Below are 57,671 nucleotides of genomic sequence, written 5' to 3' on the forward strand. Positions count from 1 at the left end.
CTCGAACCACAGGCCGAATTCCATGCCGAGCCCGTGTACGTGCGCGGCCAGCCCGTCGAGCCCGGCCGGCCAGACCTCCGGGTCGACCACCCAGTCACCAAGACCGCGCGTGTCGTCGCGCCGCTCGTGGAACCAGCCGTCGTCGAGCACGAATCGTTCCACGCCGACTTCGGCCGCACGGTCGGCGAGACGCTTGAGCGTCGCCTCATCGTGGTTGAAGTACACGGCCTCCCACGTGTTGAGCGTGAACGGGCGCGGCTTGGCGGTGACGTCCACATGGCCGGGCAGCGAGCGCAGCCAGCCGTGGAACCGGTCGGCGACGCCGTCCAATCCGCGCGAAGAGTAGGAGAAGCACACTTCCGGCGTGGTGTACGATTCGCCGGGCGCGAGGCGCACCTCGCCCGGTCCAAGCAGTTCGCCGGCGCCCAGTACCGGTTCGTGCGCGGGCAGGTTGTCGATGCGGTACGTCTGGTTGCCGCTCCATGCGAGGTGACATGCCCAGATCTCGCCGGACTGCGAGCGCGGCGTGCCGATGGACGCGATGAACATCCACGGGCTGTCGTGGCCGGTCTTGCCGCGGCGGCAGTCGCGCGTGACCGATCCGACGGGCAGCGCGGCGGTGGCGGGCTGCTTTTCGAGCGGCCAGCGGCCGGTGAACTGGGTGAGCGTATCGACGCGTTTCGGCATGGGCAGGGTGGCGTCGAGCCAGTTGACGGACAGCGGTTCGGTTGCGTTCGCGATGGGATGCACGGCCGGATCAGCGGTTGGATCGGCTGACGGATCGTCCGTGTTGGTGATCGTGTGCCGTGCGATGACCAGACCGGATGCGGTGATGCGCAGCGTCGCGGCGAGCTTGAGCCCGTTGACGTCGTCGGTCGCGGTGACGGTGATCGACGACGGGTCTGCGGCGGTTTCGACGTGCGTCCAGCGCGCGTAGACCGGACGGCCGCCGCGGTTCGCTTCGAGCCCGGCGCGGCCAGCCCAGCCTTCCGCGCCCTGCGGGATGAGCGACGGGCGCCATGCCGCGTCGGGCTTGTTCGGCGGGGTGTCCTTGAGCGTCATCGCGTCGAGCGCCGCGAGCGCGGATTCGTTGAGCGGGCATGCGGGCGAGCCGGCGGTCGCGCAGCCGGCGCAACTGCCGTTGCCGAGCGCGCGGCCGCAGTCGTCCGTCGACCCGACGATATCGCTCCCCCAGTATTCCACCTGCGGCATGTCGTCCGCGGGGGTCTTGAGTATCACGCATACGCCGCCGCCACGCAGCACGGCGTGGGGTCTCTGATCAAACATCATTGTCTCCTTATCGGTTAGGTATTCACTCGGCCACCGGCGGACGGTCGGCAGCGGCCACCGGCCGACCGCGACCGACCGCCGATCGCACGCTCAGAACCGCGCGTCCCCACGCACCCACAGCGGCACGTAGTCGAACCCGACGCCCGTCTCGCGCCGCCACGCGCCGGCCGCAAGCTCCACGGTCTCGCCGGTGAACCAGTTCGTCCACTTGCCCGCCGGCAGGTAGTACTCCACGTCGCCCTCGCGCGAGAACACGGGCGCGACGAGCAGGTCGGGGCCGAACATGTACTGCCGGTCGAGCTGCCATGCGGCCGGGTCGTCGGGGAACTCCATGAACATCGGGCGCATGATCGGCGTGCCGTGCTCGTGCGCCTCCTCGCCGCAGCGCACGAGGTACGGCAAGAGCCGCTGCTTGAGCTTGGTGAACTCGCGCAGCACCTCGACCGCGCTCTGCCCGGCCGGGATCTCGCGGCCGTGCTCGCGATCCCAGTCGTCGAACAGCCACGGCACGCGGTACAGGCGCGAGCCGTGCAGGCGCGAGTGCGAGCTGAGCAGGCCAAACGCCACCCAGCGCTTGTACACGTCGGAGTCGGGCACGGTGTCCTCGAAGCCGCCGATGTCGTGGCTCCAGTAGCCGAAGCCGGAGCTCAGCAGCGACAGTCCGCCGCGCAGGCTCTGCGCCATCGCCTCGAACGTGGACTCGCAGTCGCCGCCCCAGTGCACGGGCTCCATCTGGCCACCGACCGTGGCCGAGCGCGCGTACAGCACCGCCTCGCCTTCGCCGCGTTCCTCGGTGATCGCCTCGAACACGATCTGGTTGTACAGCTGCGTGAACCAGTTGTGCATGAGCGCCGGGTCGGTGCCGTCGTGCCAGACGACGCCGCGCGACGGGATGCGTTCGCCGAAGTCGGTCTTGATAGCGTCGACGCCCTGCCGCAGCAGTCCCTTGATCTTGCCTTTGTACCATTCGCGCGCGGCCGGGTTGGTCACGTCGATGATGCCCATGCCGGACTCCCACATGTCGGTGCGCCAGACCTTGCCGTCGGTGCGCTTGAGCAGGTAGCCAGCGGCCGCGGCCTCGTCGTAGACGGCCGATTCCTGGCCGATGTACGGGTTCGTCCACACGCAGATGTGCAGGCCGAACTCGTCGTGGAAGCGCTTGAGCATGGCGGTCGGGTTCGGGAACTGATCCTCGTCCCACGTGAAGTCGCACAGCTGGAACGGCTTCATCCAGAAGCAGTCGTAATGGAAAGCGTTGAGCGGGATGTCGAGGTCGCGCATGCGGGTGACCATCTCGGAGACGGTCGCCTCGTCGTAGTTCGTGGTGAACGACGTGGACAGCCACAGGCCGTAGCTCCATTCGGGCACGATCGGCGGACGGCCGGTGAGTGCGGTGTAGCGGTCGAGGATCTGCTTGGGGCTGCGTCCGCGGATGACGAAGAACTCGATCGATTCGCCGGGAACGGAGAACTGCACGGCGGCCGCGTTTTCGGTGCCGACCTCGAACGAGACGTGGCCGCGGTGGTTGACGAGGACGCCATAGCCGTGGTTGGTGAAGTAGAACGGGACGTTCTTGTAGGCCTGCTCGCTTTGGGTGCCGCCGTCCGAGTTCCATACGTCGATGGTCTGGCCGTTCTTGACGAACGGGCCGAAGTGCTCGCCGAAGCCGTACACGTTCTCGCCGACGCCGAGATGCAGTTGGACGCGCATGTACCGGTCGGACTCGTCGGCGGCACGGCCGGTCTCGCTCGCGCCGAACTCGCCGACCGGCTCGCTGGCGACGGGCGCGTCGGGGTCGAGCGTGAAGTGGGCGATGGCGCGGCCGATGGCGGCGGTGAGCGGGGTTTCGGTGATCGGCGAGCCGGTCGGGACTGACGAATCGGCCGGGTCGCTCGGGTCGAGGCCGAGGAAGCGCATCGAGAACGGCGCGCCCTTGGCGATGGCGACTTTGAGGTCGCCGGTGGTCAACGTGCCGTCGCCGGTCGCCTCGTCGATGGCGGCCGTGCCGACGGACGCGCCGTCGCCGGGGATGATCGGGAAGCCCCGGCCGACGGATTCGCCGCGCCAGCGTTCGATGTTGACGCGCGCGACGCCTTCCATCGGCGACGACACGGTGACGGTGAACGAGGCGAGGTTCATGGTGTGGCCGAGCGATGCGATCCGCACGCTTGGCACCAGCGCGCGCAATGCGGAATCCGCGGCTCCGTCGCCGGACGCCGTGGTCGTGATCCGGTAGATCTCCTCGCTCGCCGCGCGCTGCACGTGCGGACGGACGCACCAGTATCCATCGGTGAATTTCATCGTCGCTCCTTTGCCTGTGATCATCGCGGATGATCGGGTTCGCGTCTGCCATGTCCGCGAACCGTAAGTTTTCCGGTAGAACTATTACGGTGACACCAGCATATCTTAATCGGTTAAGCAACACGCGGTTCGTTTGTTATACTGGATGCGTCCACATACATGACGGCAACGCGGCAAGGGTGTGATCATGACTGAGAATCGGCGGAATACCAACGATACGCAGGATCAGACCGCCGCACAAGACTCACGGGACATGCAGGGCGACATGCGTGGCGTCGGCATCACCGAAACCCAAGCCGACGCGATCGGCACGCTCTCCGGCGGCATCGCCTACCGCGGCAAGTCGCGCGTCGCGACGCTGCTCGCACTGCCCGCCGATCGCAAATGGCCGTATTTCCGCGACCAACTGCTCGCCCGCACGCTCGCCGTTGCGGCGGCCGTCGTCATCGTCGTCTATCTGGCCGTGCAGGTCCTCACGCCCGTGGCCGCGCCGCAGCTCACCGTCGCCGTCGTGCGCGGCGCGCTCAACGACCAGGACGCGACCAGCCTGCAGGCACAGGTGGCTCAATCGCTTAAGTTGCCGGAGGGGCGCGAGGGCGGCGTCACCATCGACGCCGGATACGACCTGACCGACAACAACAGCCTGACGAAACTGCAGACCAGGCTGTCCGCCAACGAGATCGACATGATCGTCGCCCCGGCCTCCGATTTCGCCAAGCTCGCCGGATTCGGCTACTTCCAGCCGATCACGAAGGCGCTCACCGAGAAACAGCGATCCACGCTCAAGGACGCGTTCGCCTCGTTCCGCGGCTACGACGACTCCGGCGACACCGACATCGACTACGACGGGTCGGGCAAGGGCGCGAGCGAGCAGTACGGGCTCAAGCTCGCCGGCGCGAAGGACTGGGATGCGCTCGGCTCGGCCGACGAGGACGCGCTGGCCGGTGTCATCGTCGACACGAAGAACGACGGCAACGCGCAACGGTTCATCGACTATCTGTTCTGGTAGGCGCGGCGGGCGCGCCGCGACGGCGCCTCTGCCGTCGCGCCATCGCGGCGTCATCGACCGGTGGCGGCACACCATCAACGGCACGGCAACAGCACAACAAGCAAGGCAGGCATCATGAGAATCGCACAGCAGGACAACCCGTTCAACGCGTTCATGTCGCGCGTCGGCGACCTCGCGCTCGTCAACATCGCGTGGGCGGTGTGCTGCCTGCCGGTCGTGACGATCGGCGCGTCGACGGCGGCGATGTACGAGGTGGTGCGCGGCCTGCACGAGGACGACGACGCGCCCGTGCTCCGGCGGTTCGCCCGCGCGTTCACGCGGCGGTTCGGCGCCTCGCTCGCGCTGGAGCTGATCGCGGCCGCGTTCCTCGGGCTCGGCACGTTCGATCTGTGGTATCTGACCAAGGTGGAGGCCAACACGCAGTTCGCGTCCGTCGCGTACGGCGTGATCATCGCGATCGGGCTGATCGTGGCGGCCGGCGCGGGGTTCGTATTCCCGGTCACGTCGCGCTCGAAGCTGACGGTGGGCGCGCAGATCGCGCAGTCGTTCCGCGTGGCGCTGGCGCATCCGGCGGTCGCGCTGGAGACGCTCGCGCTGAACCTGCTGCCGGTCGTGATCGCGACGTTCGTGCCGGGAGGCCTGTTCCCGGTCGTGTTCTTCTGGGGGCTGCTGCTCACCGCCGCCAGCGCGTGGCTCATCATCCGGCTCATGCTCGGCGCCGGCATCATCGCCCTCCCCGCCAAGTCCGCCGCCCCGGAGGCATAGCACTACAGCCCACAGCCCGAATCTCCCCAACGGACAACCAGCCGATGCACCCACCTAAATCGGCTGCATGTCCGTTGAGATGAAAAACGTGAACACAAAACCGCTATACTTATGTAAAAACGGGAATAGAAAAGCATACATTGATGTGTTTTTCTGTAATTGTCCACATTTTTCAACGCCTGAAGGACGCTCTCATGATCACACGCAAAGCATACGCGGAACTCGCGGAATGGAAGCGTCGGAAAACCCGCCAAGGACTCCTCGTCACCGGCGCGAGACAGGTAGGAAAGACGACGCTCATCAGACAATTCGGTGCCGACAACTACCGCCGCGTCGCGGAGATCAACTTCATCGAAACGCCGCAGGCCGTGGAAACCGTCAGCAGAGCTACCGACACAAACGACCTGCTGCTACGGCTGTCGGTGCTGTCCGGAGTGCAGATCACGCCAGGAGAAACGCTGCTGTTCCTTGACGAAATCCAGGCGTGCGAGGACATGCTCACTTGGCTGAAATTCCTGTCCGGAGCCAAAGGACTGGACGTCATCGTCTCCGGATCATTGCTCGGTATCGACGTGTTCAACGTACGCTCGATTCCCGTCGGCTTTCTGCAGACCGTACGCATGTATCCGCTGGATTTCCGAGAGTTCTGCACCGCGTGCTCCCTGCCGGATTCGGCGATGGATGCCGTCGCCGACTGCCTGCGTGATCGCCGCCCCATCCCCGACTTCCTGCATGACAAGCTGACTGACCTGTGGTACAAATACCTGCTGATCGGCGGCATGCCCGACGCCGTGCAGTCCTTCATCGATTCGTCCGATATCACCACGGTGCGCAACACGCAGCAGGCCATCTTCGACACCTACGAATACGACATCACCAAATACGTCGACAGTCCGGTCGAACGGCGGCACATCAAAACCATCTACGAGATGATTCCCGGTCAGCTCAATGCCGAAAACAAACGGTTCAAGTTCTCCAAGCTCGGTGAAAACGTACGGTTCGCGCACATGCAGACCGCGTTCGACTGGCTTGCGAACGCAGGGATCGCACTGCCGACGCCGCGAGTACAGGACCCGGAATATCCGCTCGACGCACACGACGATCTCAGCTCGTTCAAACTGTATCTCAACGATGTCGGGCTGCTCACGTCACGGTTGATGCGCAGTGTCGATCTCGATATCATCAATCACCGTTCAACCATGAACTACGGTTCGATTTTCGAGAACGCCGCCGCGCAGGAACTGTTCGCGCAGGGATTCGGCCTGCATTACTACAACCGCAGCAGGATCGGCGAAGTGGATTTCGTCATCCAGCACGGCTTGGATGCCGTCTCGCTCGTCGAAATCAAGTCCGGCAAGGATTACACGCGGCACCGTGCGATGAACAACCTACTCGCCACCGGCAACTACGATTTCGCACACGCCTACGTGTTCCATGATGGCAACGTCGAGGCGACTCATGCCAGCGACGGTCACATCGGCATTGAATATCTGCCGATCTATGCGATCGGATGGCTGGATCCGACGCACTGATGCCTTCTTCCTTAACGGATAACCAGCCGATTTGGGTACCTGAATCGGCTGGTTGTCCGTTAAGGGAGAGGGAGGCGCGAGAAGAGGAGCGGAACGTTATGCGGGGACAGCGAACGCGACGCCGCCTGGCAAAGTCACCCAGACACCACCCAAAGACGCCGCCGCAAAGCTACCCGGCGAGAGGGCCGCTGGAATCGCGGAAGACGAGTTCGCTGGGGGCGTCGATCATGGATTCGACGTCCTCGCCGTCGATCATGTCGAGCAGCATGCGCGCGGACTGGTGGCCTCGCCGGACGACGTTGCGGCTGAGCGCGGTGACGCTTGGAGAGCTCACGTTGCACAGGAACGAGTCGTCCCAGGAGATGATCGACAGCTGGTCGGGCACGCTCACGCCGAGCTTCGCGGCGGTCTGCAGCGCGGCGACGGCCATGACGTCGTTGTCGTAGATGATCGCGGTCGGCGGCTTGGGCAACGACAGCAGACGTTCCGTGCACCGGCGGCCTTCCTCCGGCGAATAATCGGTGTGGAAGCAGCTGTACTGCAGGTCGAGTTCGGCCGTCTCCTCCATGAAGGCGTTGTCGCGGGTGAACGTGTGGCCGAACCGTTCCGGACCGGCCACGCGGGCGATGCGCTGGTGGCCGAGCTCGTGGCAGTAGTCGACGAGCAGGTGCGCGGAGCCTTGTTCGTCGTCGGCCAGCGCGGTCAGGCCGCCGGACATGGACGTGTCGCATAGCAGCAGCACCGGCATCTCGGGGTGCGCGGAGAACAGTTCGACGCGCGGGTCGCCGAGCTCGATGTTCAGCAGCAGCACGCCGTCGACCGCGCCGGTCGCGATCCACTCCTTGAGCACATCCATCTCGGAACGCGCGCTATGCGCGGAACGGACGAGCAGTGAGTACCCCTCGGCCTCCAGTTCGGCGGTCAGGCCGGAAATGAGCTCCATCGTGTAGGTCTCGACGGACAGCACCTGCGTGTCGTAGGTCAGCACGAGGCCGATGGACCGGGTGCTGGCGTCGGAGAGCGATTTGGCGGCGCTGTTGGGTCGCCAGCCCATCTTGTCGGCCACCTTGAGCACCTTGTCTCGCGTGGCCGCGGAGACGCCGGGCTTGTCGTTCAATGCGTAGGAGACGGCGCTGCTGGAGACGCCGGCCGCTTTGGCCACGTCGGAAATGGTCACCTTTGACTTCAGCATGGTTCCGTTCTCCTTTCTTGTTTCACGTACTTCATCGGTTCAGTGGCGGGACGGCCGCAGGTATTTATTCTACCGACGATATGACGTGGAATGACTGTGTGTCATGGGATATGACGGTCTTGGCTCCCTGGACGGAGGGCTGTCAGCGAAGCTGACTGAAGGGGCGAGAAGGCGGTCGCATTGCTCCCCTCAGTCAGCTTCGCTGACAGCTCCCCTCGGAGAGGGGAGCCGAGAGCGGAAAGGTCAGCGCTTGAGATCGTTGGCGCTGCGCAGCACGTTCGGTGCGGCGAACGCGGCCGGGTCGAGTCCGGCGGCGGCCGTGACGTGCCACGTCACCGATTCGCCGGGCAGCAGCGTGACCATGCCGCCGTCGATGCGCGCATCCTGGTCGACCTTGTCGACCATGCAGAACACGTCGCGCACATAGGCGCGGGCGGTGACGGTCAAGTCGTAGCCGCCGTCCGCACCGGCGACGACGCTCGCGTCGATCGGCGTACGGTCGAGCTGCTGGTCGATCACGTCGGCCGGGTTGTAGATCACGCGCGCGAACTCGTCCACGCCGTCGGCCGAAGCCACGACCGGCGTCGCCACGAGGATCTCGTTCGTCGGATCGCCGAACGTCGCGACCGTCTCGTCGAGCGCGAGCGTCACGTGACCCGGCTTGCCGGCCTCGAACGTCACGTCGAACGACTGCGACGCGAGCACCGTGCCGTCGAATCCGCGGCGTTCCACCGTCCACGTGCCGCTCCACGCCTCACGCGTGTCGTTCGCCACGACAAGCGCAAGATGATCGGTCGCGGTCGGCACGCCCTCCCAGCTGTGATCCTCGCGGTACTGTTCGCTCGTGCGCGGCTGGATCGTGGCGAAGCGCGGCGCGAAGAAGTCGCGCGACGCGTACCACAAGGGCTTGCGGTGGCCGTAGTAGTCGACGGCCGCCCACGAGACGACCGGCCAGTCGTCGTTGAGCTGCCAGATCAGCGCGCCCGCGTTGACCGGCTCGAGCGAACGCATATGCTCGACGCCGAAGCGGATCGCCTGCGCCTGCTGCAGCTGGCATGCCCAGTGCCAGTCCTCGATCGACGCCCATTCGTCGGTCGGGATGAGCCAGCTGTGCTCGCCGTCGGACGGCTTGCCGTTCACCACGCCGCCGTAGCTCACGTCGTTGATGTTGCCCGGCGTCAGGTGCGAGCGCATGCCGCGGGCGAGCTTGATGTTGCCGCCCATGGCCTTCTGGTGCACGAGCATCTGCTTGCCGAACGGCTCGAGCTTCTCATCGTGCACGACGCGGGTGAGCGTGCTGAACGCCGGCGGCGCCTGGTAGCCGAACTCGTCGGCGAAGCGCGGCGTGTAGTCGGCGTACTTGCGGTAGTCGACACGGTTCCACACGTCCCAGATGTGCATGGTGCCGTCGATGTCCTTGTTCGCGTCGACGAACTTGGTGAAGCTCATCGGCGAGCTCGGCAGGTAGACGTGCGTCGGGTCGAGCTCGGCGAGCAGCTTCGGGAACAGGTCGGCGTAGTAGTAGTCGCCCCAGCCCTTTTCGCCGTAGCCGTACTCGTTCACGGGCTTGTCGTCGTCGCGCAGCGCCTGCTTGAAGCCACCCCACTCGGAGTAGGCCACGTAGTTCTCGTTCGAGCCGTTCCACACGGTCAGGCTCGGGTGAGAGGAGAGTCGCGTGATGTGCTCGCGAGCCTCGGCCTCGATCTCGGCCTTGGTGTCGGCATCCTCCGGATAGGCGGCGCAGGCGAGCATGAAGTCCTGCCAGACCATCACACCGAGCTCGTCGGCGAGGTCGTAGAATTCATCGGCCTCGTAGATGCTGCCGCCCCAGGCGCGCACCATGTTCGAGTTCGACTCGACGAGATCCTTGAACCGCGCCGCATAGAACGCGCGGTCACCGCGGGACAGGAACGCGTCGACCGGCACCCAGTTGTAGCCGCGCGCGTGCACCGGCACGTCGTTGACGTAGATCTGGAACGGACGGCCGATCTCGTCGGCGCGCGTGTCGACATGGACGGTGCGGAAGCCGACGCGGCCAGTCCACTTGGCGTCCGCGGAGGCAGTAGAGGCGACGGTCACGTCGTACAGCGGCTGCTCGCCGTAGCCGAGCGGCCACCAGCGGCGCACGTCCGGCACGACGGCGGTCAGCGTCGCGGTGTCGCGTCCGTACTCGACCTCGCCGGAAACAGTAACGTTGGCACCGAACCCGGCCACGGTCACACTCACCGGCACCGGCTTCTGCTGCGCGTGCGCGTCGGCCGAGGTCATGACGCGGCCTTCGCCCTCGCGTTCGATCTCGACGGTGGTGGTGAGCACGCCGGAACCGTCGGGGCGCACGTCGACGAGCGGGCGCACGGCCTTGAACCGCACGCCGGACCACGAGTCGATGCCGATCTCGCGCCACATGCCGGCGTTCGCCACGTCGATGCCCCAGTCCCAGCCGAACTGGTAGCTCGGCTTGCGCAGCTGGTTGAACGCGTGGTGTTCGGTGTGCGGATAGTAGCCAAGCACGCGTTCGCGACGGTCGGATTCACGTACGGACGATGCGAACGTGACGGTGAGCGTGTTCTCGCCGTCGCGCAGCTGGCCGCGCGCGTCCCAGCGGTAGGAGCGGTGGTAGTTCTGCGCGTAGCCGACGAACTGTCCGTTGAGCGCGACGGTGGCGACGGTGTCAAGTCCGTACGCGACGAGGTCGTGGCGGGTGCGACCGTTCGCATGCCATGCGAACGTTGTCTCGAACTGCCAGTCGACGTCGCCGATCCACTGCTGATGGTTTTCGTTGTCGCCGTCGAACGGCTCGTCGATGAGCCCTGCGTTGAGCAGGTCGAGGGTGACTTCGCCGGGGACGGTGGCCGGAATGCCGGCGGCGATAGCCTCGCGGACTTCGGCCGGGGCGACCTGCGGGTTGAGCGCGCGGACTGTCCAGCCTTCGGTCAGGGAGCGGAAGGTTTCAGGGGTGTGGGTCATGATGAACGTCCTTGTTGTGATGACGGGTTGGGGTGGGATGGTGTACGTTACGTGATGATGCGACTTGAGGGGAGCGGGAGCGTCGACTCCTTACTCCCCTCAGTCAGCTGCGCTGACAGCTCCCCTCAGAGAGGGGAGCCAAGGCGATACACGGCGGATTATTCCTTGACGGCGCCGGCCGCGACGCCGTTGTAGATCTGCTTCTGGAAGATGAGGAACAGGATCAGCATCGGCAGCAGCGTGATGACCACGCCGGCGCAGATCAGGTTGTACTGGCTGCCCATCGGGCCGGTGAAGGAGTACAGCGCGATGGCGACGGTCTTCAGGCTTTCCTTCTGCAGGTAGAGGTTCGAGGCATAGTACTCGTTGTACACGCCCACGCCCTTCAGAATCATGCAGGTGACGATGGCCGGCTTGAGCAGCGGCAGCAGGATACGCGAGTAGATCGTCCAGTAGGAGGCGCCGTCCATGATGGCCGCCTCGTCGAGCGAGGTGGAGATGTTCTCGAAGTACTGGATGAACACGTAGATCGAGATGACGTCGGTGCCGCACATCATGAGGATGTAGCCCCACATCGTGTTGACGGCGTGCATCTGGACCATCATCTTGTACATCGGGACCTGCATCGCGATGCCCGGGAGCAGCGCGGCGACGGTGAACAGGCCGCGGATGACGGCGTTGCCGGGGAACGTGAAGCGGGAGAGCACGTAGGCGAGCATGGTGCCGATGAGCGTGGTGATGACGAGCACGACCACGAGCACGGTGAGCGAGTTGCGGAACGCGATCGCCATGTTCGACGCCTTGAACGCCTGCACGTAGTTCGCGAAGTTGAACCAGTTGCTCGGCATGGTCATCACCGAGGTGCTCTGGTATTCCTTGGTGGTCTTGGCCGCGGTCACGAAGCAGCTGACCAGCGGGACGATCATCCAGAACGCCACGAAGATGAGCGAGAAGTACTTGATGAAGACCAGCAGGCCGTTCTTCGCCTTGTACCAGAACGAGTTGCTGCGGGCCGCGCTGCGCGCCTTGGCCTGTGCGACGACGTCAGTCATCATGCCACCGCCTTTTCCTTGTTGTTACGGGAGCCGTTGCGAACGATCGGAGCGTTCTTGAGCGCCATCTTGCGGCGCTGCTTCTCGATCTTCGCGGCCTTCTTCTTTGCCTTGGCGACACCGTCGTCGGCATCGCGGAACACGTACTTGAAGAACATCTGCTGCAGGACCGCACAGATCAGGATGATCATGAGCAGGACCACGGCCATGGCGGACGCGAGGCCGACCTTCTGGCTGCCGTGGGCGAGCTGGTCCATGAGGACGAAGTACGTCGCGGTGCCGTTCGCACCGGTGGTGATGACGTACGGGCCTTCGAAGGCGGAGAGCGAACCGGTGATCGACAGGATGATGTTGAGCACGAGGATCGTCTGGATGCCCGGCAGGATGATGTGCTTGAACTGCTGCCACTTGTTCGCACCGTCGATTTCGGCCGCCTCGTACAGCGTCTTGTCGACCGACATGATCGCGCCGATGAACAGGATGACGTTCTGGCCGAGGTAGCGCCAGATGGACGCTCCCACCAGCGACCAGTTGTTGATGCGCTGATCCTTGAGCCAGTAGGGCAGGGAGTCGAGCTGGAAGCCGCACCATTGCAGCACGGTGTCGAACACGTAGCCGCGGGTGTAGAAGAACTTGAAGATGAAGCCGACCGCGATGCCGTTGATGAGGTACGGGAAGAAGTAGACGGCCTTGAAGAAGCCGCCGCCGCGCACCTTGAACGCGAGCATGGTGGACAGGTAGAGCGCGATGGCGACCTGGATGAGCGCGCCGGCCATGTAGTAGAGGCTCAGCTTGAGGGACGACAGCGTATCCGGGCGTGTGAAGACCTCGATGTAGTTCTGCAGGCCGACCCACTTCGGGGTGCCGATGTACTTCATCTTGTAGAAGCTGTAACCCACCATGTTGAAGAACGGCAGGTAGGTGAAGAAGACGAGCAGGGCGAGCGGAATCGCGGAGAACGCAACGATGATCCCTGTCTTGCGCCAGTCCTTCGGCTGAATGTTGTCGGGAATCTCGGCGACTGCCGTTCCCGCTGTTGACGAGGCCATGGGTCCCTCTCTTCGTGTGGTTTCCGCGTTCGGTGCGCGCTCTGTTAGCTGACGTGTGATGCCGTGCGTTGACGTGTGCCGGACGGGGTTGGTGATGTGCGATGGTTGGGAAAGTGTGGAGATGGGAACGGGCAGTCCCCGGCGTTGCCGCTGACGACTGCCCGATCGGGATGGAGGAAGGTTGGAGATGAAGTTGGGTTATGGGTTGGGCAAGCGGAGGCTTACTTGACGACCGTGGTGTACTTGACGTCCACGTTCTCGGTCTTCAGCGCGGCGTTCCACTTCTCGTTCCACTCCTTGACCAGATCGTCGTAGGACTTGGTCTTGTTGGCCGCGTTCTCGACGATGGACTGGACGCGGGCGTCGCCTGCAGCGTTGATGTTGAGCTCGGAGTCGGAGTTGAGGTCGTTGAAGAGGTCCTCTTCGCCTTCGACGGCCGGCTCGTCCTCGACGAAAGTCACGTCCTTGAACTCGGAGTAGACGTCAGGCAGTTCGCCATCGAGGCTCTTGGCGACCGGCAGGCCGCCCTCGTTGGTGGAGAAGTTGGACTTCTCGGTCATCCACTTGACGAAGATCATCGAGGCTTCCTGATTCTCCTTGGAGGAGTCCTTGTTGATGCCGTAGGCGTAGTCGCCGGTGGAGGAGGTGTACTGCTTGCCGTCGACGGTGATCGGGAACGGCATGTAGGCGATGTCATCAGCGTTCGCGCCGACCGACTTGATCTGGGAAACGGCCCAGGAGCCGAGCACCATGGTGGCGATCTTGCCGGAGTTCATCTGGGACTTGGAGCCTTCCCAGTCGGTGGTGGAGAAGTCGTCCTCGATCAGGCCGTCGGCCACGGCGTCGTAGAGGATCTTGTAGACGTTGTAGGCGTGGGTGCCGTCGCCCGGATCGGAGAACGGATCCTGGGTGTGCAGCAGCTCCTGGCTCATGTACTTCGGGTCGCCGGTGGCAGTGCCGCCGATGTAGGCGTCCCAGGCGCCCATGGTCCAGCCGGCCGCGTAGTTGGTGTACAGCGGGATGGCGTCGGTCTTCTCCTTGATGAGCTTGAGGTCGTTGATGAACTCCTCCGGGGTCTTCGGGTTCTCGGTGATGCCGGCGTCCTTGAAGACCTTCTTGTTGTAGACGATGCCGACCGCGTTGCCGGTGGAGGAGATGCCGTAGACCTTGCCGTCGTACTGCTGGCCGTACACGTAGTGCACTTGATCCTTCAGGGTGTCGACGGTGCCGTAGGGCAGGAAGTAGTTCTGCAGCTCGGAGGCGTCGACGGTCGGGATCATCATCATGTCGCCCCAGTCGCCGCCCTGCAGGCGGGTTAGCGCGGCGTCGCCGTAGTTGGTACCGCCTTCGACCTTGACGGTGATGCCCGGATACAGCTTGTTGAACTCCTTGAGGTACTGCTTCCACGTGGTGCCGTTGTAGGAGTCCTGCAGCATGTCGGTGCGCTGGGTGAACAGGTTGATGGTGGTCTTGATGTCCTTGCCGGTGGTGCCGAGCTCGATCTTGTCGTAGGTCAGGTCGGTGGCGCCGTCGGAACCGGTGCTGCTGCCGCAGGCCGCCATGCTGATGGCGCAGACGGCGGCGGTGGCCGCGGTCACGATCTTCTTGAGTGCTTTCATTCCTGTCTCCTTTGCCATTTCAGTAACTGAATAGGTAAAAGCCTTCAGTCCCTTTTGTGGTTTCCGCCGTCGCTCAGCAATGAACTTTAGCGGCGAATACTTCGCAAATCCTTGCGTTTACTGGGTTTGCGTTGTTGGTATCAATATAACACCGCACTTTTGGTTTTGTCAACCGGTTAAGTAACTCCGTTAAACATACCGACGACCAGCGATCGCAACAGTATCGGTTCAGACTGATGTCGATGCTTCACAATCGTTGCAATCATTGATCTTGTGCGTACGTTCATAGCCGATAGGTACGTTCGTACTTAACTGAATCCATAAGTTTATCCGGCCGTTTTCCCGGCGTGTCGCGCGGCTTACGCCCGCAAAGCGCGTCGCCATTACCTTAACTTTCTTCAGTAATGTATGCCATTTACTGAACCGGTTACGTTATCCCTTGCATTTATTAGTCTGTTACCGCAAACACCGCAACGAAGCACGCGAGGAGAGTCAATGTCCGCACCGACTGACGAACCCACCCCCGACGATCTGCAGTCCCCCCGCCCGGACCTCAGCCGCGACATCCACAACGATTGCGGATACTGCCGCATCGCCCACCGATGCAACGCCCGCCGATACCGCCACATCATCCTCCGCGGCATCGGCCACATCATCGGCCGCGGCAACCGTAGGAAACACACGCAGCGACGGCGACGACCGCTGGACCGCCGACGTCCCGCCGGACACACCGTGGTCGTTCACCGAATACATCAACGCCTACCGACGCAACGCCGGCCACCCCGTCCACATCCTCCTGAGCTTCTTCCGCGGCTCCGGCGGCCGGCTCGCCATCGCCACGCTCGCGCTCGTCGCCAAACAGTCGCCGTGCTGGGTGCTGCCGATCGTCACCAGCAACATCATCAACATCATCACCTACCGTGACCAGCACGACCTCAGCGAACTATGGGTCAACCTTACCGTCGCGCTCGTCTTCGTCCTGCAGAACGTACTGAGTACCTGGACCGTCGCCCTGCAGTTCGGCCGCGTCAACCGCAACATCGAACGCAAGCTGCGCGGCAGCCTCGTCGTCAAACTGCAGCAGCTGTCCATCCGCTTCCACAACGAAACGCAGTCCGGTCGCCTGCTGTCGAAGGTCATGCGCGACGTCGAAAACGTCGAGGTCCTCATCGACCAGACCTACCGCAGCCTGCCGATCATCGCGCTCGACATCACCATCGCCATCGTGGTCACCGCCATGCACAGCCCCACCGTGCTGCTGTTCTTCGCGCTCACCGTGCCGGCCGCCGTCATCGCGATCTACTGCTTCCGCAAGCCGATCCGCCAGTCAAACCACGACTTCCGCTCCCAGATGGAACAGACGCAGGCCGCCGTCGCCGAAATGATCGAGATGATCCCCGTCACGCGCGCGCACGGCCTGCAGCACGTCGAGATCGACCACATGAGCAAGCGACTCAACCACATCCACGACACCGGCCTGCGGCTCGACGTCGTCAACGGGCTGTTCGGCGCGACGAGCTGGGTCGTGTTCCAGGTGTTCCAGCTCGGGTGCCTCGCGTTCACGTCGTACCTCGCGCTCAACGGACGCATCCAGATCGGCGACGTGGTGCTGTTCCAGACGTACTTCGCGCAGATCGTCAACTCGATCTCATCGCTGATCAACCTGTACCCGGTGCTCACCAAGGGCATGGAGTCGGTGTCGTCGATCGGCGAGATCCTGCAGGAGACGGACGTGGAGCGCAACGCGCGCGACGTGGAGCCGGCGCGGTTGCGCGGCGACGTGGAGTTCCGGCATGTGGACTTCCGCTACAGTCCGGACTATCCGATGGTGCTACGCGACTTCTCGCTCACGGTGCCAGCCGGGCAGTCGCTCGCGTTCGTGGGCGATTCGGGGTCGGGCAAGTCGACGCTGCTCAAGCTGCTCATCGGGTTCGGCGTGCCGCAGGCCGGATCGGTGCTCGTGGACGGGATCGATTTGAAGGAGATGGACCTCGACGCGTACCGGCGGCAGATCGCCGTGGTGCCGCAGAACACGATCCTGTTCTCGGGCACGCTGCGCGACAACATCATCTACGGGCTCGGCGACGTGGACGACGCCGAGGTGGAGCGCGTGGTGCGCGAGGTCGGGCTGGACGACGTGGTGGCCGAACTGCCGGAGGGATTGGATACGCAGCTCGGCGAGCACGGCGGGACGCTCTCGGGCGGGCAGCGGCAGCGGATCGCGATCGCACGGGCGCTGATCCGGCATCCGCGCATCATCATCTTCGACGAGGCGACGAGCGCGCTCGACTCGGCGTCGGAGCACAAGGTGCAGGCCGCGATCGACCACATGATGGGCCAGTGCACGACGTTCATGGTGGCGCACCGCCTGTCCACGATCCGCAACGCCGATCGGATCGTGGTGATGGAGCACGGGCGCGCCGTCGAGTCCGGCTCCTACGACGACCTCATGGCCGCCCGCGGCAAGTTCTACCGCCTCAAAACCCTGCAGGAATAGGGGACGCCCGCATGGCGCCGGGCACGCACCCCTTTCCCCTTCAACGACATACAGCCGATCTCACCCCGCTAATCGGCCGTATGTCCGTTGAAAGGGAAACGAATAAGGACTTGGGAACGTCCCAACGCGCAGTCTCGCTTCTCTCTCTAACGGACATACAGCCGATCTCGCCCCATCAATCGGCCGTATGTCTGTTGAAAGGTTGAGGCGCTCCCGAAACGCGCTCGCGCAGAGCAATCTTGCGCAGAGCAAGTCGCGCAGAGCAAAGTCTCCTTCCTCGGTCCGATTCCTCTCCCTGATCGCTTCTCCCCTCAACGGACATACAGCCGATTCGGGTGGGGAAATCGGCTGTATGTCCGTTGGCAGACCCTCCCCTTATCTTTTGATATTTTTGATATTTTTGATATTTTTGATTTGGCTACACTCAACGCTAAGGAGGCCTCATGCGGGCGACGGCGAATCCGTTCAAACCCACGGCAGGAGGGGAACCACCGCTGCTCATCGGCCGTTCCAAAATCATCCGAGATTTCGAAAAAGGACTCGACAACGGCGTAGGGGCACCAGGGCGAATCATGTTGATCACCGGTCCACGAGGAACCGGCAAGACAGTATTGTTGACGGTCTTCGGAGACAAGGCCCGTGACAGAAAATGGGACGTCATCGAAGAAACGGCATCCGAAGGCCTCTGCGAACGTCTGGTCAACGAACTGCGCAACAAAGACCGTCTACTCGACCGACTCAGCATACGGCCATCAATCAGTCTCAGCGGAGCAAGCATAAGTCTTGGCGAAGCCGAGCTGTCGCCGAAACGCATGCCCGAGACACTACGCAACGCCATGTCCGAACGACTCGACCTACTCGGCAAGCATCATGCCGGACTGTTGATCTCCATCGATGAAACGCAGGCTGCGCAACGTTCTGACCTCATCGCCCTAGCTACAGCGATTCAGCATCAGATACGAGAACGACGAGACATCGCCATCGTATTCGCAGGGCTGCCGCAGATGGTCTCGGACTTGTTCAATGACGATGTCATCACGTTCCTGCGTCGCGCGAAAACCAACGTACTCACCGATATTCCGATCGCTGACGTACAGGATGCGCTCGGACGCACCTTCCGGACCTCCGGTATGACCATCAGCGAGGATCAACTTCATACGGCTGCGCAGGCGACGGAGGGGTACCCTTACATGATCCAGCTCGTGGGATACCACATCTGGGATGTTGCCGACATGCGAGACTCGGACATCGTGTCGGATCGGGACGTTCACGATGGCCTCGCCGAGGCGCGAATCGATCTCGACAATGCCGTATGCATTCCGGAACTGCACGGATTGTCCCGCAACGACAGGGCCTATCTGGAGGCGATGGCCCAATCCGATACGCCATCAGCCACCAGCGACATCGCAAGGAGAATGGGTAAGACGAATAATTACGCCGCTACGTATCGGAAGCGGCTGCTCGATGCCTATGTCATCAAGGAAACCGAGCGTGGAGAGGTTGACTTTGCGGTGCCGTTCCTGCGCGAATACCTGCAACGGCAACGATAAAACGATAAGACAGCGAAGACACGTTCCGTTGCGTTTCTCGTCTCTTCCTCTTTGCTGACGGACATACAGCCGATTTCACCCCGCTAATCGGCCGTATGTCCGTTGAAAGGTTGAGGCGCCCCCCGAAACGCGCTCGCGCAGAGCAAAGTCTCCTTCCTCGGTCCGATTCCTCTCCTTGATCGCCCCTCCCCTCAACGGACATACAGCCGATTCGGGTGGGGAAATCGGCTGTATGTCCGTTGAAAGGGAAACGAATAAGGACTTGGGAACGTCCCAATGCGCAATCTCGCTTCTCTCTAACGGACATACAGCCGATTTGCGTGCCCGAATCGGCTGTATGTCCGTTAGATGGCCTAGGCCCTGGTTTCGATCAGGCGGACGCCGTAAGGGGCGAGCGTGATCTCCGTTCCGATCGAGACCTCGGCCGGAGTGTCCGCCGCGCCGCCGTCCCCCAGCAGATCAACGCCGTCACAAGGAACGACGACAGCCTGCGACTGCGCGGTGTGGTTGAGCAGGAACGTATACCGCGTGCCGTCGGCAGCGATGCGCACCGTGATCTCGGTGCCGGCGGGGCTGGGCGTCTCGCTGATGCCGGTGCCGTCCAGCAGGTCGTCGACGATCGCACGAGCGGCCGTACCGTTCGGCATCGTGCCGACGTACCAGCAACATCCATCGCCGAAGTCATGCGCGGTGATCGCCGGCGTACCGGCGTAGAACGCGTCGCCGCCGTACCGCGCGAGCACGCGCGTATCGTCGTCGGGATGCATGATGTCGCACAGCAGTCCGCACGCGCCGAACACATCGTCTCCATCCGCCGGCGCCGGCACATCCCCGCGCATCAGCGGCACGGCCATATTCGGCGGCAACGCGTCGGTCTCCTCCGCCCATACGCCGGCCACGTCGCGCAGCGGCACCGGGCACTCGCCCTGGAACAGGTTGTCATGCTCGTCCACGAGCGCGCTCATGGTCGTCAGCAGCAGTCGGCCGCCGCCGCGAACGTATGCACGCAGTCGATCGGCCATATCGCCGCGCAGCATGTACAGGCACGGCGCGAGCACGATATCGTACGCATTGATGTCAACGTTCGCAGACACCACATCCACGGCGATGTTGCGCCGCGCGAACTCGGCGAAGTACCGTTCGCACTCGTCCACGTAGTCAAGGCCGCGGGTCGGCCCGACGCACGCCTCGAGCCCCCACCAGTTCTGGAAGTCGAACATCACGGCCACGCGCGCCGCACTGCGCGATCCGAGCAGCCGCGAACCGAACCGCTTCAGTTCACCACCGAGCTGCGCGACCTCGCGGAACACACGCGTCCGGTTCGACCCGTCGATGTCGATCACCGCACCGTGGAACTTCTCGCAACCGCCGCGTGAACGCCGCAACTGGAAGAACTGCACCGAGTCGGCGCCGTGCGCCACCGCATGCCAGCTCATCTCGCGCATCTGTCCTGGAGCTTTGAGATAGCAGTATTCCTGCCAGTTTTGCCGGCTCGGCGTTTGTTCCATGAGCAGGAACGGCTGGCCGTGCTTGAGGCCGCGGATCACCTCGTGCCAGAACGCGGTGCTCGACGGCTTGGTGTCGCGCTGCGGGTAGCAGTCCCACGAGGCGATGTCGAGGTCGTCGCCCCACGCCTGATAGTCGTAGTTGTCGAAGCGCCACATGAAGTTCGTGGTGACGGGCGTCGCCGCGTCGTGCTCGCGGATGGCGAGTTTCTCGAGGTGGTACGCCTCGCGGATCGAGTCGCTGAAGAAGCGGCGGTAGTCGATCGTGTAGCCGGGCAGCACGGCGCGGTTGCCGTCGATGCCGTCGCCGGCGAAGTCCGGCAGGCCGATCTGGTCGAACGACTGGAACGTACCGCTCCAGAACGCCGTGTTCCAGGCCGCGTTGAGATCGTCGATCGTCGCGTAGTGCTTGCGCAGCCACTGCTGAAACGCTTGAGTACACCGTTCGCAGTAGCAGTATCCGCCGTACTCGTTGCTGATGTGCCAGCCGACAACGTTGGCAAGATGACCGTATCGTTCAGCAAGTTTGCCGGCAAGCGCGGCCGACAGCCGCCGGTAGACGGGACTGTTCGGGCAGGCGTCGTGGCGTTCGCCCTGCCGATGCTTGCGACCGAAGAAGTCGACGCGTTCGACTTCGGGGTACTGGAGCGACAGCCATGACGGCAGCGCGCCGGTGGACGTGGCCATGATGATGCTCATGCCGGCCTTGGTGACCGTGTCGACGATGCGGTCGAGGCGGCTGAAATCGTATTCATGTTCACTGGGCTGCAGGCTGGCCCACGAGAACACGTTGAGCGTGACCTCGTTGATGCCGGCCTCGTGGAACAGTTCCATGTCCTTGGCCCAGATCTCCTCGGGCCACTGTTCCGGGTTGTAGTCGCCGCCGTAGAGCATGCGCCCGTCAGCTGCTGACACCGTTGTCATCGTCATGATTATTAGCTCCTTGCCATGTGTGTCATGTGTGCGTTGCACGCGCATACCGCAGTGGCGGAAAACGCTCGCTCAGCCGGTGCCGAGCGAGCGTTTTCCGCCACTGCGGTTGCAGGATATCGGATCAGCGACCCGTCACAGCACCGGCAGCTCGCGCGAGGCGATGAGCTTCTGGTACCACTTGAAGCTGTCCTTCGGGGTGCGCTCCTGCGTCTCGTAGTTCACGTAGGTGATGCCGAAGCGCTTGGTGTAGCCGAACGCCCACTCGAAGTTGTCGAGCATCGACCACACGAAGTAGCCGCGCAGGTCCACGCCGGCCTCGATCGCGCGACGGGCCGCGTCGAAGTGCTTGGTGAGGTAGGAGATGCGCTTGTCGTCGTGCACGGCCTTGGTGCCGTCGGCCTCGGTGACGAGCTCGTCGGCGCACGCGATGCCGTTCTCGGTGATGAACAGCGGAAGCTCCGGGTAGTCGTTGTGCACGCGCACGAGCAGGTCGTACAGGCCGTTCGGATCGATGTTCCAGCCCATTTCGGTGTGCTCGCCCGGGGTCGGCAGCCAGTCGATGTCGCTGCAGCCGGGGAACGTGCTTGCCTCGGTGGACTGCGGGAACTGCGGGCGGTCGCTCATCTTGACCAGGCTAGTCGAGTAGTAGTTGATGCCGAGCAGGTCGATCGGCTGGTGGATCTGCTCGAGATCGCCGTCCTTGATGAACGACCAGTCGCAGATGCCCTTGGTGACCGCGAACAGCTCGTCCGGGTAGTATCCGCGCAGCATCGGGTCGAGGAAGACACGGTTGCCGATCAGGTCGGTGCGGTGCACGGCGTCCGCGTCGCCGCGGTTGAACTGGAGGTTGAGGGTGACGGCGACGCGCGCGTCGTCCTTGATCGTGCCGCGCAGCGCCTGCACCATGAGGCCGTGGGCGAGGTTGAGGTGGTGGACCGCCTCGAATGCGACCGGGCCGCCGCCCATGCCCGGGGCGTGCTCGGTGCCGCCGTAGCTCAGGTAGGAGGAGCACCACGGCTCGTTGAGCGTGATCCACGTGTCGACGCGGTCGCCGAGACGTTCGGCCACGCGGCGCGTGTAGTCGGCCACGCGATAGGCGGTGTCGCGATTCAGCCAGCCGCCCTTGTCGCCGAGATACTGCGGCAGATCCCAGTGGTACAGCGTGGCGCACGGCTTGATGCCGTTGGCGAGCAGTTCGTCGACGACGCGCTCGTAAAAATCAAGGCCCTTCTCGTTGGTCGGGCCGCCCTCCGTGGGCACGATGCGAGGCATGGCGATGGAGAAGCGGTAGGCGTCGACACCGAGCTCCTTGAGCAGCGCGATGTCTTCCTTGTAGCGGTGGTACGAGTCGGTGGCCACGTCGCCAGTGTCGCCGTTGAACGTACGGCCAGGGGTGTGGGAGAAGGTGTCCCAGATGGACGGGCAGCGGCCGTCTTCGGTTGCTGCACCTTCGATCTGGTAGGAGGCTGTGGCGGTGCCGAACATGAAGGCGTCGGGGACGATGGGGAGAGTCATCGATGATTCCTTTCTCTGCATTGGTACGCATCGGTCGATTCCGTTAGCGACCGATTGGTAGTTGATAACGTCCACGACGAGTGTATCATGTTTTTATGAACCGGTTAAGGTGTTGTGCGACGGCGCGTCGCGGCATCGAATACACCGGCTGGACAGCTGTTCAGCAGATAACAACGCAAAGGACAAGTCATGATAGACAGCAACGACGCACGAGTCATCATCGCCCCCAACGATCCGGCACTGCGCACGATGGGCCGCATCGACGACGCCGATCCGCCCCGACCGATCTGGGTCTACCCGTACACGCAGGTCGCATTCCGCTTTACCGGCACGTCGCTGACCGCGGATCTCATCAACTACTGGAACTACGGCGACAGCCATCTCGAAGTCATCATCGACGGCGTGACCGCCAAAGTACGCATCCCGTCCGGATTCGTCGGACTCAACGACATGCCCAACAGCAGCACCGCATCGCACGATCCGACCGACGACATGCAACCCGAGACATCAGTCGCACTCCCCGCACCAGCCAGTCCGCGCACGCCGTTCGGCACCGGCTGGACGAACGCACTTCCCAACTCTTCCTCCGACGCGACGGTGACGCCGGTCACTGTCACTCTCGCCGACAATCTGCCGAACATCGAACACACGGCAATCGTGTGCAAACGGCAGGACGGTCAGCATTACGTGCAGCTGTTCGGCTTCGGGCTCGACGCCGGCGCGCGTGTGCTGCCGCCGCTCGACCCCGCGCCCGTCCGGCGCATGGAGATCTTCGGCGATTCGGTGTCCTGCGGCGAGCGCAACGAAGCCGCGCTGTATGTCGGCAAGCTCGATCCGGACGTCGATCTGAGTTCGTACAGCAACGCGTGGATGTCGTACGGCGCGATCGCGGCGCGCAGGCTCGGCGCCGCGCTGCACGACGTGTCGCAGGGCGGCGCGTCGCTGATCGATGGCATCGGCTGGTTCCGCGGACCGGACTATATCGGGCAGGAGAGCATCTGGGACCGCGTCGAATACAACCCAACGCTCGGCGAGACCAAGCCGTGGGATTTCGCGCGGTACACGCCGCAGGTCGTGGTGATCGCGATCGGCCAGAACGATGCGCATCCGGACGATTTCATGGCGCGCGACTATCACGGCGAGCAGGCGGCGCACTGGCGTTCACGGTACGTGGACTTCCTGCGGTCGCTGCACGAACGGTATCCGCATGCGACGATCATCTGCACCACCACTGTGCTGCGGCACGACCCGGCATGGGACCGGGCAATCGACGAGGCCGTGTACACGTTCAACGCCGATCTGGCCGCCGAAGCGCAGGATTTGGCTGCATTGTGCCAACTGGGCATGGGGGCCGCCGCGGAACACGCCGCCTCTGCCGGAAATCGTCCGGCCGGACCGTCCGCTTCGGTCGGTCATGCACCCGTGGCCTACCATTTCCTCTACTCGCGCAACGGAGTGGCCACTCCGGGCCATCCGCGCGTCGCGGAGCACGAGGAAATGGCTCGCGAACTCGCCGCCTTCATCGAATCGCTCGGCCCGTCCGTCTGGAACGACTGACCGGCACCCATCGGACACCCCCATACGACCTATCAAGGAAGCATCATGAGCAAACCCATTGCCACCGGCCCCGCACCGGGATCGGACGCCAGCACCAAAACCGCCTCCTCCGGCGCGAAGGACCGCACCGTCAGCGGATCGCTGCGCGTGGCCGCCGTGTTTAGCGATCACATGGTGATGCAGCGCAATCGACCCATTCCTGTTTTCGGCACGGCACCGGCCGGATCGGTCATCCACGTCGAACTGCAGAGCACAAACGGAGGCTCACAAACCGAGACTCTGCGCGCGGCGTCCATCGTCACCGCGAGCGAGCATTGGCTGGTCGAGTTGCCGGCGGTACCGGCCGGCGGTACCTACACATTGCTTGTTTCACGTGAAACACCACGCGACGCAACGCACGAACCGCCATGCGAGACCCTCACGTTCGTCGACGTCGTTGTCGGCGAAGTCTGGCTCGCCGGCGGACAGAGCAACATGGAACTCGAACTGCGCAACAGCGGACATGCGGATACGGCCGTCGCGGCGAGCGCCGACCCGCTGCTGCGTTTCTACAACACGCCGAAAACCGGCGTCGTCGATCCGGCCACGGAAGCGCAGTCCGGCTGGGTGACGAGCAGTCCGGAAACCAGCGGCTATATGTCCGCTGTGGCATACCACTTCGCACGGAAACTGCGCGCCGAACTCGGCCCGGACATGCCGGTCGGCATCATCGACTGCTATATCGGCGGCACATCGATCACCTCGTGGATGAGCCGCGCCACGCTGGAGACGTGCGAGGCCGGACGCGGGTATCTCGCGCGGTTCGACGCGGCGATCGCCGGCAAGACGGACGCGCAGTTCGCCGCGGAAACGACGGCGTGGCAGACAAAGTTCGACGCGTGGAACGACGCTATCGGAGCCGCGCGCGCGGCGGAGCCGGACATCACGTGGGACACGCTGAACGCGCGGTACGGCGAGTGCCCGTGGCCGCCGCCGGTTACGCCGACCTCCCAGTACCGGCCGACCGGACCGTTCGGCACGATGGTCGAACGCGTCGCGCCGTACGGCGTGGCCGGATTCCTGTGGTATCAGGGAGAGGAGGACGAGGCGCACTGCGAGTCGTACCGTGAACTGCTGGGACTGATGATCGACGAGTGGCGCGGATTGTGGAACCGCTCGGATGACTGCGCCTACGGGCGTGGCACCGACTGCACGCACCGTACCGACGGCTGTGGATATGGTGCGCCGCTGCCGTTCCTGATCGTGCAGCTGCCGCAGTGGATCGACAAAAACACGGCCGCCGCGCATGCCGACCCGCTGCACTGGCCGGTCATCCGCGAGGCCCAGTGGGACGCGGCGTGCACGATTGCGAACGTGTTCACCGTGACGACTATCGACTGCGGCGAATTCGACAACATCCATCCAACCAACAAGCGCACGCCTGGCGAACGCCTCGCCGACTGCGCGCTGCGCAACGTGTATGGGCGCGACGACATCGCCGTGGACGGGCCGACGCCGGTCGATGCGACGGTCGTCAATACCGTCACAGGCACCGTCACGCTACGGCTCGATCACGCGAACAGGCTGCATTTCGACGGTACGGTTCCCGGCACGTACGGACGCGATCCCGGCAACAACACGGCAAACGACGAGCCGGCTCACCGCGACGCCGGCGACTCCGGCTTCGAACTGGCCGGCGAGGACGGCGTCTTCCACCCGGCCGACGCGGTCATCGCGTGCGGGGACGAACATCACGGCGGCACGGTCACGCTGCGCTCCCCCGCCGTCGCCCATCCAACGGCCGTGCGTTACGCGTGGCGCAGCTGGGGCCCCGCGCCCCTCTTCAACGAGTCCGGCCTCCCCGCTCCCCCATTCCGCCGCTCCCTGCGGTAGACCATCGGACTGCATAAACGAAAGCCGGTTGCCACGTGAGGTGTGGCAACCGGCTTTCGTTGGTTTATGGCACTTGGCTTATAGCGTCCGGATCAGCGAACCGAGGGCACGAAGCCGACGGCGAAGGTGAAGCGCTCCGCGTCGAGGCGGTACTGCTTGATCAGGGCCGGGCCGCAGCTGTTGGAGCCGATGCCGGACTGCGCGTAGTCCACGCACACCACGGTCGAAGCGGCTTCCTCGAGCTCGCTGTTGTGCATCTTGCGCGTCAGCTCCTCGGCCGTGTACGGCAGCGCCTGGAAATCGAACGTGGACGGCGAGGCATCGGCCGCAACCTCGTCCGCCGCGCCGTCCGCAGCATCCGCCGCAGCGTTGGCAGCAACCCCGCCGAACACAGTGAGCGCCATGCCGTCGCCGGCCACGCTCGCCCAGTCGCAATCGTGGTGGTTGCCGTTCTCCTGCGGCTTGATGTACGGCTCGAACAGCGTCTGCGGCGTGCCGGCGAACACGCCGTGCCAACTGGCGCGGCGCTTGTCGACGTAGCTCTCGATCGGGCCGAGGCCGCAGTACGTCACGTCGTGCAGCGCCTTGGGCACGAACAGGCGCAGGCCGAAGCGCGGCAGGAACGGGAACGCCGGATCGCGCGTCACGTCCATGGTCAGTTCGATCGCGCCGTTCGGATGGATCGTCCACGTCGCGTCGACGGTGGCGATGCGTTGCACGATCGGCGCGACCAGGCCGATGCGGGCCTGGACCGTCACGTCGCCGGCCACGGCCACCGTGCCGTCGTCGAAGCCGCCGAATCCGGCGTCGGCCGCATGCGCGCCGCCCGCGTCGCCGAACGACGCGACGAGCTCTGGCTCGCCTTCGGTCTGCGCGGCGATCTCCGGCGCGACCATGTCCATGTCGGAGACGACGGACGATTCGGCGCCGGGCTGGGCGGAGACCAGATCGTCCTCGTCGACCAGCACGTCGACAGCGTATGCACGTGCGTAGGCGCGGTCGAACTGCGCGCGCTCCCACTCGTGACGCACGTTGCGATCGTTGTCGGTGGGCGCGCGCCAGATGTTGAGCTCCATCGGACGGTCGAGCAGCGAGCGGTTCGCGTACGTCATCGACGAGAACAGACCCGTGCGCTTGTCGATCGCGTAACGGAAGTCGGGAGACTCGACGGTGATTTCAGCGGACGTCTCGCTGACGGTGAGCAGCGCCGGAATCGCAGACCCGACATGCGCGTCGGCGCACGCACCGTCGCACGGCGACTTGCCGCACGCCTCGTCATCGCCGCAGTCGTCGCACGCGCCGCCGCAGCAGCCCTTGCCGGCATCACGACCGCCGCAACAACCGTCCTCGGCACCAGCCGCACCGGACTCGTCGCGCGCCGCCTCGAGCAGCGCGACCACGGTCTGGTTGCGCGGATCGGCCGTCGGCACTGCGACCTCGTCGAAGCCGAGCGGGAAGCCGGCGAGCAGCACGCCGTCGTCGGTCAGGCGATACGTGCGCACGAGCAGCGTCGCCTTGCCCGCGCCACGCTCGCCCAGTTCGGCGATGGCCGCGCGGATCTCGGTCGGCAACTCGACCGTCGTCTCGCCGTGCGGTTCGATCGCGGGCATGGCCGGCGTGTAATTGCCGGGATGCTCCATGCGGAACGCGTCGCCCGCGGCCGGATCCTCCTCCCACGAAGCGTTCACGACCGGCTGGCCGTCGACCACGAGCGTGAAGTCGAGGAACAGGCCGGCGTCGGCGGTGTTGAGGAAGTCGTAGTAGTTGTGCAGCGTGACCGTGCCCGCGGCCGGGTCGAATCCGGCGACGCGCACCGGGCGGTACACGTTCTTGAACTCGAGCAGGCCGGTGTGCGGCGTGCGGTCGGGGTAGACGAGGCCATCCATGCAGAAGTTGCCGTCGTGCGGATACTCGCCCGAGTCGCCGCCGTACGCATACTCGCGCTTGCCGGCCGCGTTCGTGCCGCGGTCGATCGCATGGTCGCACCACTCCCAGATGCAGCCGCCGACCAGGCCGTCATAGCGCTGGATGCGGTCGAAGTAGTCCTCGAGGTCGCCCGGGCCGTTGCCCATCGCGTGGCAGAACTCGCACATGAAGTACGGCTTGACGCCGTTGTCGCCATCGTCGCCGCCGAAGGTGCCGTCGCGCTTGCCGTCCGGAGTGCGCGGGCCCTCCTCGGAGAAGTACTGGTCGATGTCCTCGAGCGACGGGTACATGCGCGAGTGCACGTCAAGATGGCTGAAATCGTATTCACGGTCGGCGGTCACGTAGCGCGCGGATTCGTAGTGGGTCAGGCGGCTCGGGTCGAACGCATGCGTCCATTCGAGCGCAGCCTCGAACGTGCAGCCGTACGCGCACTCGTTGCCCATCGACCAGAAGATGATCGACGCGTGGTTCTTGTCGCGCTCGACGCAGCGCTGCACGCGGTCGACGGTGGGCGCGATCCACGCCGGATTGTCGGCGATCAGACGCGGCCAGCGCTGAGCGTGCGCGTCCCAGCTGTCGTCCTTGGCGATCGCAACGTCGGTGCCGTGGCTTTCGTCGTCGGCCTCGCCGATCACGTAGAAGCCGAGCTTGTCGTACAGGTCGTAGAAGTGCGGCGCGTTCGGATAGTGGCTGGTGCGGATCGCGTTGACGTTGTGCTCCTTCATCAGCGTCAGGTCGCGCATGATCTGCGCCTCGCTGATGACCGGGCCGGTCACGGGGTCGGAGTCGTGGCGGTTGACGCCGTGGATCTTGATCGGCTTGCCGTTGACCTTGACCACGTTGCCGTCGACGCTGACCTCGCGAATGCCAACGTGGTCGGTGATGACCTCGTTCGCCGTGGTGTAGACGATCGTGTACAGATACGGCGTTTCGGCGGTCCACAGCTGCGGGTCGTCGACGACGAGCCGCGCATGCGCGGTCGGCAGGAACGCGCTGTCGCCGGCGGCGGAGTCCGTGTCGACGATCGTCGGGGACGCGGTGCCGGTCGCGATCGCGACGTGCAGCGCGTTTTCCGCGTCGCTCGGCTCGCCGTCGTCGACGTCGGCGATCTCGTCGATCGACTCGATCTCGCCTTCCTCGAGATCGTCGTCGGCAGTCGCGTCATCGGCCGCAACGTCGTCGATCGGCTCGGCCTGCGTTTCGGCGACGAGCTCGCCGTCCGCGTCGAACAGCTGCACGGTCACGGGCACGTCCACGTCGTCGTAGAACGCGAAATCGACGTCGATCGTCGCATGGTCAACCGGCGACGCGTCGTATTCGGCGTCGGTCAGATCGTCGAGCAGGCGCGGGTCGACGTTGCGCCAGATCGCCGTGTGCGCGAAGTAGTCGCGGACCGCGTCCTCCGGACGGTCAAGCAGGTAGACGTCGCGGAAGATACCGGACATGCGGAACTTGTCCTGATCTTCCTGATAGCTGCCGTCGCACCACTTGAGCACAAGTACGGCGAGGATGTTCATGCCGTTGTCGAGCGCGTCGGTCACATCAAATTCGCTCGTGGAGTGGGAGACCTGCGAGTAGCCGATGAACCGGCCGTTCAGCCACACGTAGAAGCACGAGTCCACACCCTCGAAATTCAGGAAGGTGCGCGGGGCATCCGGGTTCGGCGTGTGCTCGAACTCGTGGATGTAGACGCCGCACGGATCGTCCTGCGGCACGTACGGCGGGTCGAGCGGGTACGGATAGTTGACGTTCGTGTACTCGTGGCCGTCGAATCCGTGGTTCTGCCAGACGCTCGGCACCGGGATCGCGGTGAAGCCGGCGGCTTCGCGGCCGTGGCTGACGGCGGCGCGATGCTCCCACGACTCCAGGTCGGCGGGGGCGCCGGTGCCATCGAAGCCGTCGTCGCAGAACGCCGGGCGGCCGGCGGCGCGGGCGGCTTCCACGTCGGCGTCAAGATCGTAGATGCTCTTGTAGTACTTGAAGTCCCAGTCGCCGTTGAGCAGCTGGAAACGGTCGGAGTTCGCGCGCTTCTCGCCGACCGTGTCCATGCGCCGCGACGCGGGGACGTAGTAGGCGCGGTTCGGCTCGGTGCCGACGTGCAGGGTGGTGAGGTCTTCGTAATACCGTGGGATGAACATGCGGTGCTGCGCTCCTTTGGGCTCGACTGGACGGTATCGCTGATAACGCTACCATCATGTGCTGTCCGGCGTGCCTGAATACGACGAAGCCGCCGCTTCCGTATGAACGGAAAACGACGGCTTGCCGTATGCTGCCTAGCCTAATGGCGTAATGTCACTGCACCTGGGCGCGGGCGATCTTGCCGGTGAAGGAGTTGGCCTCGTCGGCGTCCTTGACGCCGTCCTTGTTCCAAGAGAACATGGCGCGCAGCTTCGGGCCGACGGTCTCGATGCGCTCGTTGGAGTACTTCTCCTGCAGCTCCTTGAAGTGCGGGGCGCCGGCATCCTGATCGTCGATGAACTCCTTAGCGAAGGAGCCGTCCTGGATGCGCTGCAGGTGGTATTCCATGCGCTTGCGGCAGTCCTCGTTGATGACGGTGTTGGTGTAGTCGCCGTACTGGGCGGTGTCAGAGCAGGACCAACGGGCCTTGTTCAGACCACCCTCGTTCATCAGGTCGACGAGCATCTTGAGCTCGTGGCAGACCTCGAAGTAGGCGATCTCCGGCTGGTAGCCGGCGTCGGTGAGGACCTCGAAGCCCATTTCGACGAGCTTGTTCACGCCACCCATGAGGACGTTCTGCTCGCCGAAGAGATCGGTCTCGGTCTCCTCCTTGAAGGTGGTCTTGATGGCGCCAGCGCGCAGGGCGCCCAGAGCCTTCGCGTAGGCCAGGGTCAGCGCCCAGCCGTCGCCGCGCGGGTCCTGCTCGACAGCCACGACGACCGGGACGCCACGGCCAGCGGCGTACTCACGACGAACGATGTGGCCCGGGCCCTTCGGCGCGACCATGAACACCGGGTGATCCTCGGACGGCTTGATGTAGCCGTAGTGGATGTTAAAGCCGTGAGCGAACGCGACGGCCGCGCCCGGCTTGATGTTGGGCTCGATGTCGTTGGCCCAAATGGTGCGCTGGTACTGGTCGGGGGCGAGGATCATGATGACGTCGGCCTCGGCGGCGGCTTCCGGAACGGACTTCACTTCGAGGCCCTGCTCCTTGGCGAACTCGACCGACTTGGAGGTCGGACGCAGGCCGACGACCACGTCGACGCCCGAATCGCGCAGGTTCAGCGCGTGAGCGTGACCCTGGGAACCGTAGCCGATGATCGCGACCTTCTTGCCTTCGAGCACGGAAAGATCGCCGTCGTTTTCATACCAGATCTGTGCAGCCATGTAAGCACTCCTTGTACTTGCGTGCCGTCAGCGTTTGCCGGCACACGGTGTTGTGTGGTTGCGCATTATGCTTTTGTGTACTGATGTACAACATTCTGCGCGTTTGGGGGTTCGGGATGGGTTTCCCGAGCGGTCTCAAGCGTGAGGATTTTGTCCTCGAAACTGCTCCCCATCCTACCGATAACCCCGTCGCCATCCGGTCATCGTCCACAACGTGAGCCACGTCACTCTTCAAACATGGACATTCCGGCGGCGTCCGCCACGCCGTCGTCACTATGCGCGCGCAATCGAACGGCGCGCGCATAGTGATGATTCTGCGCTCCGAAACATCACTGAGTGCACGCCGAGCACACGGTTGCGCGCACTGGGTGACGATTCATTGACGGTCCGCTGACAGCCCGCAACGCAAACAGCCGCCGCTCCGGATGAATGGAGCGGCGGCTGTTACGAAAGCCGTTTTGCTATCGGCTATGCGCGGTTGGTGCAACCGCGGGCGCAATCACTGAACCTGGGTACGAGCGATCTTGCCGTTGAAGGACTCGGCCTCGTCCTGATCCTTGGCCGGGCCGTTGTTCCAAGAGAACATGGCGCGCAGCTTCGGGCCGACGGTCTCGAGGTGCGGGTGCGAGTACTCCTCCTGCAGCTTCTTGAACTTCGGGGCGCCGGCGGCCTGATCGTCCATGAACTCCTTGGCGAAGGAGCCGTCCTGAATGCGCTTCAGCTGGTACTGCATGCGCTTCTTGGTCTCCTCGGTGATGACCGTGGAGGTGTAGTCGCCGTACTGGGCGGTGTCAGAGCAGGACCAACGGGCCTTGTTCAGACCACCCTCGTTGGCGAGGTCGACCAGCATCTTCAGCTCGTGGAACACCTCGAAGTAGGCGATCTCCGGCTGGTAGCCGGCCTCGGTCAGCACGTCGAAGCCCATGTCGCACAGGTGGTTGATGCCGCCCATCAGCACGTCCTGCTCGCCGAACAGATCGGTCTCGGTCTCCTCGGTGAAGGTCGTCTTGATGGCGCCGGCGCGCAGGGCGCCCAGAGCCTTCGCGTAGGCGAGGCACAGCGGCCAGGTCTTGCCGTCCGGGTCCTGCTCGACAGCCACGACGACCGGGACACCACGGCCGGCGGCGTACTCACGACGCACGATGTGGCCCGGGCCCTTCGGGGCAACCATGAACACCGGGTGATCGGCCGACGGCTTGATGTAGCCGTAGTGGATGTTGAAGCCATGAGCGAAGGCCAGAGCGGCACCCGGCTTCAGGTTCGGCTCGACGTCCTCCTTGTAGACCTTGGCCTGGTACTGGTCAGGCAGCAGGATCATCACGACGTCGGCCTCGGCGACCGCTTCCGGCACCGGCTTGACCTCGAGGCCCTGCTCCTTGGCGAACTCCACGGACTTGGAGGTAGGACGCAGGCCGACGACCACGTCGACACCCGAGTCACGCAGGTTCAGCGCGTGAGCGTGGCCCTGCGAGCCGTAACCGAGGATGGCGACCTTCTTGCCATCGAACACGGAGAGATCGGCGTCCTTTTCGTACCAGATAGTTGCTGCCATGATAGGCACTCCTTTATGTTGTTTCGTTGGGCGTTGGTAAGGCGCCCGACAATCGGTGAGATTGATGAGGCTTGAGGCGTTGAGGATTGTGTCCGCGCGGCGAGCCGTTCGTCTCCTGCCGCACTGTTCTAGTCCGGCGAGAGTCGACGTGATTGCTCACGTCCAAATACTGAATGATTGTTTTGTGCGGTAATTTTTGCGTGAATTGACGAGCGACGACGCTGGGGGAACGCGGGCATCTGAGCATTCATGAGCTATCAATGCCATCCCGTGTACGCTCCCCCAGTCAGCTACGCTGACAGCCCCCTCAGCCGAGGGGGCCGAGGCTCGCTACGCTCGCATGTCAAGCGTCACTTCGTAAAGTCAACGTCCGTGCTGAGCCGTCAAGCGGAAGCCCAGTGGGCTTCCGTAGGCGAAGTGAGCGATTGCAAGACAGGCAATCGCGAAGCCGACGACCAGCCGTTGATTTCACTTGGTGAAATCAACGTCCTTCGTCTCATGGCAGCTCAGCACCGCGACGAGGCAGCACACGGCCATCACGCCGAGGTAGATGCCCACAGAGTGCACGCCCCAGTGGGACGACAGCCAGGTGGCGATGGTCGGCACGAACGCGGCGCCGACGATCGCGGCGAGGTTGTAACCGATGCCGGAGCCGGAGTAGCGCACGTTCGCGTCGAACAGCTCGGGCAGGAACGCGCCGATCGGGCCGAACGCGGTGCCCATGAGCGCGAAGCCGACGCACAGGAACACCATGTTGGCGAGGAAGTTGCGCTGGCCGACGACTTCGCCGTTCAGCAGGAACGGGAAGAGCGCGGAGAACACGACGAGCAGCACGGACGAGGTGATGATCACGCGCTTGCGGCCGAACTTGTCGGCGTTCACGCAGGAGATCACGATGAACGCGGCGAACACGCAGATGGCGATCATGAGCATGAGCAGGTATTCCTGGTTGGTGAAGCCGAGGCCGCCGCCGCCCTCGCCCTGCGCCTTGGTGCCCCATGCGAGCGACCAGGTGGCGAGCGTGTAGAACAGCGTGTACGTGACGGCGACGAGGAACGTGGCCTGCAGCACCTGCACCCAGCTCTTGCGGAACACTTCGACGATCGGGGCCTTGACGACCTGCTTCTTCTCCTGCGCCATGCGGAAGATCGGGGTCTCCTCCATGTGCACTCGCACGACGAGGCCGATGATCACGAGCACCGCGCTCAGCAGGAACGGCACGCGCCAGCCCCATGCGAGCATCGCATCGGAATCGTTGAACGTTTCGAGCAGGAAGTAGGTGCCGTTGGACAGGAAGAAGCCGATCGGCGCGCCCAGCTCCGGGAAGGAGCCGTAGAGTGCGCGCTTGTCTTCAGGCGCGTTTTCGGTGGCGACCAACGCCGCGCCGGACCATTCGCCGCCGAGGCCGATGCCCTGCACGAATCGCAGCAAGCACAGCAGCGCGACCGCCGCGACGCCCCACTGGTCATAGGTCGGCAGACAGCCGATCAGGAACGTGCCGACGCCCATGGTCATCAGCGAGACGACCAGCGTGGTCTTGCGCCCCATGCGATCGCCGAAGTGGCCGAAGACGAGCGAGCCGAGCGGGCGTGCAATGAACGCGATGGCGAACGTCAGCAGGCTGGCGAGCAGTGCGACGGTCGGGTCGGTCTTGTCGAAGAAGATGTGCGGGAAATAGTTCGCCGCGGCGGTGCCGTAGGCGTAGAAGTCGTAGAATTCGATGGCCGTGCCGACCATGGACGCCGCGATCACGGTTTTGACCGAGTCGCGAACCAGCGCCTGCGCCTTGCCGGCGACGGCTCCGGCAGTACTTTCGACTGCTTCTGACATTGTCTGTCTCTCCTGTTTCGCCGGCCGTGCGATCGTGGCGATCGGTGTCCGACCGGCTGTGCTGTTGACGCGCGATGCGTGCGGCATATGCTGCATGCGATTCGCGCGTGCGATTGATGCGTATCTGCGGTGACGTTCGTTGCTTGCGTGTGTTCCGGTGACCTTGTGGGGCGCAACAAAAAAGCCCCGCCGTTCAGGCAGGGCTTGTTGCGAAGATCGCGACTCTTGCTTGCGCCCTGCCTTCGTTGGCGGGGTTCAAGCTGCATTGCCGAATCAGTCCGCCAACGAAGACGGAATAATAATTCGTGCGGACAGCAGAGCGCGGAGTGCGGACTCAGTCGTTGCAGTGTATCCAGTCATCGTGGCGAACCTCCTTTCGGTATCGAACGTTTCCGCCGAGCTTGGTGCTCGACTGATGCCACACCATAGGAGCCGGCGTCTCGTCGCGACCAGCGGGTGTTCACTATGTGAACCCCGATCGGCGGACCGAGATCAGTCCTTCGGCGTGAGCGCGGCGCCGACCAGCACGACGACGATTGCGGCGACGAGCAGCGCGATGTAGCCGAGCGAGAGCACCGCGACGACGCCGAGGCAGCCGGCGACGACCGTGCCGATCACGCTCGCCACGTTGAACGCGTTCAGGTAGCGCGCGTTGTCGCGCGGGTCGGGGATCGTCGCGGCGACGACGTCCTGGTTGAACACGTCGTACAGGCCGAACGCGAATCCGGACACGATGCCGTACACGAACAGTCCGGCGTCGATCACCGGCGTCGACAGGAACAGCGCGAGCGCGACCGGCAGCACGATCGCCGCCGCGTACACAACGCACGCCGCGATCACGACGACGCGGCTAGGCACGTTCTTCACTTCGCACCATTCGCCGAACCGCCCCGCGCAACCGGCCGCGCACGCCGCGCCGACGGCCGCGCCGACCGCGATCATGAGCATCGCGATGCACGTCGCCCAGATCTGCGGCGACGACTGGGCGGCCGAACGCGCGTCCAGATACCATTCGGCGAGCACGTAGTGGCGCACGATCAGCCACTGGAACACGGTCATCACGCCGACGCCGGCCATCATGAAAATGCGAGCGACGTACGCGCGACGGAACGAGGCGTTGTCGTCGCCGGACGGCAGCTTCATCTGCGCAAACGCAGGCTCCGTGCTGTACTTGACGTTGGCGATCCACTCGCTGGACGGCTCCTTCGGCCACACGAGCACCGGCACGACGGCGGCCAGCACGAATACGACGGCGGTCGCGGCGAACGGCAGCTCGCCGCCGAGCACGAGTCCGCCCGCGCCCAGCGCCACGCCGAGCAGCTGGCCGAGCATGAGGCCGATACCGCGCCAGCGCATCGCGTGCTCGCGGAACTTGTCCGGGTAGCGTTCGCCGAACGCGGCGGCGAGCGGCGCGGCCAGCATCGCGTACGTGATCTGCAGCAGGATCCAGAAGAACAGGATCGCGCCGACGTTGCCGAGTGCGCCGAGCGGCAGCGTGAACAGTGCGCTGAGCAGGCCGCCGGCGATGATCCACGGCGTGCGGCGGCCGTGCGGCGTGCGCGTGTGGTCCGACATGACGCCGACGACCACGTTGGCAACCAGTCCAACGATTGCACCGACGATGACGACGAGCGCCAGCCACGGGGCGGGCGCAGCGCCGGCGACGCGTGCCGCCTCGACGCTCATCTGCGTGACGTGGCCGGCGTGGAGCGGATTGCCGAACAGGCGGTCGATGATCGCGGGCAGGGCGACCATGTTGAGCATGGCCCACGGCAGGGTGCGCAGCACGGCGGCGAGCGTGAAGCCGGCGTTGAGGCGCTTGATCTGCGCCTTGTCGGGCTTGGTGCCGTCGGCGGCGACCATCGGGTCGCGCATGTCGAGGAACGCGCTAGACGCGTCGGCGATGGGCGTGGGCGGCACGGCGGTGGCGACGGCCGGGGAGCCGGCGTCGCTCATGCGCACGGCCTGCGTTTCGGCGCGTTCAGCCGAATCGGAGGGCTGCTCGCGTTCGATGTGCACGGCGAGGCGCGCGATGGCGGACTTGTCTTCCGGGGTGAGGGCCTTGTCGAGGTCGGGGCGGTCGTCGATGCCGGGGCGGATGTAGATCTGACCGGGCAGCGGCGGCGGCTTGGGCAGGTTCTCCTGCTCGTTGTCGTCAGTCATGGCTTCTTCTTTCTTCTGTTTCTTCCTGAAGGCAACAGAAACCGCCCGGGACGCACTGGCATCAGCGCGTTCCGGGCGGCTCACTTCACGTCTCAAGAATACTGCGAAGCCCGGAATTGGGGAAGGGTCACCGCCTCGTGCTTTCGCCCTGGTGGAAGGAGACTGGCACGAGGTCCATCGCCTCGGCCACGTCGTGCGGCGATGCGGTCTCGTCGTGGCCCATGTCGATCACGCCAACGTGGTCTGCGTCGAGCTTGCCGTCGGCCGTTTCGCACGCCTGGATCAGCCGCGTGACGATCTGTTCGGCGAGCGCGTCGAAGTCCTGCCGCACGCAGGTGAGTCGTATGCCGGCCGCGTCGGCCATACCGGTGCCATCGTACGCAACGATCTGCAGGTCGTCGGGGATGCGCCGGCCCTGTCGCAGCGCTTCTTGGACAACGTACGCAGTGATGTAGTCGGAGCCGACGAACGCGTCCGCGTCCGGGTATTCGTCGATCACGTGCAGCGCGACGTCGCGCTGGTGCTCGAGGTTCGCGACCTCGCCAGCTTCAACGTAGTCATAGCGAATGCCGGCCTCGTTAAGCAGGCCTTCAAGCGCGGCGTGCAGGCGGACGGTCGGGAACGTGGTGCCCATGCCACCGCCGTAGTCGATGAACTGCGAGCGCGGGCCGCCGATGGAGACGACGTGCTTGGCACCGGTGGCGATGAGGCGTTCGGCGACGAGATGGCCGCCGCTGTCGTGGTCGGAGCCGACGGACGGGATGCCGGCGCCGAGGTAGCGGTCAAAGGCGACGATGGGCCGGCCGATGGACGTCCAGTAGATCGGTTCGTGCGCGGTGTGCGCGGCCATGATGAGACCGTCCATCATGTGCCGGCGCAGCATGTCGACGCAGTCGGTTTCGCTTTGGTCGGCGTCGACGGTGGAGCACAGCATGGTGCGCAGCCCGCGTTTGGCGAGTGCGCCCTGGATGGCCGCGGTCATGGCAGAGAAGAACGGGTGCCGGACGGTCGGCACGATCACGCCGACGAGGTTGGTGCGGCCGCGGTACAGGTTGCGGGCGAGTTCGTTGGGGATGTAGTTGAGCGTTTTCATGGCGTCTTCGACGCGTTCGCGCATGTCGTCGGAGACGTATCCGTTCTTGTTGACCACCAGCGATACCGTGCTCAGCGAAACGCCGGCCTGTTTGGCCACGTCGCGCATTCCTACCATCGTGCACTCCTTTTGTGTCCGGATCGAACATGCTCCAATCGCCGCTCGCAATACCGCCGGAACCGCGTCGGATTCGTTGTCGGGATGTACCGTTTCCCGTAATCGCTTCCCATATTAGCGAGGTATCGGCGCAGCTCCGTGCGTGTCCCGCGCGGCCGGGGCGGTCGCGTGCGCGCGCGACGCAGTCAGGCCGTTTGCGATGATGCCCGCGCCGACGCCTGTGTGATGTTTGCGATGACGTCTGCGGTGATGCCTGCCGCGCGTTGTTTCAACCGTTGCGTGTCGTGCGGGATAGCCGCGAAGCCGCGTGGCCGCCGTGACGTTGTCGTGATGTTGCGTGGCGCCGCCGTGATAGAGTACATATGACGTCAATCGTTTTATGCGACGATGCCGCTTCGGTCACGCAATGGCGCGCCTGCCGCGGTTCGTCTTGTAAGGAGCACTGGTCATGACCGATCAATCCGTTACCGTCCTTATCGATGATTTCGTGCGTTACGCGCAGGATCGCGACCTGCCGATCGAGGCGATCGCGGTCGGCGACGAATCCCGCGTCATCGCGGAGCATCATTTCGTCGCAGACAAGCCGCGCTGCATCTACTCGCACACGAAGAGCTACATGTCTACCGCCGTCGGCATCGCGATCGGCGAGGGTCTTCTTTCGTTGGACGATCGTCTGGCTGATTCGTTCGCTGGCGAGCTGCCAGCCGACGCGGATCCGCGGCTGGGCGAGATCACGCTGCGCGACCTGCTGACGATGTCGAGCGGCTTCAACGGCGCGTTTCTGATGATCCGCGGCCGTCGCGAAGGCGAGGGCTGCCCGAACTATCTGCAGTACATGCTGAGCAAGCCGGTGCAGGTCGACCCGGGTTCGGGCTTCTGCTATTCGTCGGCCGACTCGTATCTGGCGGGCCGCATGCTCGAGCAGGCCGTGGGCATGCGCATGGGCGAATACCTGTGGCGGCACGTGTTCGAGCCGCTCGGCCAGGGCTGGCCGGTGTGGGAGAACGACCCGCAGGGCCATCCGCTCGGCGGCAGCAGCATCGAAATGCGACTGACCGAGATGATGAAGCTCGGCCAGGTGTTCCTGAACGACGGCGTGTGGGCGCCGACCGGCACGCGGATCGTCGATCCCGAGTGGATCGCGCAGGCGACGGTCAGGCAGATCGACACCCCAATCCGCACGGACGACGACGGCTGGTCGAACGGCTACGGCTACCAGTGGTGGATGTCGCCGTATCCGCGCGCGTACCGCGCCGACGGCGCGTACGGCCAGATCACGACCGTCCTTCCGGAGCAGGGTCTGGTCGTCGCAATCCAGTGCCCGGAGGGCGACGGCTGGGAAACCACCGTCCGCCACGAACTGCACGAGCGCGTCATGCTCCCCCTCGTCGGGTGATTCCCTTCCGCCGCGGCGTCAGTGATGCACGCGTGGCGGTGCACCCTTGCCAGCAACCCCCAAAATCGCGACGAGTGCCGATTTTGGGGGTTCTTAAATTCCGACGAGTGTCGATTTTAGGGGTTTCTAGATTCCGACGAGTGCAGCGTAGAAGACGACAAAGGTTGGAATACAAGGCATATGAACACCTCATATTCCCAAAGAAACCGTCCCGTCGTTCAACTCCTTTATCTAGTACTTTGTCGGGCTTATATTGCTGCATTCCTTTTTCCTTAGCTCCCCCCTTGTCAGGGGAGCTGTCACGAAGTGACTGAGGGGTAGTCAGAACCCATCACATTAAGTCCGACAAAGTACTAGTTCTTCGCATTTAGCGAGTGGAGTCGCCGAGGTGCAGGGACACCGGGATGAGATCGACGGGTTGCGGCGCGGCGTCTTCGGCGGAAGACTCGGATGGCGCGTCTTCGCCTTCGATCAGGGCGATCATGCGGGCGACGACGGCCGTAGCAATGGCGTTGAAATCCTGCCTTACCGCAGTCAGACGCACGCCCGCCGTACCGGTCAAATACGTGCCGTCATACGCGATGATCTGCACGTCATCCGGCACGCGCAGTCCGCAGCGCAACGCAGCCTGCACGGCATAGGACGCGCCGATATCCGAACTGACGATCGCATCGACCGCATCGTCATCGTCGAAACATCCGGCATCAACAGCGTGATCATTGCCGAACCATTCGAGCGCATTGTGCACAGCAATCGCGTATCCCTCAAAATCGCCGACTCCGCCGGCCTCGACGTAGTCGTAACGCACGCCGGCTGCGCGCAGATCCTGTTCCAGCGTCAGGTAATAGCATGCGGTCGGGAACGTGGTGTCACGTTCTCCTGTTCCCGGCGCGCCTCGCATCGCAAGATCATGGAACTGCGAGCGCAGGCCGCCGATCATCGCGACATGCCGCGCGCCGGAGCGGATCAGCAGATCGGCGACCATGTGGCCTCCGCTCTCGTGATCGGATCCGACCAGCGGAATGCCCGGACCGAGGTAGCGGTCGAAAGCGACGATCGGCCGGCTGATCGACGTCCAGTAGTCGACCGGATGCATCGTGTGCGAGGACATGACGATGCCGTCCATCATGTGCCGGCGCAGCATATCGACGTATTCGGATTCGCCTTTGTCCGAGTCCTCGGTCGAGCACAGCATCGTGCGCAGGCCGCGCGCGGAAAATTCGCGTTGCAGGACGGACGTGAACGTTGCGAAGAATGGGTGACGGATCGTCGGCACGATCACGCCGATCGTGTTCGTACGATCCCGGTACAGGTTGCGAGCGAGTTCGTTGGGAACGTAGTTGAGCAACCGCATTGCCTCGACAACCCGCTCGCGCTTGCCTTCGGACACGTAGCCGGCATCATTAACCACCAAAGACACCGTGCTCAGGGATACACCGGCTTGCTTAGCCACATCGCGCATACCAACCATTGAGCGTGCCTTTCATGAGTCGGAATCTCGCTGTCCCACCTACCTGGGCCAACGGGCCGGAGCGGCGGGCAGCGCGGGGAACGGGGCGTGCGGCTCAACCTGATACCAGTAGGCAACGGTCGTCACGTCGTCGCGGCGTTCGAACAGGCCGCGGTAACCTACGCCGATCTGCTGCAGCGTGACCTTGAGATCGTGCCGGAACGTGATCGGGTCGGGAATGTGCCAACGGTAGAATCCGCGCTGTGGCGGAACGTCGTCGTTGTGGTAGTCGTTGTGGATGAGCTCGTCGTGCCGCGAATAGTACGGATAGCCGAGGTACGGCGTGCAGTATGTCTGTTCTACGGTTCGGCCATTCTCTTGGTGCGCGAAGCTCCACGAGCCGCCGAAGTAGTCTTCGGTGCCGGTGCCACAGATCGTCGGATACTCGTCGTCGCCGTCGATGTAGAACTTCATCTCGCCTTCGCCCCACCAGTACCGTTCCAGCGTGGAAAGCGCCAGATAGGTGCCGACGTAGTGACCACGGCCCTTCACCCCGTCAAGCACCACGTAGTCGTGCCCGAGTTCGGTGATAGGCTGGCGCCGCCACTGTGCATGGAAGTGGGCGAGATCGTCCGCTGGCGGATCGTCGTCGAGCCGGTAGTCAATCTGGTAGAAGAGCGCCGGGATCGGGTTCGCGTGCTGGTTTTCGAGGGTGATGCGCGCGTGCGAGCGGAACGGCATCTTCCAGTAGCAGTTGAATCCGCGGTTCGGCACCACGGCCACGGGAGCCGAGTTGACGAGGCAGGCGCGGGCGAAGCCGCAGCAGAAGAAGTCGCCTAGCGGCACTTCCACGCTGGGGGTGTCCTCGTCGTCCCAGTACATGCGCAGCACGAGGTCACGTAGTACAAAGCAGTCAGATTCGCTAGTTTTCTCGTCGACGGTGAACCAGATGTGCGTGATCGCGCCGTGGCCTTCGATGTCGGCGAGCGTGACGGTTTCGCCGCTGGCCACGTTCTGCAGGCAGGGGGATCCCTTGCGCGAGACGCCGAGCGGACTGGCCGCCTTGCCGCCGTTGCCCTTGGCTCCGGTGCGGTTCTCCGCGGTGATCGCGCGGCTTTCGTAGCGCTGCGCGTGGCCGAGCGATTCGAGTGCGGTTGCATCCCAGCTCATCTGGCGGTTCCTTTCGTCTGTGATTGTTGACTCCCGAACGGGAGCAGGTATAGCAATGCCCGCCGCCACCGGGGGACGGATGACAGCGGGCATTGCGAGTGCGGGATCCGTATCTGACTCAGCCCTTAACGGCGCCGGAGGTGACACCCTCGACGATGAAGCGCTGGAGGAACAGGTACATGATGAGGATCGGGAGCATGGCGAGCAGCAGGGCCGCCATGATCAGGCCGATGTCGTTGGAGTAGGTGCCGTAGAAGATCTGCGTGGCGATCGGGATCGTGTACAGCTCACGCTCGCCGAGGACCAGGGACGGCAGGAGGTAGTCGTTCCAGAAGGCCATCGCGTCGATGATCGTGATGGTCGCGATCGTCGGCTTGAGCAGCGGGAACACGATGGTCCAGAAGGTGCGCCACGTCGAGCAGCCATCCATGCCGGCGGCCTCTTCGAGTTCGACCGGAACGTTGGTCTTGATCGCGCCGTGGAACATGAACGCGGCCAGCGAAACGGAGAAGCCGACGTGCATGAGGATCAGCGTGAGGCGGTGGTTCAGGACGCCCAGCAGGCCGCCGTAGACGGAGACCAGCGGGACCATGAGGACCTGGAACGGGATGACCATGGAGGCCACCATCGCGGCAAAGAAGATCGAGCAGGCCTTCCACGAAGGGTTGCGCACGATCACGTACGCGGCCATCGCGGAGACGAGCACGGTGAGCAGCGTGGCGGAGATGGTGATGATCGCGGAGTTACCGAACACCGTCCAGAAGTTCATCTTCTCCATGGCATCCGGGAAGTTGTCCAGCGTGAACCCTCGCTTGCCGATCAGGGCGAGCGGGGCGGTGTTGATGTCCGCCTTCTCCTTGAAGACGTTGATGACCACCAGCAGGAACGGGAAGATGAATGCGATCAGGGCGATGACCAGCACCACCAGCACGATGGCGTGGACGACCTTGGTGCGGGTGCTTTGCTGTGCGGTTTCCATTATGCTGCCACCTCACCCTTCTTGCCAACGTACACCTGCAGCACACCGATGATGGCGCAGATGACGAACAGGATCAGCGCCTCGGCCTGGCCGGTGCCGTAGTTCTTGTAGACGAATGCCTGGTTGTAGACGTGCATTGCGGCGAGCACCGACTGGTTGAACGGCTCGCCCTTGGTGAGGGAGAGGTTCAGATCGTACACCATGAAGCAGCGGGTGGTGCTCAGGAAGATGCACTGCACGAAGGAGGAACGCATGAGCGGGACGATGACGTGCCACATAGCCTGGGTGGAGTTGCAGCCGTCGATCATCGCGGCTTCCTTGAGGCTCTGGTCAACGCTCATGAAGCCTGCCACGTAGATCAGCATCATGTAGCCGGCGTACTGCCAGACCGACACGAGGATGAGGGCGAACATCGCGCCGCTTGGACTACCGAGCAGCGAGTCAGGCTTGGAACCGGTGATCAGGTCGCCGATGGAGACGAACGCGCGGTTGAAAACGAACTTCCAGATGTAGCCGAGGACGATGCCGCCGATCAGGTTCGGGATGAAGAAGCCGGCGCGGAAGAAGTTCTGGCCCTTGATGCCGCTGGTCACCGCGTAGGCGAGCAGGAAGGCGACGATGTTGACGAGCACGACGGAAATGACCGAGTAGACAACGGTCCGCCCCAGTGCGGCCCAGTATGCGGCATCGGTGAACGCCTGCTGATAGTTGCTGAGACCGACGAACGGCTTCTCGGTGGCGACGCCGTCCCAGCTGGTGAAGGTCAGGTAGATGCCATAGATGAACGGCAGCACGACGACGGCGCAGAAGAGGATTCCAGCCGGGCCGGCGAACATCAGGAACTGCCCTAACTTGTATGAAAACTTGCTCTGTTTCATAACAATTCCATTCATGTCCGGTGATTGAGGGCACCGCTACGGTGCGGTGCCCTCAATCTGTGTTGACAGTGGTTATGGGATGTTTCCGGAGGGAAACGGATCAGGCAGTTGCGCCCGAGAGCGTCGCGGTCTTCCAGTAGGTCTGGATGTTCGTGGCGAGGGCGTCGCGGTCCTCCTGATCGGCGAGGTACTTCTGCATCTCGGCGCCGAGGACGGAGTAGTGGTCATCGGGCAGGTGGCTGTAGTTCGGGATCAGGTTGCCATCGTCGGCGTACTGCTTGACGGACTTGCTCAGCGGATCCTTGACCTCGAGGGTGTTGGTCTTGAACGGGGAGACGAGCGAGCAGTCATCAACGATGAACTTCTGGCCTTCCTCGTCGTTGGCGAGCCAGTTCAGGAAGTCCTTGGCAGCTTCGCGCTGGGCGTCGGTGGTCTGGTCGGAAGAATCGATGAACATGAACTTGGAACCGCCGCCGACGAGCTTCTCGTTCGCGCCGTCATCCATGTTCTGCGGAACCGGCATCATGCCCATGTTCTCGGAGTAGTCGTACTGGTTGAGCACGGACCAATCCCAGTTGCCGCCGAACATGAAGGCGATCTCGCCTTCGGCCAGCTTCTGCTCGGTGACCTCGCGCTCTGCGGAGACAGCGGAGGACTTGGCGTAGTTGTTGTCCTTGAGGACATCGAAGGTGTCCATCAGGGAGTTCCACTTCTCGTTGTTCTGCAGATCGGCAGTGCCCTTCAGCAGGGTGTCGACGAAAGCGTCGACGTCGGTCTGCTCCTCATAGACCTGCGGCAGGTAGTGACCAGCCAGGGACCAGTCTTCCTTGAGCACGCCGACCGGGGATTCCATGCCGCCGGCCTTAAGCTCCTTGATGATGGCCTTCAGGTCGTCGGTGGTCTTGACGGTGGAGGGATCGAAGTCCTTGCCGGTGTACTTCTTGATGGCGTCGGCGTTGTAGATCAGGCCGCGGGCCTCGACGGTGGTCGGGAAGCCGTAGACCTTGCCGTCCACGGACAGCGCGTAGTCGGTGTCCTTGACCCAGTCCTCGTCGGACAGGTCGACGGCGTGCTCCTTGGCGAGGGAGTAGATGTCCTTATCGTCCACCATGGAAATGGTGTACGGCTGCTTGGAAGCGTACTTGGTGGCGAGGTGGGCGGCGACGGTGTCGTTGGAGTAGTAGACCTTGAGGTTGACGCCCTTTTCCTTGGAATACTGCTTGGCCATCTCCTCCATCTGGTCCTCGATCTCGACCTTGGAGTTGAAGAGAGTGATAGTGGTCGCATTGCTGTTGGTGCTGCTGCCGCAGGCGCCCAGCATGCTCAGGGACAGGACGGCGGCGGTAGCGGCGGCGCCGAGCTTCATCCACGAATGTGCCATTGTCTTTCCTTTCCTTCCACTGTTCGCGGCAACCTTGCTCGCGAAGGTGTTATTCGGGCAAACAATTCCCCGGAACACCCACTGTGTCTTCCGTTGAACCTTTTCCCCGTCCCCTCGAATCGAACCGGTTCGAGAAGAACTGCGTCTAATATAACGCCGTCGAACCGGTTCGTCAAACCATTGACGCCCCGGCGTGTCGAACCGGTTCGACACGCTGTTCGACACGCCGTTCGATACCGTGTGCTACACGTAAAACCGCATCATTCCAACGAAAATCCAGTGAACGCTCACAACTACAGTCTTGCAACGAAAATCCGTCGTAGCAGCACCACACACATCCGTCGTCACCCCGCCTCGCGCCCGACCATCGCCACCGCGACACGCCGAAACACACATCACACCCCGTCAAACGCACCGCGCCCACCGGACGCGGCTGCCGGACGCGACGCGCTCATCGCACATATCGAACGCGCCAAGTCCGCCGAACCCGTACCGTAGCGCATCACATGCGCCGGACGCATCGGCATCACGCCCGCGCCACGCCATCACGACGCACCTGCCATCGCTTACGTACCATCCGGCAACTACAATGAGCACAGACAGACGTCAAACGATTGACGAGTCGCACGGCAGTCGGACGAACGCATCGGCACGGCCCGAAACGCTCCAACCCAACCGGCACAGCACAATTGCAAAGGAGAGATTGACCCAATGAACACGTTGTACTATCAGTTCCCCGGCACCTGGTTCGGCGACTGCATGCCGTTCGGCAAGGACGACACCTACTTCCTGTTCCACCAGCGCGACAATCGCAATCCCGGGCCGTTCGGCGAACCGTTTGGCTGGGATCTGGCCACCACCAAAGACTTCGTGACCTACGAGGATCACGGCGTGGCCATCCCCCGCGGCGACTACGACGCGCAGGACCAATTCATCTTCGCCGGCTCCGTATTCGAAGGCGAAGGCCGCTACCACATCTTCTACACCGGTTACAACCGCGACTACTCCGCCCAAGGCAAAGCCGCGCAGGTGCTCCTGCACGCGGTCAGCGACGACCTGTACCACTGGGAGAAAACCGGCGATAAGGTCGAACTGCCGCCGCAGCCCGGGTACGATCCGGACGAATGGCGCGACCCATGGATCATCCGCGATGACGAGCACAACCGGTACGTGCTCGTGCTCGGCACGCGCAAAGCCGGCCCCAAGGAGGAACAAACCGGCTGCACCGTCTGGTTCACCTCCACCGACCTCGAACATTGGGAATTCCAAGGCGACTTCTGGACTCCGAACATCTACACCATGCACGAAATGCCCGACCTGTTCCGCATGGGCGACTGGTGGTACCACATCGTCACCGAATACAGCGACAAGAAGAAGATGGTTTACCGCATGTCCCGCAGCCTCGAAGGCCCGTGGACCGCACCCGCCGACGATGCGTTCGACGGCAGCGACTACTACGCGGGGCGCACGTTCGAGCTCAACGGCCACCGCATCCTGTTCGGCTGGGTCGGCACGCGCGAAGACAACGACGACCGCAAGAACTTCGAATGGGCCGGCACGTTCGTGCCACACGAGATCATCCAGCACGAAGACGGATCGCTCGGCGTCAAGACGCCGGACACGCTGTGGGCCGCCTTCGCCGAACGACAGCCGATCGACGACTGCGCGCTGACCGCGGACGGCCGTGAGGAGCGGATCATCGCCACCGTCGACCCGTCCGTCAATCCGTCCAGCAACCCGTCCAATAACGACGGACGCCTGTTCTCGCTCGAAGCGGACGTGACGTTCGCCGCCGGCACGCGCAACTTCGGCATCCGCTTCTATGAGAACGCCACCACCAAGGAGTCCTACCAGTTCCACTTCCCGGTGGCCGAGAACCGCTTCATCTCCGAAAAGAACCCGAACTACATCTGGTTCTCGTTCATGAATATCGGACTGGAGCGCCCGATCGCGCTCAACGCCGGCGAGACGTACCATCTGCGGCTCATCGTCGACGACACCGTCGCCACGTTGTATGTCAACGACGTCGCGCTCAACACGCGCGTCTGCGAGCATCACGGCGACGCGATCGGCTTCTACGTCACCGACGGATCGGCGACGCTGTCCAACATCTCGCTCGCCGTCGGACTGCGCTAGGCAGCGGACCGCGGCAAGTGACGATCCGGTGTGTGGCGGAAACGTGCGTTCCGCCACACACCGCACGTTTCCGCCAAGCCCGAACGCACGGCATCGTCAGCCAGCTCGACCAACTAATGTAATTTCTGCATCAAACTAATGTAATTCCAGCAGAATTACATTAGTTGCCAGGACTCAATTACATTAGTTACCAGGACTCAGGAGTTCTGTCACACGCGTCATTTGACCGATGACGGTGCTCCATCGGAACAGATTTTCCCTTACTTGCGCAAGGTCTGCATCGGGTAGCCGACTCGGCCGGTCTACTGTTGCTCAGCCGCCCCGTCCAGCAGAGCGCGCCTGATTTTATTTGACGAGTAACCCGGCGCAAACGTCTACAAATCGTAAAAACGTTGATTTTCCAACGATTTTTTATTTGACGGTTATTTGACGGTTATTTGACGATTGCCGCGACTTCCGCCTAAAGTGGTCACGAGGAAATACCGCTTCGCCACTCCTTACGAAACAGCAACGCACACAAACGGAGAGACCGTGCCCGAAGACTTCATCCAACTCGTCCGCAATCTCATCGCCCGCCCTACCGAGTCTCAGACGATCGAGTTCAAGGAATCCAACAACGATGCCTTCATGATCGGCAAGGACATCTCAGCCCTCGCCAATGCGGCGGCCATGGAAGGCACGGACTACGCCTACATGCTCTGGGGCGTCGACGATCGCACGCACGACATCATCGGCACCGCATTCAACCCTCTGGCGGAAAAACACAAGGGACAGGAGCTGGAACTCTGGCTCAGGCTCAAGCTGTCCAAGAACACGGAATTCCGGTTCATTCCGCTCGACCTTGACGGCAAAAACCTCGTGATCCTACGCATTTGGCCGGCGACAGGCTATCCCGTATCGTTCGACGGCACCGAATACGTACGATCGGGAACGTCCACGCAGCCGCTGGCAAAGAACTCGCAGAGGGAACGCCGACTGTGGGAAGTCACCAAATCGGAATCGTTCGAAGAGCAAATCGCACTCCCCTGGCTGACCGCCGACGAAGTACTCGCCCAGCTGCAGTGGAAGACGTACTTTACGCAGACCAATACGCCGATGCCCTCCACTCAGGAATCGATCCTGCGCTATCTGGAAACCGATCACCTGGTGAACATGCTGGACAGCGGACAGTACGCCATCACCAATCTGGGCGCATTGCTGTTCGCCGAGGACATGCAGCAATATCCCACGGTCAGCCGCAAGGCTCTTCGCGTGATCAAATACGACGGCATCCGCCGATCGTCGCCGTCCCGTACGCAAACTTATCAGCACGGCTACGCCGACATGGATTCCATCGTCTCATTCCTCCAGCCATGGCTACCGGAAAGCGAAACCATCGGGCGGGCGCTGCGCATCACCCAATTCGCGTATCCGCCCATCGCGGTACGCGAATTGCTCGGCAACATGCTCATCCATCAGGACCTCACCATACGAGGTGCAGGACCGCTGATCGAGATCTTCGACAATCGCGTAGAATTCTCCAATCCGGGCAACTCGCTGATCAGCATCAAGCGTCTCGTCAACGATCCGCCAGCGGCGCGCAACCCCAAGCTCGCCACGCTCGCACGCAGACTGCACATGTGCGAAGAAGCCGGATCCGGCTGGGACAAAATCATCGACGCGTGCGAAACCGCGCAGCTCCCCTCTCCAGAAATACAGCAGTCGGACGGGGACAGTCCGAGCATCATGGTGCGGCTCGTCCAATACCGCCCGTACGCGCAACTCAGCGTCAGTGAACGCATGGATTCGTGCTACTGGCACGCATGCATACAGTTTGCGGACGGGGCTAGCCTCACCAATGCGTCCCTGCGCGCGCGATTCGGACTCGACGACTCGTATTCTTCCCAGATCTCGAGGCTGATTCGCGAAGCCGTGAACGCCGAGTTGATCAAACCGGTCGATCCCAACGCGCCGCGCAAGAAAATGGAGTACGTGCCGGCATGGGTCTGATATCCACAGTTCCGCACGGTGCCGGCACCGGCACCAGCGGACCGTCGCACTGCACAGAACGGGAGTTTATTTGACGATTTTATTTGACGAGTAACCCGGCAAAAATGCCTCCGAACCGCAAAAACGTTGATTTTCCAACGATTTTTTATTTGACGGTTATTTGACGGTTATTTGACACTCACCGCGGCAGGACGGCCGCTCCGCCGCGCGCGACCGAGCGCGGCGCACGGCCCCGGCACGCAGTACCATTGCCAGTAGTTACCAATTGGGAACCACGGACACCACCATCCGGTCAACACAGATTAAAGGAGATCATCATGCGCCACGAATGGCTCAAGGACGCCGTGTTTTACGAGGTCTATCCGCAGTCGTTCCAGGACTCGAACGCGGACGGCATCGGCGACTTCGCCGGCATCGTCAGCAGACTCGACCATATCGCGAACCTCGGCTGCAACGCGATCTGGATCAACCCGTGCTTCGACTCGTCGTTCTACGACGCCGGTTACGACGTGCGCGACTACTACAAGACGGCCGCACGCTACGGCAGCAACGCGGACCTGCGCAACCTGTTCGACGAAGCGCACCGCCGCGGCATCCGCGTGCTGCTCGACCTCGTGCCCGGGCACACGGCCGTCGACAACCCGTGGTTCGCTGAATCATGCAAGGACGAGCGCAACGCGTGGACCGACCGGTACATCTGGCGGCCGATGACCCAGTCCCCCGACCTCAACTCGCCGTATCAGTCGATCCGCGGCTTCATGGGCGGCATCGCGGAACGCCCCGACGCGGCCGCTGTCAACTGCTTCTCCACACAGGTGTGCCTCAACTACGGCTTCGGCACCGTGACCGAAGACTGGCAGTTCGCCGCCGACTCGCCCGAGGCGGAAGGCGGCCGGCTGCTGCTCGAGGACATCATGGACTTCTGGCTCGGCCTCGGCTGCGACGGATTCCGCGTGGACATGGCCGCCAGCCTCGTCAAGGAGGACACCCCCGACCACCAATGGACGTCGCTGCTGTGGAGGCGCATACGTGAGCATCTTGACCGGACGCACCCGGACGCGGTGCTCGTCTCCGAATGGGGTAACCCGCAGGAGGCGCTGCACGCCGGATTCGACATGGACTTCCTGCTGCACTTCGGCCCCTCGCACTATCTCGACCTGTTCCGCGAGAATCCTTGGTTTTCCGCGGCTGCGGCAGCTGCCGGCACTGGTAACGTGCGCGAGTTCGTCGACGCGTACCGCGCGATGGCTGACGGTACGGCCGGCAAGGGATACATCTGCATCCCGTCCGGCAACCATGACATGGTTCGCATGCGCGACACCCTCACGCCCGACGAGATGAAGCTCGCGTTCGCGTTCCTGATGACGATGCCCGGCTGCCCGTTCGTGTACTACGGCGACGAGATCGGCATGGCGTACGTGCACGGCCTGCGTTCGAAGGAGGGTGGATACGAGCGCACTGGCGCGCGCACGCCGATGCAGTGGGACGATTCGACCAACGCCGGATTCTCCGCCGCCCGCCGCGGCGACCTGTACCTGCCGCTCGACGACGGCACCGATCACGCCGATCTCGCCGACACCGGCGAGCGCATCGCCGCGCGGCTGCGGGACGGCGATACGAGTGCCGTTTCGACCGAGAACGCTGGTTCGTCCGAGAACGCCGGCTCGGTCGCAACCGCGGGCGGAACCAGCGCGACCGCAGCCACGTCCAACGCCACGTCCGACGCCGTCGCAGCTGCCGCAACGCGAGTCGGCACCGCTGCCGCGCGCCCGAACGTGGCCGCGCAGACCGGCGATCCGTCGTCGCTGCTGGAAACCGTGCGATCGCTGATCGCGCTGCGTCACGCGCACCCCGCGCTGCAGGCCGACAGCGACGTGCGATTCCTGTACGTCGAAGACCACGCCTATCCGCTCGTCTACGAGCGCACGGCGCAGGCTGCGGGCTGCGCAGCTGGCACCGCAGCCGCCGACAATCCGGACGGTGCCGCAGACGCCGACACCATCACAGCAGCCGCCGGCGAGCGCATCGTCGTCGCGATCAACCCGTCCGGCACGGACGCGACCTGCCCGCTGGAATCGGCCCCGGGCGCGGTTCTGCACGTCGTGAGCCACTCCCCCGCCAACGCGGCCTCCGCCACGTGGACCAACGGCACCCTCACCGTCCCCGCCGGCTCCGCCACGATTTTCGTGGCCTGATGTAACGCGTCCCGCATCGTCAACGCACGTTATCGGAATCGGCCTGCGGCCGATACTGTGCTGTTGGCGGCGCGTTCGCGCCGCGTCTCTCCCTCAGTCTCGCTGCGCTCGACAGCTCCCTCATCAGAGGGAGCTCCTGTGACTCCCATGCTATCGCGGGAATGTGGTGCGGCGGCTGTACAGCCACCGTCGGCAATACTGCATCGACCGTAGGCCGATTCCGTAACGACGCAGCAGCCTCATAACGCATTCCGCAAATACAGGTTCCCTCAGTCGCGCCGGATGGGGCGGTATTTGGCGTCGACTTCGCCGTCGAGACGCTGGAAGACGGGGTTGTAGAGCCAGGCGCAGCAGTATTCGGGCAAGGTGATGCCGAGAATGATGATGAACGGGATCACGTACACGAACCACTGCATGTAGGCGAGCGCGAACACGACCAGGATCACGATCTCGCACAACGTGCGCGGGAAACAGCCGACGGCGAGCGACGCGGCGTTCTTCGCATGACCGCCGACCGTATTCTCGTAGCGCGACAGCATCGGGAAATACCATTGCGCGAACCCGACGAGCAGCACGCCGACGAGCGCAAGAAACGCGAACATCATGCGGCGCTGTCCGGACGGCATCTGCAGCGTGACGAACACGTCGACCGTCATCACGACGATCGCGAGCAGCAGCACCGCCCACACGGCCGTCGCCTGCTTGAAATTCCGTTTGAACGACGCGAAGAACTGGCGGGAAATGTACGTTTCCTCATGGCGGATCATGCGCCACAACACGGTGTGCATGGCGGTGAGCGACGCGCCCGCGGTCACGATCGGCAGGCAGCACAGCAGCGTGAGCAGGTTGAGCTGGATCAGGTCGAACACCACGCCCATGAAGCGGAAGAACATGTTGTCCTGGTCGAACACTTTGGTCATGGTTGATTGATTCGACTGGCCCGATCGGCCGTTGCGAGATTCATCAGACATACGTCAATCCTAGCCTTCACTTGTGCATGTGCCGTCCGGGCACACCGATTGGATGCCGTACTTGTATTAAGGCAATGGGTGCAACTACCCCTCAGTCGGCTTCGCCGACAGCTCCCCTGGCAAGGGGAGCCAAGACTAAAAGAACGGAAAACGGCCGGGATGACCAGCGCCGGAGCGCTCTCGTCAGGTCATCCCGGCCACGTTGCGATCGGTGCGAGCAGGCGCGCCGGACCGGTCGACGATCCGCAATCCGCTCGGGACGAGGCGAGCTGCGAATCGCCGCCGTTACGGGGACCGTCAGGCCGCGACCGGCGGGTTCGCGATCAGATCGTCGGTTTCGTGCTCGCCGGCGGCGTCCGTCCAGCGCAGCGTGACGATCGACGCGTCGACGTCCGCGCCGACGCCGCCGCGAGCCGGCTCGAACACGAGCTCGGCGCGCGACGCGACCGCGCCGTCGTCGCCGGTCAGCGTCCACGTCATCGTCAGCGCACGATCACCGTCGGCCGCGTACGTGAACTCGCCGTCGAACGCGGGCAGTTCGTTGCGGAAACGGCACAGCGCGTTGAGCGACTGCACGACCGGACGTTTGAGCTGCTCGTCGACCTCGGCGGTCGAATAATAGTGGCGATTGATGTCGCGGCCCACGTTCGTGCGGTGCAGCAGGTCCATGTCGTTCGCGCCGGCGAGCGCACCAACGTAGTACACCTGCGGCACGCCGGGCAGGAAGAACTGGACGGCGCGCGTGGCGATGTAGTGCTGGTCGTTGCGGCCGAGCGCGGAGTAGTACGTGCTGTTGACCTGATAGAGGTCGAGGTTGGATGCGGCCGCGCCGGTCGCTGCCTGCGATTCGCCGTGCGTGTTCTGGTGGATCGTGTTGACGAGATTGTCGACGTCGTCGTCGGGCACGAGTCCCTTGAGCGAACGGTCGAGCTGGTCGGAGCCGATGTCGATCACGCCGATGCCGTCGTGCGTGTCGAGCACGGTGACGGCGTTGTTCGGACGCACGTCGACCCAGTGGGCGAGCGCATCGGTGCGGCCGGTGAAGATCGAATGCAGGAGCAGCGGCGGCAGGGCGAAGTCGTACACGCGGTCGACCTTGTGAGCGATTTCGACCTGCTTCTTGTAGTACGAGTGGACTTCAATGAGCGTTTCGAGGCCGCGGCTCTCGCCTTCCTGCTTGATGCGTTCGATGAGCTGGAAGGACTTCGGGGTCATGAAACAGCTGGAATGGTTATCCTTGGCACCGTAGCCGACCGCGTCGAGTCGGATGGACTTGACGTGGCTCTCGGACAGGTGGTCGAGGATGGACAGCAGGTAGTCCCAGCCTTCTTTGGAATCGGTGTCGATGTCGACCTGCTGCGGCGTGAACGTGGTCCACACGAGGCGCGTCTTGCCGGCCCACGTGTAGTGGGTGAACGGCAGGCCCGGGCGCGGACGGTAGATGCCGGCAAGCTGTTCTTCGGTGGCACCGTCGGGGAACACGGTGCTCATGGTGAGGAACATGCGGTAGTACGGGCTGTTTTCGCCGTTCTTCATGACGTCTTGGAACTGCTTGGATTCCCAGCTCATGTGGTTGACGATCGTGTCGACCATGATGTCGTGGGTCTTGGCGAGTTCGGCGATGTCATCCCAGTCGCCAAGGCGCGGGTCGACTTGCGTGTGGTCGATCGGGTCGAAGCCGGCGTCGGCGCCGTCGAACGGGGTGAAGAATGGCAGGATGTGCACGCCTTCGTACACTCCCTGGAAACGGGTGCGCAGAATGTCGGTGAGCGACTTGATGGTGCCGTCGCCAAGGCGATCGGCGTAGGTGATGAGTTGGACCTTGTTCTTCATGGGACCTCCTTCTATTGACTGGTCTCAGTGCCGTTCCTTGGTCTCCCCCAAACGGCCAGTCCATTGTATCGAACCGGTTCGAGAGTGTCAAAAGTCCCTGCGTTCCGCATTGCAGGGTGCATTGCGCGCGTATTGCGTTCAGCCCCGAATCGATCCTCATGATTCGCGCGGCAAAACGGACAGACCATCACCGCCTTGCCCCGCGAGGAGTCCTCTCAGCGAGGCAAGGTGACGAAGATCTATCCGATTTGCCATGCCAAGCATCCCCAGCGCGGCAACATGAGCAGCCCTTCGCCAAACTGCTACGCTGGAAGACCCCTCCGCGAAGCAAAACAACGAAGGCCTATCCGATTCACCACGCTCAGAATGCTTAGCGTGGCAAATCGGATAGACCTTCGTGGAAATACCTCGCTGGAGACCGCGTCAGCGTGGCACATCGGAGAGAATCCATCCGACATACCACGCGGCAGGCCGTCAACGATGCGCCCGCGGGAACGGAGGACCGTGCGAATGGAACGGTCAGCGGCTGCGGCGGCGCATGAGGATGATGATCGCGACCGACACAAGCGCGGTAGCGACGACGGCCGGCAGGATGATGGCGGCGCCGGTGTTGCCGATCGGCGGCTTGTTGGTGGTCGTCGTGCTCGTCGGCGGAGTGTTGGTCGGCGGCGTATTGGTCGGAGGCGTCGTCGGCGGAGTGGTCGGCGGGGTTTCGGGCGGCGTGCTCGGCGGCGTGTACGTGTTCGTGATCGTCAGCACGTCGTTCTCGCGATCGATCAGCACCGTGTAGTCGTCCGGCACGGCCTTCTCGACGACCTGCCAATCGTAACCGGCCGGCAGCTCGGTCCATTCGTGCGCCCAGCCGTTCTCCTCGTTCAGTTCGGCCTCGGCGTACACCTTGCCGTCCTGCAGCAGCTGCACGACGATCTTCGACGGACGCACCTTGTCGGAATCGTTCTTCCAGACCTTGACGACCTTCTTCTTCACGGTTTCGGTCGGCGGGGTCGGCGTGGTTGAGCATTCGGTCTTCGCGTACATGGTGACGTCCATCGTCTGCGATGCACCGCCGTCGTTGCTGTTGACGGCAGCGGGCAGCGAGATCAGCGAAGCCGCGGCGCGGCAGGTGAGCGTACCGTCGTCGTACTTGCCAAACACGATCAGGTACAGGCCCTTAGCGAGACCGGAGAATGACGCCGTTCCAGCCACCCCCGTGACGCCGGTGGGATCCGCGGCAATGTTCTGCTGATCGATGTACACGGACAGCGTCTCCGCAAGCTTGCGATACGTGTCGGCGGAAGCGTTGAACACGTTCCAGTCGACCGCAGCATCCTTGAAATCGGCGGTAGGCGCGAACGCTTTCTCTCCCCAGTCGGCAACGTGATACACGTTCACGTCGACGCCGGCGACCGGCGTATCGCCGTTCTTGTACACGGTCGTAATCGAGCCGGTTTCGGACAGTTCATCGGCGGCCGCGGTCAACGGCATCATCGTCAGCAGGCAGCTGCCGAACGCCAGTGCCAGCGAGCAGATCATGGCGACGATGCCGGTCATGCAGCGCGCGTCAAGCTCCATGCACTGCGTCTGACGCTGCATTTGCCGGCCCGAGCGTCGGTCATAGTAGTCTTCATCGTTCCCTTGCTTCACTCTTTCGCATTCGCCCCGCGCGCAGGGGGCGTCTCTGCTCCAACGCCCCCAGTCTACGCCGCACCCCCTATGTTCTGCGGGGTTTGGCGCAAGTTGCCGCGCGAACAAGCGCACGCGACGCGAACGCGCTCACATCTGCCGCGCGTTGTCGATGAGCGCGGCCTTGAGGTCGGACTCGATCTGCCGCATCTTGACCTGCGCGGCCTCGCGGTTCGCCTTGCCTTCCTTCTGGATCTGCACGGTTTCGCGCAGCGTGGCGATGAGCTCGGAGTTGATCTTCTCCAACGTGTCGATCTCGATCACCGACCGCTGGTTCGCCTTCTCGGCGTCCACGGCCCCGCGGTGCAGCGCCTCGGCGTTGCGCGAGAGCAGCTTGTTGGTCACGTCGTCGGCCTTGTTCTGCAGGTCGAGCGCGGCCCGCTGGTTCGACAGGCCGAGAGCGATCACCATCTGCGACTTCCACACGGGGATCGTGGTGGAGATGGTCGTGTCGATCTTGTCGACGATGGTCTGATCGGCGTTCTGGATGATCTTGATCTGCGGCGCGGTCTGCAGCGTGACGACGCTCACGCGGTCGAGGTCGTCGAGCCGCTTGGCGAACCGGTCGAGCTTCGACTTGAAGTCTTTGAGCACCTGCGCCTGCATCGCGTCGCCGCTCTTGGCCGCCTCGGCCTCCAGCGCGGGCAGCTGGTTCGCGTTGAAGTCGGCGAGCGCCTTCTTGCCGGCGAGCACGGTGAGCTTGAGTTCGCGGTACTGCTGCGCGTTCTGCTCGTACATGGTGTTGTACATGGAGATGTCGGCGACGAGCTTGGCCTGCGCCTTTTCGAGTTTGGTGATGATCTCGTCGATCTGCGCGTCGACTTTCTGGTAGCGGCGGCGCAATTTGTCGATGGACACGGCGACCTGGCCGAGGATCGGAATCTTGCGGAAGCCGCCGAGTTCGGCCTCGTCGATGGTGGTGAGCATGGTCGCGAGCAGGTCGCCGGCCTCGCCAGTGTCCTTGGAGCGCGTTTCGGAGAGGATTTCGTCGGCGAACGTGGAGGTGGCGCGCTGCACGTCCTTGCCGTACGACGATTCGATGCCATCGCGCGTAAAGTCGATGTTGCCGGCGAGCTGGGCGATCTGCTGCTGGTCCGCGGGCGGCAGTTTGGCGATCTGCTGGTCGGGCGTGAGCGCGGCTTCGGCCTTGGCCTGGTCGGCGGTCGGCACGAGCGAGCCGTTCGGATCGGCGAGCGTGGTTGCGACGGACGCGGACGATGCGGTTGCGCTGTTACCGCCGGCCAGGTCGGCGAGCGTGATCTGCTTGGTCATGGTTAGTTTCCTTTCTTTCGTTGCCTTTTCGTTGCCCGGTTGCCGGTTCCCCCAGTTACCCCCGGGTCGAGTCGAGCAGTTTGATGATGGCCTGCATGGCCGTGTTG

Annotated in this window: 36 protein-coding genes (2 of these 36 cut by a window edge); 11 read left to right on the plus strand and 25 right to left on the minus strand. The window is 63.6% G+C overall.

What is annotated here, in order from left to right:
* Together BBIA_RS10635 and yicI are read right to left on the minus strand one after the other, a co-directional pair.
* Window positions 1-1,290, minus strand: partial view of an alpha-galactosidase gene (locus tag BBIA_RS10635; protein ID WP_238548501.1) — the 5' portion only. The gene continues 1,005 nt to the left of window position 1, outside the view; the window shows 1,290 of its 2,295 coding nt (coding positions 1-1,290); it begins with the start codon at window positions 1,288-1,290; its stop codon lies off the left edge, out of view.
* A gap of 90 nt (window positions 1,291-1,380) precedes the next feature.
* On the minus strand, window positions 1,381-3,591 hold the full coding sequence (gene yicI / locus BBIA_RS10640; protein WP_051923988.1) for an alpha-xylosidase: 2,211 nt from the start codon (window positions 3,589-3,591) through the stop codon (window positions 1,381-1,383).
* A 187-nt stretch (window positions 3,592-3,778) separates the two neighbouring features.
* On the opposite strand from yicI, the gene BBIA_RS10645 reads away from it, so the two are divergent.
* The 3 genes from BBIA_RS10645 to BBIA_RS10655 all read left to right on the plus strand — a co-directional run bounded on the left by BBIA_RS10645 (window position 3,779) and on the right by BBIA_RS10655 (window position 6,897).
* Complete coding sequence (locus tag BBIA_RS10645) at window positions 3,779-4,600, plus strand: hypothetical protein (protein ID WP_051923989.1); 822 nt, start codon at window positions 3,779-3,781, stop codon at window positions 4,598-4,600.
* A 114-nt stretch (window positions 4,601-4,714) separates the two neighbouring features.
* Window positions 4,715-5,365 (plus strand): DUF624 domain-containing protein, encoded by a 651-nt coding sequence (locus BBIA_RS10650; RefSeq protein ID WP_051923990.1) that lies wholly within the window; start codon window positions 4,715-4,717, stop codon window positions 5,363-5,365.
* Window positions 5,366-5,559: 194 nt separating this feature from the next.
* Entirely contained in the window at window positions 5,560-6,897 is a 1,338-nt protein-coding gene (locus tag BBIA_RS10655; RefSeq protein WP_033492661.1) for an ATP-binding protein, read from the plus strand.
* A gap of 169 nt (window positions 6,898-7,066) precedes the next feature.
* On the opposite strand, the gene BBIA_RS10660 is transcribed toward BBIA_RS10655, so the two are convergent.
* From BBIA_RS10660 to BBIA_RS10680, 5 genes are all read right to left on the minus strand, one after another.
* Window positions 7,067-8,089 (minus strand): LacI family DNA-binding transcriptional regulator, encoded by a 1,023-nt coding sequence (locus BBIA_RS10660; protein WP_033492662.1) that lies wholly within the window; start codon window positions 8,087-8,089, stop codon window positions 7,067-7,069.
* A gap of 243 nt (window positions 8,090-8,332) precedes the next feature.
* Window positions 8,333-11,056, minus strand: a complete 2,724-nt coding sequence (locus tag BBIA_RS10665; RefSeq protein ID WP_033492663.1) for a glycoside hydrolase family 2 protein — start codon at window positions 11,054-11,056, stop codon at window positions 8,333-8,335.
* Between the two features lie 158 nt (window positions 11,057-11,214).
* Window positions 11,215-12,111 carry a carbohydrate ABC transporter permease gene (locus BBIA_RS10670; RefSeq protein WP_033492665.1) on the minus strand — a complete coding sequence of 299 codons (897 nt, stop codon included), beginning with the start codon at window positions 12,109-12,111 and terminating at the stop codon, window positions 11,215-11,217.
* Complete coding sequence (locus tag BBIA_RS10675) at window positions 12,108-13,157, minus strand: carbohydrate ABC transporter permease (RefSeq protein ID WP_033492667.1); 1,050 nt, start codon at window positions 13,155-13,157, stop codon at window positions 12,108-12,110. The genes BBIA_RS10670 and BBIA_RS10675 overlap by 4 nt, the downstream gene beginning before the upstream one ends.
* 221 nt (window positions 13,158-13,378) lie before the next feature.
* The gene (locus BBIA_RS10680; RefSeq protein WP_033492669.1) at window positions 13,379-14,776 is read right to left on the minus strand and encodes an ABC transporter substrate-binding protein; all 1,398 of its coding nucleotides are present in this window, start codon (window positions 14,774-14,776) and stop codon (window positions 13,379-13,381) included.
* A 439-nt stretch (window positions 14,777-15,215) separates the two neighbouring features.
* Here BBIA_RS10680 and BBIA_RS10685 point away from each other — a divergent pair, with 439 nt between their 5' ends.
* Window positions 15,216-17,273, plus strand: a complete 2,058-nt coding sequence (locus BBIA_RS10685; RefSeq protein ID WP_051923991.1) for an ABC transporter ATP-binding protein — start codon at window positions 15,216-15,218, stop codon at window positions 17,271-17,273.
* Between the two features lie 443 nt (window positions 17,274-17,716).
* Complete coding sequence (locus tag BBIA_RS10690; protein WP_033492671.1) at window positions 17,717-18,823, plus strand: AAA family ATPase; 1,107 nt, start codon at window positions 17,717-17,719, stop codon at window positions 18,821-18,823.
* Window positions 18,824-19,176: 353 nt separating this feature from the next.
* On the opposite strand, the gene BBIA_RS10695 is transcribed toward BBIA_RS10690, so the two are convergent.
* The gene (locus tag BBIA_RS10695; protein ID WP_051923992.1) at window positions 19,177-21,258 is read right to left on the minus strand and encodes a beta-galactosidase; all 2,082 of its coding nucleotides are present in this window, start codon (window positions 21,256-21,258) and stop codon (window positions 19,177-19,179) included.
* 135 nt (window positions 21,259-21,393) lie between these two features.
* On the minus strand, window positions 21,394-22,776 hold the full coding sequence (locus tag BBIA_RS10700) for a GH1 family beta-glucosidase (protein ID WP_033492672.1): 1,383 nt from the start codon (window positions 22,774-22,776) through the stop codon (window positions 21,394-21,396).
* 189 nt (window positions 22,777-22,965) lie between these two features.
* On the opposite strand from BBIA_RS10700, the gene BBIA_RS10705 reads away from it, so the two are divergent.
* Complete coding sequence (locus BBIA_RS10705) at window positions 22,966-24,333, plus strand: GDSL-type esterase/lipase family protein (RefSeq protein WP_051923993.1); 1,368 nt, start codon at window positions 22,966-22,968, stop codon at window positions 24,331-24,333.
* A 45-nt stretch (window positions 24,334-24,378) separates the two neighbouring features.
* Window positions 24,379-26,205 carry a sialate O-acetylesterase family protein gene (locus tag BBIA_RS10710; RefSeq protein WP_033492674.1) on the plus strand — a complete coding sequence of 609 codons (1,827 nt, stop codon included), beginning with the start codon at window positions 24,379-24,381 and terminating at the stop codon, window positions 26,203-26,205.
* Window positions 26,206-26,297: 92 nt separating this feature from the next.
* Here BBIA_RS10710 and BBIA_RS10715 read toward each other — a convergent pair whose 3' ends face one another.
* From BBIA_RS10715 to BBIA_RS10740, 6 genes are all read right to left on the minus strand, one after another.
* Entirely contained in the window at window positions 26,298-30,269 is a 3,972-nt protein-coding gene (locus BBIA_RS10715; RefSeq protein WP_033492676.1) for a glycoside hydrolase family 2 TIM barrel-domain containing protein, read from the minus strand.
* A gap of 154 nt (window positions 30,270-30,423) precedes the next feature.
* Window positions 30,424-31,476, minus strand: coding sequence for a ketol-acid reductoisomerase (ilvC, locus tag BBIA_RS10720; RefSeq protein WP_033492678.1), 1,053 nt, complete (start codon window positions 31,474-31,476; stop codon window positions 30,424-30,426).
* Between the two features lie 499 nt (window positions 31,477-31,975).
* Complete coding sequence (ilvC, locus tag BBIA_RS10725; RefSeq protein WP_033492680.1) at window positions 31,976-33,028, minus strand: ketol-acid reductoisomerase; 1,053 nt, start codon at window positions 33,026-33,028, stop codon at window positions 31,976-31,978.
* Between the two features lie 468 nt (window positions 33,029-33,496).
* Window positions 33,497-34,858 (minus strand): MFS transporter, encoded by a 1,362-nt coding sequence (locus tag BBIA_RS10730; RefSeq protein ID WP_033492682.1) that lies wholly within the window; start codon window positions 34,856-34,858, stop codon window positions 33,497-33,499.
* A 492-nt stretch (window positions 34,859-35,350) separates the two neighbouring features.
* Window positions 35,351-37,021 carry an MFS transporter gene (locus BBIA_RS10735; protein ID WP_033492714.1) on the minus strand — a complete coding sequence of 557 codons (1,671 nt, stop codon included), beginning with the start codon at window positions 37,019-37,021 and terminating at the stop codon, window positions 35,351-35,353.
* Window positions 37,022-37,148: 127 nt separating this feature from the next.
* The gene (locus BBIA_RS10740; RefSeq protein ID WP_033492716.1) at window positions 37,149-38,231 is read right to left on the minus strand and encodes a LacI family DNA-binding transcriptional regulator; all 1,083 of its coding nucleotides are present in this window, start codon (window positions 38,229-38,231) and stop codon (window positions 37,149-37,151) included.
* 448 nt (window positions 38,232-38,679) lie between these two features.
* Here BBIA_RS10740 and BBIA_RS10745 point away from each other — a divergent pair, with 448 nt between their 5' ends.
* Window positions 38,680-39,627, plus strand: coding sequence for a serine hydrolase domain-containing protein (locus BBIA_RS10745; protein WP_033492718.1), 948 nt, complete (start codon window positions 38,680-38,682; stop codon window positions 39,625-39,627).
* A gap of 367 nt (window positions 39,628-39,994) precedes the next feature.
* On the opposite strand, the gene BBIA_RS10750 is transcribed toward BBIA_RS10745, so the two are convergent.
* The 5 genes from BBIA_RS10750 to BBIA_RS10770 all read right to left on the minus strand — a co-directional run bounded on the left by BBIA_RS10750 (window position 39,995) and on the right by BBIA_RS10770 (window position 45,485).
* The gene (locus tag BBIA_RS10750) at window positions 39,995-41,098 is read right to left on the minus strand and encodes a LacI family DNA-binding transcriptional regulator (RefSeq protein WP_033492720.1); all 1,104 of its coding nucleotides are present in this window, start codon (window positions 41,096-41,098) and stop codon (window positions 39,995-39,997) included.
* A 39-nt stretch (window positions 41,099-41,137) separates the two neighbouring features.
* The gene (locus tag BBIA_RS10755; RefSeq protein WP_033492723.1) at window positions 41,138-42,247 is read right to left on the minus strand and encodes a glycoside hydrolase family 172 protein; all 1,110 of its coding nucleotides are present in this window, start codon (window positions 42,245-42,247) and stop codon (window positions 41,138-41,140) included.
* Window positions 42,248-42,365: 118 nt separating this feature from the next.
* Window positions 42,366-43,226 (minus strand): carbohydrate ABC transporter permease, encoded by an 861-nt coding sequence (locus tag BBIA_RS10760; protein ID WP_033492725.1) that lies wholly within the window; start codon window positions 43,224-43,226, stop codon window positions 42,366-42,368.
* Window positions 43,226-44,104, minus strand: a complete 879-nt coding sequence (locus BBIA_RS10765; protein ID WP_033492727.1) for a carbohydrate ABC transporter permease — start codon at window positions 44,102-44,104, stop codon at window positions 43,226-43,228. The genes BBIA_RS10760 and BBIA_RS10765 overlap by 1 nt, the downstream gene beginning before the upstream one ends.
* A 100-nt stretch (window positions 44,105-44,204) precedes the next feature.
* The gene (locus BBIA_RS10770; protein ID WP_033492728.1) at window positions 44,205-45,485 is read right to left on the minus strand and encodes an ABC transporter substrate-binding protein; all 1,281 of its coding nucleotides are present in this window, start codon (window positions 45,483-45,485) and stop codon (window positions 44,205-44,207) included.
* Between the two features lie 711 nt (window positions 45,486-46,196).
* Here BBIA_RS10770 and BBIA_RS10775 point away from each other — a divergent pair.
* The 3 genes from BBIA_RS10775 to BBIA_RS10785 all read left to right on the plus strand — a co-directional run bounded on the left by BBIA_RS10775 (window position 46,197) and on the right by BBIA_RS10785 (window position 51,805).
* The gene (locus BBIA_RS10775) at window positions 46,197-47,621 is read left to right on the plus strand and encodes a glycoside hydrolase family 32 protein (protein WP_033492730.1); all 1,425 of its coding nucleotides are present in this window, start codon (window positions 46,197-46,199) and stop codon (window positions 47,619-47,621) included.
* 531 nt (window positions 47,622-48,152) lie between these two features.
* Window positions 48,153-49,610 (plus strand): ATP-binding protein, encoded by a 1,458-nt coding sequence (locus tag BBIA_RS10780; RefSeq protein ID WP_033492732.1) that lies wholly within the window; start codon window positions 48,153-48,155, stop codon window positions 49,608-49,610.
* Between the two features lie 317 nt (window positions 49,611-49,927).
* Window positions 49,928-51,805, plus strand: coding sequence for an alpha-amylase family glycosyl hydrolase (locus tag BBIA_RS10785; RefSeq protein WP_238548502.1), 1,878 nt, complete (start codon window positions 49,928-49,930; stop codon window positions 51,803-51,805).
* A 269-nt stretch (window positions 51,806-52,074) separates the two neighbouring features.
* On the opposite strand, the gene BBIA_RS10790 is transcribed toward BBIA_RS10785, so the two are convergent.
* From BBIA_RS10790 to BBIA_RS13935, 5 genes are all read right to left on the minus strand, one after another.
* Window positions 52,075-52,776: a YesL family protein gene (locus BBIA_RS10790; RefSeq protein WP_238548503.1), complete on the minus strand. Its 702-nt coding sequence runs from the start codon at window positions 52,774-52,776 to the stop codon at window positions 52,075-52,077.
* Window positions 52,777-53,073: 297 nt separating this feature from the next.
* Entirely contained in the window at window positions 53,074-54,609 is a 1,536-nt protein-coding gene (gtfA, locus tag BBIA_RS10795) for a sucrose phosphorylase (RefSeq protein WP_033492736.1), read from the minus strand.
* A gap of 519 nt (window positions 54,610-55,128) precedes the next feature.
* Complete coding sequence (locus BBIA_RS10800) at window positions 55,129-56,253, minus strand: Cna B-type domain-containing protein (RefSeq protein ID WP_156103694.1); 1,125 nt, start codon at window positions 56,251-56,253, stop codon at window positions 55,129-55,131.
* A gap of 129 nt (window positions 56,254-56,382) precedes the next feature.
* Window positions 56,383-57,564, minus strand: a complete 1,182-nt coding sequence (locus tag BBIA_RS10805; protein ID WP_238548504.1) for a toxic anion resistance protein — start codon at window positions 57,562-57,564, stop codon at window positions 56,383-56,385.
* A gap of 55 nt (window positions 57,565-57,619) precedes the next feature.
* Window positions 57,620-57,671, minus strand: the 3' end of a protein-coding gene (locus BBIA_RS13935) for a substrate-binding domain-containing protein (RefSeq protein ID WP_033492738.1). The gene runs 1,037 nt beyond the window's last position; 52 of the gene's 1,089 nt are visible here — the last part of the coding sequence; its start codon lies off the right edge, out of view; it ends in the stop codon at window positions 57,620-57,622.

This window comes from Bifidobacterium biavatii DSM 23969 (assembly GCF_000741165.1).
Classification (GTDB): Bacteria; Actinomycetota; Actinomycetes; order Actinomycetales; family Bifidobacteriaceae; genus Bifidobacterium; species Bifidobacterium biavatii.

What these genes read in the sequence shown, in the direction of transcription:
- yicI (WP_051923988.1), bottom strand. Translation starts at nt 3,591, where the DNA reads ATGAAATTCACCGATGGATACTGGTGCGTCCGTCCGCACGTGCAGCGC.
- BBIA_RS10645 (WP_051923989.1), top strand. Translation starts at nt 3,779, where the DNA reads ATGACTGAGAATCGGCGGAATACCAACGATACGCAGGATCAGACCGCC.
- BBIA_RS10650 (WP_051923990.1), top strand. Translation starts at nt 4,715, where the DNA reads ATGAGAATCGCACAGCAGGACAACCCGTTCAACGCGTTCATGTCGCGC.
- BBIA_RS10655 (WP_033492661.1), top strand. Translation starts at nt 5,560, where the DNA reads ATGATCACACGCAAAGCATACGCGGAACTCGCGGAATGGAAGCGTCGG.
- BBIA_RS10660 (WP_033492662.1), bottom strand. Translation starts at nt 8,089, where the DNA reads ATGCTGAAGTCAAAGGTGACCATTTCCGACGTGGCCAAAGCGGCCGGC.
- BBIA_RS10665 (WP_033492663.1), bottom strand. Translation starts at nt 11,056, where the DNA reads ATGACCCACACCCCTGAAACCTTCCGCTCCCTGACCGAAGGCTGGACA.
- BBIA_RS10670 (WP_033492665.1), bottom strand. Translation starts at nt 12,111, where the DNA reads ATGATGACTGACGTCGTCGCACAGGCCAAGGCGCGCAGCGCGGCCCGC.
- BBIA_RS10675 (WP_033492667.1), bottom strand. Translation starts at nt 13,157, where the DNA reads ATGGCCTCGTCAACAGCGGGAACGGCAGTCGCCGAGATTCCCGACAAC.
- BBIA_RS10680 (WP_033492669.1), bottom strand. Translation starts at nt 14,776, where the DNA reads ATGAAAGCACTCAAGAAGATCGTGACCGCGGCCACCGCCGCCGTCTGC.
- BBIA_RS10690 (WP_033492671.1), top strand. Translation starts at nt 17,717, where the DNA reads ATGCGGGCGACGGCGAATCCGTTCAAACCCACGGCAGGAGGGGAACCA.
- BBIA_RS10695 (WP_051923992.1), bottom strand. Translation starts at nt 21,258, where the DNA reads ATGACGATGACAACGGTGTCAGCAGCTGACGGGCGCATGCTCTACGGC.
- BBIA_RS10700 (WP_033492672.1), bottom strand. Translation starts at nt 22,776, where the DNA reads ATGACTCTCCCCATCGTCCCCGACGCCTTCATGTTCGGCACCGCCACA.
- BBIA_RS10705 (WP_051923993.1), top strand. Translation starts at nt 22,966, where the DNA reads ATGATAGACAGCAACGACGCACGAGTCATCATCGCCCCCAACGATCCG.
- BBIA_RS10710 (WP_033492674.1), top strand. Translation starts at nt 24,379, where the DNA reads ATGAGCAAACCCATTGCCACCGGCCCCGCACCGGGATCGGACGCCAGC.
- BBIA_RS10715 (WP_033492676.1), bottom strand. Translation starts at nt 30,269, where the DNA reads ATGTTCATCCCACGGTATTACGAAGACCTCACCACCCTGCACGTCGGC.
- ilvC (WP_033492678.1), bottom strand. Translation starts at nt 31,476, where the DNA reads ATGGCTGCACAGATCTGGTATGAAAACGACGGCGATCTTTCCGTGCTC.
- ilvC (WP_033492680.1), bottom strand. Translation starts at nt 33,028, where the DNA reads ATGGCAGCAACTATCTGGTACGAAAAGGACGCCGATCTCTCCGTGTTC.
- BBIA_RS10730 (WP_033492682.1), bottom strand. Translation starts at nt 34,858, where the DNA reads ATGTCAGAAGCAGTCGAAAGTACTGCCGGAGCCGTCGCCGGCAAGGCG.
- BBIA_RS10735 (WP_033492714.1), bottom strand. Translation starts at nt 37,021, where the DNA reads ATGACTGACGACAACGAGCAGGAGAACCTGCCCAAGCCGCCGCCGCTG.
- BBIA_RS10740 (WP_033492716.1), bottom strand. Translation starts at nt 38,231, where the DNA reads ATGGTAGGAATGCGCGACGTGGCCAAACAGGCCGGCGTTTCGCTGAGC.
- BBIA_RS10745 (WP_033492718.1), top strand. Translation starts at nt 38,680, where the DNA reads ATGACCGATCAATCCGTTACCGTCCTTATCGATGATTTCGTGCGTTAC.
- BBIA_RS10750 (WP_033492720.1), bottom strand. Translation starts at nt 41,098, where the DNA reads ATGGTTGGTATGCGCGATGTGGCTAAGCAAGCCGGTGTATCCCTGAGC.
- BBIA_RS10755 (WP_033492723.1), bottom strand. Translation starts at nt 42,247, where the DNA reads ATGAGCTGGGATGCAACCGCACTCGAATCGCTCGGCCACGCGCAGCGC.
- BBIA_RS10760 (WP_033492725.1), bottom strand. Translation starts at nt 43,226, where the DNA reads ATGGAAACCGCACAGCAAAGCACCCGCACCAAGGTCGTCCACGCCATC.
- BBIA_RS10765 (WP_033492727.1), bottom strand. Translation starts at nt 44,104, where the DNA reads ATGAAACAGAGCAAGTTTTCATACAAGTTAGGGCAGTTCCTGATGTTC.
- BBIA_RS10770 (WP_033492728.1), bottom strand. Translation starts at nt 45,485, where the DNA reads ATGGCACATTCGTGGATGAAGCTCGGCGCCGCCGCTACCGCCGCCGTC.
- BBIA_RS10775 (WP_033492730.1), top strand. Translation starts at nt 46,197, where the DNA reads ATGAACACGTTGTACTATCAGTTCCCCGGCACCTGGTTCGGCGACTGC.
- BBIA_RS10785 (WP_238548502.1), top strand. Translation starts at nt 49,928, where the DNA reads ATGCGCCACGAATGGCTCAAGGACGCCGTGTTTTACGAGGTCTATCCG.
- BBIA_RS10790 (WP_238548503.1), bottom strand. Translation starts at nt 52,776, where the DNA reads ATGTCTGATGAATCTCGCAACGGCCGATCGGGCCAGTCGAATCAATCA.
- gtfA (WP_033492736.1), bottom strand. Translation starts at nt 54,609, where the DNA reads ATGAAGAACAAGGTCCAACTCATCACCTACGCCGATCGCCTTGGCGAC.
- BBIA_RS10805 (WP_238548504.1), bottom strand. Translation starts at nt 57,564, where the DNA reads ATGACCAAGCAGATCACGCTCGCCGACCTGGCCGGCGGTAACAGCGCA.